Below are 57,671 nucleotides of genomic sequence, written 5' to 3' on the forward strand. Positions count from 1 at the left end.
TGCTCTGCTTCATGCAGCTGAGCCTGAAGCAGGGTGAGCTCCGCATCACCCTGCATGACGTAATTAATAGCAGGCAGTGGCAGAGCAGGGGTCTCCTGTTCGACATGGGCAATGGCAATGTTTTTGTCCATGCGGAAGCAGCCGCTATCCTCCTCCAGCTTTCCGTGCACCATCGCAAAGAGCGACGATTTTCCGCAGCCATTGGCACCGGTAATGCCGATCCGGTCGCCTGTATGAACGGTGAAGCTCATATCGCCGAACAGCAGTTTATTACCGCGCCTTAAGGATACCTTGTCAAAATAGAGCATGCGGCATTTTAGGGGCATGTGGATGAATTGCATCCATGCATTTTTTTGCACAGGAGGCAGAGTTATGGGTGGGTTAAAGAGAGGTGACTATGTGGGTACAGAAAACAGTTCGACTGCAGGCTAAGTCCAGAGGCTTTCATCTGGTGACTCGTGATCTGGTTGAGCAGTTGTCCGAGCTTCGGGAGTTCAAGGTGGGACTGGCTCACTTTTTCATTCAACACACCAGTGCAAGCCTGACCATCAATGAGAACGCAGACCCGACTGTCCGCGCGGATATGGAGGCGCACTTCAATCACTTTGTGCCTGAGAACCAGAACTACTATCGCCACACCCTGGAGGGGGATGATGATATGCCCGCCCACATCAAGGCGAGCACGATCGGTTCTTCGATCTCCATTCCGATCAGCAACGGGTCGCTTACGCTGGGAACGTGGCAGGGCATCTATCTGGGCGAGCATCGTGACCATGGTGGAAGCCGCCAGGTTGTCGTTACCCTGCATGGTGAGGCAATTTAACTCCCCTGATCTAGCCTGCTGTTTGGGTATAAAGCAGGGTGAAGTGGCCTGTTCTGCTCTCTCATGAACAGGCGAAAATCGCTGAAGTCGTTGCAGGAAAAGGGCTTGTAGCATCTCTCCACAGAAGCTGTGGATAACTCAGTGGATAGAATTTTGCATATCGTTGTGTGTCATGCCGTTGTCACAGGCGTGATGCCTATGCCTAAAATATAGGCTTATTATATTGTCACTATATAACAAGTATTTATGCGCACAATGGTAATGTAAATTATTGCTTGTGACTGTAACGTGTGTGAGTGGTTTGTAAGCTGTTTTTGTCGGTGGATAAGCAGGGTGAACAGGGCTTTTTCTCCTACAGTTACAGGCTCTTAAGGGTCTTTGGCCTGTCGTGCAGTCTGACCAAGAGGGTGTTGGTCGTCACAGCATTTCAAGCCTCGACAGCTAACTTCGGGTGATCGAAGATGCCTGTTGTTAAAACATAGATTTAGAACACATGGAAGTACCGCATATGCGAAACATGGACGTTATCCTTTCGAAGAAGATATTCATTCTGATTACCCTGATCGGTTTGCTGCCTGCTGGCGTGCAAGCTGCCGGTAACGAATCGGGTAATAGCTTCAGTAGTGCTAAAAAAGAGCTGGCGAAGATGTATGACGATCATCGTACGACCTTCTATGCAGGGTGTGAGTATGGCAAAAATGGGCATGTCGAAGGGAAGACGTGCGGTTACAAACCGCGTAAGAACGAGAAACGTGGTAAGAAGATCGAATGGGAGCATGTGGTTCCTGCCTGGGCATTTGGTCATGCGCTGCAGTGCTGGCAGGACAAGGTCTGCTCCAACTCAAAGGGCAAGCTATACAAGGGTCGTAAATGTTGCGGAAAGAGAGACGCAACGTTTCGTGCCATGGAGGCGGACATGCACAACCTGGTGCCTGCGATCGGAGAACTGAACGGGGACCGTTCCAATTTTCGCTACGGTATGATTTCGGGTGAAAGCCGTAATTATGGTGGCGTCGACTTTGAGGTTAATTTCAAACAGAAGGTGGCAGAGCCGGCAGAATCGGTTCGGGGCGATATTGCCCGCACCTACTTCTACATGGAGAAGAGCTACGGCCTGAAGATCGGCAAGAAGCATCGCAGGCTGTTTGCGATTTGGGACCGCAGCGATCCGGTGGATGCTTGGGAGCGTGAACGCAATCAGCGTATTGCATTAATTCAGGGTAACAGTAATTCGTTTGTAGAGTGATTGACCGCATAAGCAGGGTACTCATAGGATGAGTGGGTGAATATTGCAGTATACATTTCAGGGCATGGGTTCGGACACCTGGCGCAGACGGCGCCGGTGCTTAACCGGCTTTATCAGAGCAGGCCGTCATGCCGGTTCCTGATTCGCTGCTCGCTGCCGGAACCTGAGTTGCTAGCACGCCTTGATTTCAATTTTGAGCTTGAATCCGAGCCGGTAGATCTTGGCGTCATCCAGAAAAGTGCGATAGAGGAGGATCGGGAGGGCTCTATAGCGCAAATGCGTGCGTGGACAGTGGGGCTTGATACGAGAATAGATCGTGAGGTCTCGCTGCTAAATGCTTTTAAACCTGATCTGGTTCTCTCCGATATCTCTCCCTTGGCTTTTCCGGCTGCCAGAGCTTTGGCTGTTCCCGGCATTGGGCTGGCGACACTGGACTGGCACACGATCTATTCACACTGGCTGGATGCCAATGATCCAATCATTCAGGCTCTGAAGAGAGCATACGAGGTGTGCGACCTGCTGCTTTCGCCGCCGATGGCTATGGATATGCAGGTGTTTCCAAATCGGCAATCCATTCCTCTGATTGCGGCATATCCAGGCAGGGTCAATTTTGTCGCCAGACAAGGTAGAAAGAAGTGTGCGCTGGTCATTTTTGGAGGTTCGAACCAGCCACCGTATGATCTCAATGCGCTTGGGGAGATGAGCGACTGGCTCTTCCTGATTCCCGGTGCTCCCGAGCATGCACCTGACAATGTTCACTCTATCTCTTTCAGCAACAGCCTGAAAGCGGTTGACCTAATGCCGCATGTTGATGCTGTCGTATGTAAACCCGGTTATGGCATTCTTGCAGAGTGCTGGCGAACAAGCAGGCCGATGGTTTGGGTGGAGCGACCTGATTTTCCCGAGTATCCCATGCTGAAAAAATGGCTGGATGAAGTTTTTCCCAGCCAGGGCATGAATCGCAGTGATTTTCAAAGTGGCAACTGGCTGGCCATGCTGGAGGGTGCTGTTGCCTCAACCCGCGAGTTTCCCGATCTTGGCAGGGACGGTGCAGAGGTGGCTTCAGAAATTATTATATCAATGCTTGAGGGGTAAAAAGCGCCCCCAGTGCAATGTTTGCATCTGCCAATCGCTTTCGAATCGGCTACAATAAGCTTATGAGAGATATTCAGGCACCGGTCTGTCCAAATATAGTGGACCTTTTTGTGGTGATCATCACGTGTATGGGTGTGCTGTTTTTGGCCTTCCCCCTGTATGCCGATGAGCAGCCTAGCGCCAAAGTGGAAGTCTCCAGGGTAGAGTTACCCAAGACAGAAAAGGCTGTGAAACAGATCGACGCAGTAGAACCTGAAAAATCTGCTGCAGACAAACAGGTGTCGAAGGCTGTTGCAGCAGAAGAGGGCGATGCCGAAGTCTTCAAACAAGAGCAGATCACAGTCGATATAGAAGCCTTGAAAACACGATTGAAAGAGACGGATGCTATTGGTGTCTTTACCAAGCTGGCCATTCGCAGCGATATCCTCGATCTGGTGGATGAGATTAATCGCTATCGCAAACAGGCCAAGCTTGAATCAAAAATAGCCGAAGTGCGCGCCAGTTTTGATGGCTTGTTGTTGAAAATGGTCGCCCTGCTTGAGGGGGATCCGACCCTTTCCCGCGACCTCTATGTGAGCCGGGAATCTATATGGAAAAGTTTGTTGGAGGTAAAAGCATGAAAAGAATTTTAATGGCCCTGCTGGCAGTGATGTTCATGATCCCGGCGGCTCACGCCGTAACCAAAGCTGAGGATATTGCCACAACGATTATGCTGCGTGGTCATGCATGCCCTGGAAGAACAGTGAGTAATATCAGTGAACGTGAGGATGGCAGCGGCAATAAAACCATTCGCGCAACCTGCCCCAACGGGGCACGATACCAGATCAATGTTTCTGCTAATGGCAGGGTGACTGTTCGACGTTTGAACTGATTGCAAATTAAGAACAGTTCCCGCCGGCTTGAAAATCCTGTCATAACCTTATGGCGCAAGGCGTGGCGCATCGCTACACTGCCGCCCTAATGAGTGCAATTAAGAAAACCCACATCCGCAACTTTTCCATTATCGCCCATATTGATCATGGTAAGTCGACCCTTGCCGATCGCCTGATTGAGGTGACCGGTACCCTCACCGAACGTGAGATGAAAACCAAACAGGTCCTGGACTCGATGGATCTGGAGCAGGAGCGCGGTATTACCATCAAAGCGCAGACTGCAACCTTGAACTACAAGGCGAAGAACGGTGAAATTTATCAGCTGAATCTGATTGATACCCCTGGCCATGTTGATTTCACCTACGAGGTTTCCCGTTCGCTGCAGGCCTGTGAAGGCGCGCTGCTGATTGTTGATGCGGCCCAGGGTGTGGAAGCCCAGACGCTGGCCAATGTATATCTGGCCATGGAGAATAATCTCGAAATCATCCCGGTGATTAACAAGATTGATCTGCCGAGTGCAGATATCGAGGAAGCTAAACGTCAGATTGAGGACATCATCGGTCTTGATGCCTCCTACGCTATTCCTATCTCCGCCAAAACTGGCGTAGGTATTACCGATGTGCTGGAGGCGGTAGTCGAGCATGTGCCACCGCCTGAAGACCATGATGATAAACCACTGCGTGCACTGGTGGTGGACTCGTGGTTCGACTCCTATGTGGGTGCAGTAGCACTGATCCGCGTTTTTGAAGGTACGGTGAAAAAGGGCGACAGGTTCCGCCTGATGTCGATGCCTACTGCATCCTCCTACGAAGTGCAGGATGTTGGTTATTTTGTACCGAAACCGTTTTCCACACCGCAACTCTCTTCAGGGGCCGTGGGCTTTCTGATTGGCGGTATCAAGACGCTGGCTGATCTGAAAGTGGGTGATACGGTCACAACGCTGAAAAATGGTGCGACCAAGCCGCTGCCAGGTTACCGTGAACCCAAGCCAATGGTTTTCTCCGGTCTCTATCCTGTCGATTCCGCCGATTATAATGACCTGCGTGACTCGCTGGAAAAGCTGAATATGAATGATCCGGCCTTCACCTTTGAGCCTGAGAGCTCTTCAGCGCTGGGGCTTGGATTTCGTTGTGGTTTCCTTGGTATGCTGCACATGGAAATCGTGCAGGAGCGACTGGAGCGGGAGTATGACCTCGATCTGATCACCACGGCACCGAGCGTGATTTACCGTATCCATCTGACCGATGGCACTACGATTGAGATCTCCAATCCGAGTGAGTTTCCAGAGCCGCAGGACATTGATCGTATTGAAGAGCCAACGGTGCTGGCTAACATCTTTATGCCGGAAGAGTTTGTCGGCACGATGATCAAACTTTGCCAGGACCGGCGCGGCATGCAGAAGGATATGAAGTTCATCGGGCAGGGGCGCGTGATGCTCACCTATAGTCTGCCACTGGCCGAGATGGTGATCGATTTTTACGATAAGCTTAAATCGGTATCGCGTGGTTATGCATCAATGGACTATGAGCTCTCCGAGTTCACTGTCAGTGATGTGGTAAAGCTTGATGTGCTGGTTCACAACGAGCCTGTAGATGCGCTCTCGCTGATCGTGCACCGCTCCATTGCCGAGTCGCGCGGCCGTGATCTGGTGAAAAAGCTGCGTGAGTTGATTCCGCGCCATCAGTTTGATGTCCCCTTGCAGGCGGCAATCGGTAGCCGTATCTTGGCCCGAGAGACAGTCAAGGGCGTACGCAAGAACGTGACAGCCAAATGTTATGGCGGCGATATATCCCGTAAACGCAAGCTGCTTGAAAAGCAGAAGGCGGGTAAAAAGCGGATGAAATCGATCGGTAGTGTGAACGTGCCGCAGGAAGCATTCCTGGCTGTTCTCAAGCTGGGGGATGGGTAGTGAATAAATCAAACAAGCCGATATGGCGCGAATGGATAGAGAGCCTGCTGGTGATTGCAGTGCTTGCGATAGTGATCCGCAGTTTTGTAGTCGCGCCATTTAAGATTCCTTCCACCAGCATGGTGCCAACACTTGAGATCGGCGATTACCTGTTTGTATTGCGTTACCCCTACGGGTTCCGCATTCCACTGACTGATACCCAGATTCTCTCCAAAGAGGCTGATCGCGGCGATGTTGCTGTGTTCGTTTATCCTGAGGATACGAGCAAGGATTACATCAAGCGCATTGTAGGTATTCCGGGAGACCTGGTGACCTATCGCGACAACCGTCTTTTTGTTAATGGCGAGGAGATGCCGCTGGAGCTGAAGGGTAAACGCGCCTACTACATGGCCGATGGCACCGCCGATGTTTCCGATCTCTATGAGGAGAATCTCTCAGGTATCAAACATCAGGTGCTGCGCAAACATTTTTCAATTCGTGATGGTGAATGGACAGTGCCGGAAGGGCACTACTTTGCGATGGGTGATAACCGCAATAACTCGCGCGATTCCCGTTTCTGGGGTTTTGTGCCGCAGGCTTACATGGTTGGACGCGCGGCAATTATCTGGTGGTCGTGGGACAACGTCACGGGGACCGTGCGCTGGGATCGACTCGGACTTGTACTTGAATAAATCATACTCCGCTGCTGTGTCTCCACTTGTCGTAAGTGAGTCAGAGCGCGGCTTCTCAATGATCTCGATTCTCTTCTGGTTGGGGCTTATCGGGTTTGCTGTCTGGAATGGGGCGCAGGTTTTTCATGCCCATTACATCAACTGGAAAATCCAGGATGTGTTTGAGGGCGTAACCACGAACATGGGCAATGCAAGCGAGATGGATATTCGTGAACGCCTGCCCAAGCTTTACAAGATTAACTACCTTGCCCCCTCCGACCTTTCACAGGAGTTTCACAACAATCTGTTGATCAGGCATGAAGGGACCATGCTGGAGATTTCTTCCATCTATTCGGTGGTAATCTGGCCGCTGGGTCCTGTTGAGCAGCTTGATGAAAAGGGTGGATACGATACCGAAGAGCTGGAGGGGATGGATATTCTGCGCGACAAACTGCGTATCGATATCGAATTCGAGCCTTATGCGATCTCCGAGTAACATGAAAAAGTTGGAGGAGCGGGTTGATTATCGCTTTTCCGATCATGCGCTACTGACCCGTGCCCTGACACACCGTTCGGCCTCGCTTGCCATGAAGGGTAAGCATATGGAGCGGCTTGAGTTTCTTGGTGATGCCGTGTTGGGCCTAGTGATCTCCGAATTTCTGCATGCCCATTTTCCGGACAGGCCGGAAGGGGAGCTCTCACGCATGCGTTCAGCACTTGTCAGGCGTGAGAGCCTGCTTGAGGTGGCCAAAGCGTGGCAGCTGATCCCGCACCTGATTGTCGGTGAGAGTGAGCGATCGGCGAAGGGGATTAAATCTCCCTCGATTGCCGCCAATGCCGTTGAAGCGGTGATTGGCGCAATATTTGAGGATGGTGGCTGGGAGCCTGTGCGTAAGGTTGTGAAAGCCGCCTGGAAATCGATGCTGGCTGATATCGAGCGGGTGGACACATGCGATGCCAAGTCCCGCCTGCAGGAACTTACACAGGCCAATGGCTGGGGACTTCCCGAGTACGAATTGACCGACCACGGTGTCGGGTATTCACCCCGTTTTGAAGCGTTGTGCAGGGTGCAGGGTGATGTGGCCGGAAAAGGTCGCGGTGAACGCAAAAAGCTGGCTGAGATTGCAGCGGCAGAGCAGGCATGGAGAGAGTTGAAGAAATGAGTGATAGCGAAAATAACAGCGATTTCCACTGCGGCACAGTTGCGCTTTTAGGGCGTCCCAATGTGGGCAAGTCCACACTGATGAATAAAATTATCGGTGCCAAGGTGGCGATTGTTACACCCAAACCACAGACCACGCGCCACCGTATTCTCGGTATTTTGTCCGATGATGAGCGCCAAATTATCTTTGTCGATACACCGGGTATTCATCAGGGCAGCAAACAGCTCAATAAGAACATGGTGCGTATCGCTTATGCAGCGGCAGAAGAGGCCGATGTGCTGGCGATCATGCAGGATGCCAGTGTTCCTCTGGACCCCCAGACGCGCATGCTTATCGAACGTTTTGCAGATGGCCGCTTAACCCAACCGCGTATTCACATATTGAACAAGGTGGATAAAGCCAACAAGGACAGATTGTTGCCGCGCCTGATGGAGATGCAGCGCCTTGATCCCGGTGCGATGGCCTATGTGCCGGTTTCTGCCAAAAAAGGCACCCAGATCGACGGCTTGATCAAAGAGATCAGCAAATACCTGCCTCAGCAGCCACCTATCCATGATCCGGAGTGGTTTACTGATCAGAGTCAGCGCCAGCTGGCCGCCGAATATGTGCGTGAACAGGTCTTCCTCTCTATGCATCAGGAGATTCCGTTCCAGACAGCTGTGGATATCGAACGCTTTGAAGAGCATGGCGATATGATTGAAATTGATGCCGTGATCCTGGTCGGTGCCGAACGCCACAAGCCGATGTTGATTGGCAAGGGTGGCGATCGCATGAAGACGGTTGGCACCCGCGCGCGTCAGGGGCTGGAAGAGATTCTCGGTTGCAAGGTTCGCCTCAACCTCTGGGCCAAGGTGGATGAAGACTGGTTCAATCATCCGGGCAAGTTGATAGATCTCGGTTTGGGTTCTGATTCATAGGTCGTGGCCGAAAATCAGGATCAAGCGCTTCTCTTAAGAAGAATACCCTATGGCGATACCTCGCTAATCTGTCATTTTTTGACAGCACATCATGGACGCATTGCCGTTATGGCAAGAGGGGCAAGGCGCCCCAGAAGCCCTTTCAGGGCGTCGCTTGAGCCGCTTTGTTCGCTGCAGATCAGCTGGCGACCCGGCCGCACCGGCATGGGAATGCTCACTGATATTCAGCGCGGCCAAAGTCTACTGGAGGCCTCGCAGTCGCTGGATGGACTGGAACTAATTGCCATTGCATCGCGGCTGTTTCAGGAGGGTGATCCGCACGGGTTTGAGGAGACGGTCTCAGCCCTGAGTTTTCTGGCAGCGCGTAAACAGCAGCAGGGATTGCTGGCGGCAGTATGGCATATGCTTGATCTGGCTGGTTGGCTTGGTAATTTATTCCACTGCTGGCAGTGCGGAGATGAGGTGGCTGGCAGCATGAGCTGGCAGCATGGACATCTGCTTTGTGAGAACTGTCTGCAGGATGGTGGAAATCGCATGCCGGTATCAGCAGGCTTGCGTAAGTCGATTGCAGGGGTGCTGGAGGGGTGCAATATTCAGCTCTCTGTAGAGAATGTTAGTACATGGCGGGAAATTATCCGGCTGGTACTGAAAGAGCACGGCTTGAAAGCCACGGATAGTTTTAAAGCCCAATATTAAACATGATTAGGGAAGGTCTATGATCAATCTTGGTGTAAATATCGATCACATTGCCACAATCAGGCAGGCACGCGGCACAAGTTATCCCGATCCGCTGGATGCGGTCCCGGTCTGTATGGCAGGTGGTGCCGGCAGCATTACCGCACACTTGCGCGAGGATCGTCGTCATATTCAGGATCATGATATTGAGCGGCTTGCCGCTATTGATGGCCTGCACCTGAACATGGAGATGGGGGCGACCGACGAGATGGTGGCAATCTGTGAGCGCTTGAAGCCCGCAGCCTGCTGTCTGGTACCTGAAAAGCGTGAAGAGTTGACCACTGAAGGTGGTCTCGATGTTGTTGGTCATCAGGAAAGGCTGACAGGCATTGTCGGGCGCTTGTCGGCGGCAGGCGTGCGCGTATCGATGTTTATTGATCCGATTCCTGCCCAGATTAGGGCAAGCAGGGAGATCGGTGCGGCGGTGGTTGAGCTGCACACGGGCCATTATGCGAACCTGACAGGCGAGGCGCAGGCCAAAGAGTTAATGGCACTCACCGAGGGTGCGAAACTGGCCAGAGAGCTTGGTCTGATTGTGCATGCAGGTCACGGGCTGACGGTTGAGAATACACCGGCGATCTGTGCCATTCCCGAGGTTGAGGAGCTTAATATCGGCCATGCCATTATTGCCGATGCAGTTTTCAAAGGGTTGCATCAGGCGGTAGCCGATTTCAGGGCGGTCATGGTTCGCTAATGGCGATTGTAGGCATCGGCACCGACCGGGTAGTCATTGCCCGCATTGCATCCTCGATTGAGCGGTTCGGGGATCGTTTTATCCAGCGCGTCTATACCGCGGCGGAGATAGATCAGGCTAGAGCCAAGGGTAATGTTGCGCGCAGGCTGGCTATGCTCTTTGCTGCCAAGGAGGCTGCATCCAAGGCGCTGGGTACAGGCTTCCGCCACGGTATCAGGCTGCAGGATATCGAAACGATTCATCAGTCATCCGGTAAGCCCGAGATTACCCTGCACGGCGTAGCTGCCAGTATGGCGGCTGATCTTGGTATTGAAACAGTTCACCTGTCACTGACAGATGATGATGGCATCGCCATGGCCTTTGCTATTGCAGAGGGTGGTCATCACGCTTAAACCGATCAGGCCGATTGGTCACGCCTGGTTCTGGGGGCTGTTGCTGACCTGTTATTGTGGCCTGATCTTCTACCTCTCCAGTCGATCCATGTTGCCGGTTCCTGATCTTTTCAGTATGCAGGACAAGCTGATTCATGCGGCTGCATATGCTCTGATGGCCTTGCTGTTCTGGAATGCTGGCAGAAATTATGTCACTGCTCATTCACATTTCACCCTTGAAAAACTTCTTCTGGTGACTGTTGTTTTTTGTGCCTTGTACGGTGCCAGCGATGAGTGGCATCAGTCGTTTGTGGCTGGTCGTGACGCCAGCCTGTTTGACTGGCTGGCCGACACACTCGGGGCTCTGCTATTGACACTTACCCTTTGGAGAAGAGAGGCTGGGGTATTAGAACGCGAGTAAAAGCTTAAGAGGGTGCGGTTGATCGGCAACCCTCAGGGCAGGGGGGATAAATGGGCATAACCCGTATTTTAACCGCCGCTCAGATGCGCAAGGCGGATGAGATTACAATTGCATCAGGCCTGTCAGCCTTTGATCTGATGGACAGGGCGGGTCGAATTGTTGCCAACTCGGCGCTTAAGTGTGTTCCCGACTATAGCCGTATCGTAGTCATTGCCGGCCCCGGCAATAATGGTGGCGATGGCTTTGCCGCCGCATGCCACCTGCGTAAATACCGTATTCCCGTGACAGTCGTCAGTCTTGTTCCTGTGGATTCACTCAGTGGTGAACTTAAGAAGCATGCCAACCTTGCTGTCAAAGCCGGTGTGAAGGTCAGAGAGGCTACATCGCTTGGTGCCATTGGTGAGGTGGAGCGCTGGCTCAGTCGCTCTTCGATCGTGATTGATGCCATTTTCGGCACCGGCCTCTGCCGAGGGCTGGGTGGATTGATGGCCGAAGTGGTCGCCAAGATAAACGCCTGTGACAGGCCCGTGTTCAGTATCGATATTGCCAGCGGCATCTGCTCCGATAGCGGGGTGATCCTTGGGGTCGCAGTCAAGGCGGATATGACGCTGCCCATTGCTGCCACCAAATGGGGGCACTGGCTTGCCGAAGGTCGGGACTATACTGGTAGGCTGCTCGATGTGGCGGACATCGGTATTAGTGATGATGCTATTGAGGCATCATGGCGTGAAACCTGTGACTGTGATGATGAACAAGAGCGCTGTTTCTGTGTTAACAGTGCAAGCCTTATCAATGACGAATACTTGAAAGCTGCCTGGCCGCCACGCCCGCGACTCTCACATAAAGGCTACTTTGGACATGTCTGGGTGTTCGGTGGCTCGGTAGGATTTACCGGGGCGCCACAGCTTGCAGGATTGGGCGCGTATGCTGCCGGTGCTGGGCTGGCCAGCATTATCTGCCCCGATGAGGTTTGGCCGATTATCGCTTCGGCCAACCTTGAGGTGATGACGCATCCCGAATCCTCCAGCGCATGGCAAAAGGCCGATGCAATCGTAGCAGGTCCCGGATGGGGTCTGGAGCGCGGCGAGCTTCTCAGCAGGCTGCTCGATACGGAAAAGCCATTGGTTGTAGATGCGGATGCTCTCAATATGGTTGCCGCCAACCCTGCCTTGCAGAGTAAGCTGGCCAATCGAACTGCCCTCACCGTCATTACCCCGCACCCTGGCGAGGCGGCACGACTGCTTGAAAGTGATATTGGAACTGTTCAGGACGATCGTAAACAGGCCGTTCTTGACCTGGTACGCAGGTACAGATGCTGGGTGGTGCTCAAGGGTTCGGAAACACTTGTTGCTTCGCCTGATCGTGATATCTATCTCAATCCGTTCGGCTCACCGCAGCTGGCCATTGCTGGCTCCGGCGACGTGCTCGCCGGCATGATCGGCGCTCAGCTTTCACGCCAAAAAGGGGATGGTGCAACACTTGGTGAACTGATCTCATCGACCGTGGCTCTACACGCCAAGGCTGGTGCGAGGGAGGGGTGGTATCTTCCAGGTGAACTGGCTAAGCTTGTCTCTGAAGTACGCCAGAACCTTGAAAGGGGTGATGGAAAGGAGAAGTGATGGCGGCCATTTCTGTTGTCTCGTGTGTTTATAGATGCAGCATCAGTTAAAAACGTCAGAGCGTCCGCTCTCTCCACGTCTTACTATCTATCGCTGGCAACCCGGCATGATTGCCAGCCTTGCCCATCGTGCCAGTGGTTTGGCGCTGGTTCTATTTGTGCCCCTCTATCTCTGGCTGCTACGTGGCATGACCGGTAGCACGGAGCAGTTTGATGCCACCTCCATCTGGCTGCATTCGGGGTGGGGTAAGTTATTTCTATGGATGGTTGGTGTATCGCTGGCCTACCACTTCTGTAACGGCATCCGTTTCCTCTGTATCGACACCGGCTGGTTTGAGAGTCGTTCAGCGATGCGTACCAGTGCTTTCATTGTGCTGGGGCTGGCGGCCATCATTGGCCTGCTTCTGCTGGTGCTGTTATGAGGTCGGTTAAGGAGCCGGGAGCAGCCCATGACGGCTTCTCCGACTGGTACTGGCAGCGACTCTCGGCCGTAGTTCTGCTGCTGCTTTTGCCGCTGCCGTTTTTCCTGCTTGTGTCAGTTTATAGTGGCAGCCTCGATCAGCAGGGGTTGCTCGATATTATCGACCATATCTACTCCAGGGTCCTGCATACCATTCTTATTCTGGCGCTGATTGTGCACGCTTATGTGGGGCTCAAGGTCATACTTGAGGATTATGTGCATCGCATCTTCTGGCGCGTACCGTTGATCGGGACAATGCTGGTGATGATGGCCGGTTTTGGCATCTGGTGGTTAGCACTGATATGGGCATGGGCGTGAAAACAGCTACTCATCGCATCCATCTATCGACCGCCAGCCGCGTTACTGCTGTGCTCGTATGCTCACGTATTGCTCAATACGCTCCGTTTCTCCGCTCATTGCGTCTTGCTGGCGACCAAAATACAGACACGCTGAATAGCTCTTTAATCGAGGTGAATGCATGACCTATCTGTCCAGTGATCAGGTCACCAACCATTTTCACGATGTTGTGATCATCGGTTCCGGTGGGGCAGGCATGCGCTGTGCACTGCAGCTAGCTGATGCGGGACACCGTGTTGCCATCGTTACCAAGGTGCTGCCGACGCGCTCTCATACAGTAGCAGCTCAGGGCGGCATTAACGCATCACTGGGTAATGTACTCTCCGATAACTGGCAGTGGCACATGTATGATACGGTCAAGGGTTCTGACTACCTCGGTGATCAGGATGCGATTGAATATATGTGTCGCGCAGCTCCCCGTATTGTGCGCGAGCTGGAACATCAGGGCGTACCCTTTTCCAGGTTGGATAATGGCACGATTTATCAACGTGCTTTTGGAGGTCAGTCCCGCGAGTTCGGTGAGGGTGGGCAGGCGCTACGCACCTGTGCGGCAGCTGACCGTACAGGTCACGCCATCCTGCATACGCTCTACCAGCAGAACCTGCGTGCTGGCACCCATTTTTATGAGGAGTTTTTTGCCCTCGATCTGATCACCGATAACGATGGCTGTCACGGTGTTATGGCCTGGGATATCGCGGCCGGTACTTACCATCTCTTTCAGGCCAAGGCGGTGATTCTTGCCACCGGCGGGGCAGGGCGTGTGTTCAAGGTGACCACCAATGCCCATATCTGCACGGGCGATGGTGGTGCACTGACACTGGATGCCGGACTGCCGATGGAGGATATGGAGTTTTTCCAGTTTCATCCCACCGGTATTGCCGATGTCGGCCCGCTGATTACCGAAGGTGTACGCGGTGAGGGTGGTTACCTGCTTAACGGTGAGGGTGAACGATTTATGGAGCGCTATGCGCCGACTGCCAAGGATCTTGCCAGTCGCGATGTGGTGTCGCGGGCCATTGCGCTGGAAATTCGTGAGGGCAGGGGGTGTGGCCCCAAAAAAGATCATGTACTGCTCAAGCTCGACCATCTGGGTGAGGCGCTGATTCACGAGCGCCTGCCCAATATCTATGAACTGGCGCTTCGTTTTGCCGGCGTCGATTGCACCAAGGAGCCAATCCCGGTTCAGCCTACCATGCACTACACCATGGGAGGCATTCCAACCAATCGCCATACTGAAGTCCTATTTACCGATGGGGAAAACCGGGAAGCTGTGTTTCCGGGGCTCTATTCGATTGGCGAGTCCGCGTGCGCATCAGTTCACGGAGCCAATCGATTGGGTGGTAACTCGCTGCTGGAGATCGTGGTGTTTGGCCATGCTTGTGGGGAGCGGGTGAACGAGTTCCTGCAGGAGCGCCGTTATCATCCGCCTCTGGATCCGGAATGCTGGAGGCCAGCAGTGGAGAGGGTTGAGCGCTGGTTTAATTCGGTTGCTAAAGATGAAAGTGGTCCACGGATTGGCGATGTGCGTGCCCGCATGCAATCAATCATGTCCGACCATTTCAGTGTCTACCGGACAGAGGATGTGATGCGTGAAGGGGTGGAGATGATCGAGGCGGTGGCTAAAGAGATGTCGACCGCCCGCATCGTCGATGGTTGCCGTCTGTTCAATACCGAGCTGATCGAGGCGATGGAGTTGGAAAATCTGATGGCACTGGCCCGCGTTACGGCAGCCGGTGCACTGGCACGCACGGAATCACGTGGGGCCCATGCGCGCGATGATTGCCCGGAACGTGATGATGAGAAGTGGCTGAAGCATACGCTGGCCAGCATCAAGGGTGGCAGCGTTGAGCTGGATTATAAGCCGGTACGTTTGAAACCGATGACAATAGAGTCGTTTCCACCCAAAAAGAGGGTGTATTGATGAGTGAGATGATCCGGCTTTCGGTATTCCGTTATGACCCTGAAAAGGGTGGTAAGCCATCCATGCAGGCCTTTGAAGTGCCTCTGCTGAACAGTGGCATGAAATTGCTCGATGCCCTCAACTATATCAAGTGGGAGCTGGACGGTTCGCTTACTTATCGGCGCTCCTGCGGCGAGGGTATCTGCGGCTCCGATGGGCTTAACATAAATGGTGTGAACGGACTTGCCTGTATTACACCGATTGTGGGGCTGAAACAGCCGATTCATGTGCGGCCGCTACCAAGCATGCATGTGATCCGCGATCTGGTGGTCGATATGGACCACTTCTTTGATCAGTACCGCCAGATTCAGCCGTGGCTGCAGACAAAAACACCGGTTCCCGAGCATGAGCGGCTGCAGTCACCTGAGGATCGCGCCAGGCTGGATGGTTCATACGAGTGTGTCCTCTGTGGTTGCTGTTCCACCTCGTGCCCGTCATGGTGGTGGAATGGTGACCGCTTTCTGGGGCCTGCAGCGCTGTTGCACGCCAACCGCTGGATTGTCGACTCCCGTGATGGAGCGACCGGTGAGCGTCTTGATCAGGTGGAGGATGCATTTCGTCTCTACCGCTGCCATCAGATCATGAACTGTATGGAGGCGTGTCCGAAAGAACTCAATCCGACGGCGGCAATTAACCATATCAAGCGCAAGCTGTTAGCGCGCAAATCTTAGTCGTCACATTGTGGTGAAAGATACGGAAGTGAACCTTCGCCGTATGCGCTATCGGCTGAACCGACAGGGCATGCTGGAACTGGATGCATGGCTCTCCCCACTGCTTGATGCCAATACGGAAGATGAGAAGGTGGCGTCAGCTATCGAGACGTTGCTACAATGCGAAGCGCCCCAGTTGCAGTCCATGATGATGGGGCAATGTGAAATTCCTGAAGCTTTGGAGAAGTGGTTATGCCGGTAGTTGTTCGATATCTGATGCCTGTTTTGCTGGCGCTGATGCTCTCCTCCTGCGCAGAGCAGTCCAGGGGGGCAGTGAAGCAGGAAATAGTCGAGCCTGTAGCTCAGGCTTCCACTCTGGTGTTTGAACCTGCTGATGTTGATCTGGGCACCTTGAAGGAGGGCGACGATGTAGTTGCTTACCTGCGCGTACGCAACTCCGGCGAGACCATACAGCAGATTGTCGATGTGCAGACCTCTTGTGGTTGCTCCGTGGCTGAGCCTGAGGAGTCGCTGCTGATGCCCGGTGGTTTTACCCGCATACGAGTGACGATCGATACCTTTGCCAAGCAGGATGATATCAGGAAATGGGTGTTGCTGACCGATGCCGATGGTAAAACAAGCAAAGCTTGGCTTACCTTTGCCGTGCGCCCCAACCCGCACATGGGTGCTACACAGCGTTCAATTTTTGATGGCAAATGCGCCGCTTGCCACTTTGAACCGGCCAAAGGCAAGGTGGCCGGTATCGATATTTTCAGGGCGGTCTGCGCGATGTGTCACGGCGACAATGGGGCTGGCGGCGTGGCACCGTCCCTCAGGCATATTCGCGACCGGGATATTCTCACAACGCTGATTGCCAATGGCACAGGTTCGCAACATATGCCCGGATTTGCTGCATTTGCCGGCGGCCCGCTCACTGAAAAACAGGTGTCTGCACTGAGTGAATGGTTATCCAAGCTGGACGAATAGGCCGTAAATCGCTATTTTTCCGGGCCTCGATTAAGGAGACGCTAATTCATTGGCATCCTGCCAATAATCAGTACGCAAAAGCAAAAGCGTCGTTTTTTCTTTTGCTCACAAACTAACCACTTACGTGGCCAGTTTGGCAACCCGTCCATGGGCTGCACGGAGTCACTGAATTAATCAGCGTTTCCTTAATAATGAGACATACATAAGAAGAGGGGCCTTTCCATGAAGAAAGATACTGTAATTGCACCGTCCATTCTGTCGGCTGATTTCGCACGTCTGGGCGATGAGATCGCTGCTGTTGATAAAGCTGGCGCGGACTGGATTCATTTTGATGTAATGGATGGAACTTTTGTGCCTCCGATTACTATTGGTGACAATATCTGCAAAGCGATTCGCAGTTACACCGACAAGCCGATTGATGTGCACCTGATGGTAGAGCATCCGGATACGCAGGTAGAGGCATTCGCCAATGCCGGTGCAGACATTATTACTGTGCATCAGGAAGCATGTGTCCATCTTGAACGTACCTTGCAGTTGATTCGCTCTTACGGTAAAAAAGCAGGTGTGAGCCTGAATCCTGGCACACCGGTTTCCACTATTAAAAATGTACTGCACTGCGTCGATCTGGTGCTGTTGATGAGTGTGAACCCGGGTTACGGTGGTCAGTCTTATATTTATGCAGTAACCGATAAGATTCGCGAAGCACGCAAGATGCTGGATGATGCCGGTTCTGACGCCTGGCTGGAAGTAGATGGTGGCGTGAATGTGAAGACTGCTGCTGAAGTAGGTGCCGCTGGTGCGGATGCAATCGTAGCTGGCTCTGCAGTTTACAATACGGATGATTATGCCAAGGCAATCAAAGAGATCAGGGATCTTGCCGACGGCGTGTAATTGACCCGCTAAAAATTAAGGTTACTTTCCGTGAAATGATGACCCGTCAGCGTAACAACTGGCGGGTTTTTTTCTTTTGTAGTGCGCTTGTGAATGGGGTAAGGTTTCACGTCATCTAAATGTTGACCGTCAGTCTGGAGGCTGATAGTCATTCATCCTTTAGATTGAGTCTGAAAATGTAAGAGGGGAGGAGAGTCTATGACAGATCAAGCAGATCAGTCGCGCCGTAATTTTCTTTACGTTGCCGCGGGTGGTTTAGGAGCTGTTGCTGCAGGTGCTACTATTGTTCCGTTTATCGGCAGTATGTTACCAGCAGCAGATACACTGGCTGCATCGAAAACTGAATTTGATGTATCTACTGTAGAGGCTGGTCAGCTTGTCACTATTCAGTGGCAGGGAAAACCGGTATTTGTAGTGCATCGTACACCAGAGCTGTTGAAGCAGGTGGATGGCCACGACGATAAACTTAAGGATGCCAATTCCGAAGCTATTGCCGAAGTTCAGCAAGCATGGATGGATACGCCTGAAGCACGTAAGTATCGTGCGATTAAACCTGAATACCTGATTGTAGTGGCAAGCTGTACACACCTGGGTTGTATTCCGCTGTTTAAACCAAGCGCAGGCCGCAAGGACTGGGGCGATTCCGTTCCTGAGGATTGGGCTGGTGGCTGGCATTGCCCATGTCACGGCTCCTACTACGATTTATCAGCGCGCGTTATCAATGGATCACCTGCACCGCATAACCTGCACGTGATGCCATACGAATATAAAACCGACACTACAGTAGTGATCGGATAATTCAGGGGGAGGGAAAAAGTGTTAGATAAAATCATGAAAACACAGCTGTTCGCCTGGATTGACAAGCGAACTGGTGCTGAGGCGATTATCAAGTCTCAGTTGACGGAATATCCGGCACCTAAGAATCTGAACTACATGTGGAACTTCGGTTCCTTGGCACTGCTGGTGCTGGTTCTGCAGATTCTTACCGGTATTTTCCTGGTGATGTATTACAAGCCTTCGGCTGAAGCGACATTCGGCGGATTCACCGTCGCATTCGATTCTGTTGAACGCATCATGCGAGATGTAAACTTCGGTTGGCTGATCCGCTATATGCATGCGGTTGGCGCTTCGATGTTCTTTGTTGTGGTCTATATGCATATCGGTCGTGGCCTCTACTACGGTTCATTCAAGGCTCCACGCGAACTGTTGTGGATCATCGGTGTTGTCATTCTGCTGATTATGCAGGGTGCTGCCTTCTTTGGTTATCTGCTGCCTTGGGGTCAGATGTCCTTCTGGGGTGCAACCGTAATTACCAATCTGTTCGGCGCGATTCCTGTGCTGGGTGAGTATATTGGCCAGGTTCTGGTCGGTGGCTTTGCAGTTGGAGATCCAACGCTGAACCGTTTCTTCTCGCTGCATTATCTCTTCCCGCTGCTGCTGGCGGCTATTGTTGGCGGACATGTCCATGCACTGCATGTGGTTCACTCCAACAACCCTGACGGCATCGATCTGCACAAGCCTGAAGAGATGATTCCGTTCCATCCTTACTACACCATCAAGGATGCATTCGGCGTAGCCTTCTTCCTGCTGTTCTACTGCTACATCGTATTCTTCAACCCGCAGATGGGTGGTTACTTCATTGAAGTGGATAACTATGTGCCTGCGAACAACCTGCAGACACCTGCGCATATTGCGCCGGTATGGTATCTCACGCCTTGGTACACCATCCTGCGTTCGTTCGAAAGCAAGCTGTTGGGTGTGGCTGCCATGGGTGCCTCTCTCGGTATCCTGTTTGTGCTGCCATTCCTCTGCCGCTCTGCGGTTCGATCGGCCCGTTTCCGTCCCGTCTACAAGATCATGGTTATCATGTTCTTCATTGATGTGATCGTACTGGGTTACTGTGGTCACTCGGCTCCTACAGCTACACTGAAGGTGGTTGGGCAGATTGCGACGGCATATTACTTCCTGTTCTTCCTGGCGCTGCCAATATTGCCGAAGTTCGAGAAGACAAAGCCAGTACCGGAGGGGATTTAAGATGAAAACGACTAAATTCTTGATGGCAATGGTTGCTGCAGCCTTGATGGGCTTCTCAACACAGGCTATGGCCAGTGGTGGTGGTGCTGCGCTTGAGCACGCCGAAGTGGATATGACAGATCAGGAGCAGTTGCGCCGTGGTCTCACAGTATTCACCGACGTCTGCATGGGCTGTCATTCAGCTAAGTATCTTACCTACCGTGGTCTGATGGCTTATCCTGAGCTCGGCCTGACACGCGAAGAGGTGGATGAGCTTCGTGGTGAGAAATCACTGATGGATGGCATGAAGTCTGACCTTTCGGTTGAAGATGCTGTGGTCTCCTATGGTAAGGCTCCACCTGATCTTTCACTGATCGTTCCTGGCCGCCGTGGTGGTGCAGACTATGTCTACTCACTGCTAATCGGTTACGAGCACGATCATGAGGGCAAGGTGCCGGATGGTAACTGGAACAGGGTCTTCCCTGGTAATCGTATTGCCATGCCGGATCCACTCTCATGGTTGGATCATGAAGCTGATGAAGAAGCTGAATTGAGGCAGCAGGCGCAGGATGTATCTGCGTTTCTGGCCTTCATTGGTGATCCGCATCAGAACACCCGCCGTGCTATTGGCTGCTGGGTAATGGGCTTCCTGCTTCTTCTGACTCTCGTACTGTGGCGTCTGAAAGTAGAAGTCTGGAAAGATGTAAAGAAACACTGATCTGAATAGTTCAGTATCATGAGAAGGCCCGCCATTATGGCGGGCCTTCTTTTGTTTCGACTGAGGATCATTGTCCGATAAATAAGGGTTTCATAGGAAGAGGGGGCAAATTCCGGATTGAGGTGTTGTTATTGTTATTTGATACTGCTGGCTTACCCGTCCAGCAGGAGCTGCAGTCCTCTGTGTTGGATGGCGCTAATTATGTTATTAACTCAGATGTAACCAGCAGTAGCAGTATGAATAAGATGCAGATGATGATCTGAAAGCGTTTGAGCCAGAAGTTGTTCATTTGTTTTCTCCCGCAACATGAACGATTTTATTCCTATTATAGTACAAGTGTTAAAAAACGGAAAAAAGCAGCTCTCTGTTGAACTGCCCATGATTAAAGTTGATACTATCAACACACTTTTTTGATCTATCATGGAATCTGAATACAGGGGTAAAAGCATGCTGAGCATTATTCTGGACATTGGCTGCGGCTATTTAATTGCGCGCTATGTCAATCATATCTGGCTTGCCCTTCTGGCCTCGCTGGCCGGCGGTGCTGCCATCGCAATCGGGGCAAATATACTCATATATGCTACAGCATCTGACCCATCTACTGCTGAAGAGATCATGAGAAGAATTGCATCAGGCGTCATTTTACATCCGCTTGTGATTCTTGTTGCACTGCTTCTGTTTCGCAGAAAGAGAAATGAAGCCTCCTCGAACCAGTAGACATCATCAAAGAGCAGTGAAGTTGTGTGGCTGTACTTCTAACCTGTAAATTTACCCTTCCTTGACCGTAATCAGCCTGCTTCGTAGTCTCAGCACCCTTTTGAGGATTACCTTTCAGCGGAGAAAAAACCTTATTCATGCGCGAATTTGAAAAGATCAAACGCCTTCCTCCTTACGTGTTTGCAGTTGTTAACCAACTGAAAATGGAGCTTCGCCATGCTGGTGAAGATATTATCGATCTTGGTATGGGTAATCCGGACCAGCCAACACCGCAGCATATCGTCGATAAACTGTGTGAGGCAGCCCAGGATGGGCGCAATCACCGCTACTCGATGTCCAAGGGCATTCCGGGGCTGCGCAAAGCAATCTGCGGTTGGTACAAACGTAAGTTTGATGTCGACCTTGACCCTGAAACCGAAGCGATTGCATGCATTGGTTCAAAAGAGGGGCTGGCGCATCTGGCTGTGGCGATCACATCACCCGGCGACCTGATCCTGACCCCGAACCCGGCATACCCGATTCACCCCTACGGATTTATTATCGCAGGAGCCGATATCCGCCATGTGCCGATGGGTCCGGATCGTGACTATTTCGGTGATATTGAAAAGGCGGTGAAAGATTCGTGGCCGCGCCCGAAGATTCTGGTGGTTAATTTCCCGTCCAATCCGACTGCACAAGTCGTTGATCTCGACTTTTATGTGAAGCTGGTTGATTTTGCCCGTGAGAATGATCTGATCGTCATCTCCGATATCGCTTATGCCGAGATCACCTTTGACGGTTATAAATGCCCATCCATTATGCAGGTGCCGGGGGCCAAGGATGTGGCGGTTGAGTTCTACTCACTCTCCAAGACCTACAATATGCCGGGCTGGCGCATGGGATTCATGGTAGGTAACAGGGATATTGTCGCGGCCCTTGGCAAGATTAAATCCTATCTCGATTACGGTACCTTTCAGCCCCTGCAGATTGCTGCATGTGCAGCACTCAATGGGCCTCAGGATTGTGTGGATGAGATTCGAGCCATGTACCAGTCGCGAAGGGACGTACTGATCAGCGGCATGCACCAGATGGGCTGGATGGCTGAGAAGCCAAAGGCATCGATGTTTGTCTGGGCTGAGATTCCCGATGAGTTTAAATCCATGGGTTCGCTGGAGTTCTCCAAACGGTTGATGAAAGAGGGTGGCGTATCCGTCTCCCCTGGCATCGGCTTTGGCGATTACGGTGATAACCATGTGCGTATTGCGCTGATTGAGAACGAACACCGGACACGTCAGGCGCTGCGCGGCATGCGACAGTTCCTTAATTCCGGTTCGTAAGGAATAGATTTTTTACCCTAAGGCACGAAGAAAAGATGGCGTGCATGTTGAGTTAATTGAAAGTTTTTACTCTGTGTCAAGGTGAATTGCACTTGAGCAAGAGAAGGTGCCCTGGGGTGCTTTGTGGATCATGGTTTGGAGAGTATAAATGACTGAATTGAGAGTAGGACTACTGGGGCTTGGCACGATCGGTGTTGGTGTGGCCCGTATCCTGATCGAGCAGAAAGAGCTGATAAGCCGCCGCCTTGGCAAAGAGGTGAGGCTTGTTGCTGCTGCTGATCGTGATCTGGCAACAGATCGTGGCCTCGACTTTTCCGATATTCGCCTGAGTGATGATGCCAATGATATTGTTACTGCTGACGATGTTGACCTGGTCGTTGAGTTGATCGGTGGTTATGAGCCAGCGCGCAGCTTTGTGATGACGGCACTTGAGCATGGGAAACATGTGGTTACCGCCAACAAGGCGCTGATTGCCAAACATGGCGAGGAGCTGTTTCCTGTTGCTGCAGAGAAAGGGCTTCAGATCGGCTTCGAAGCGGCTGTCGGTGGCGGTATTCCGTGCATGAAGGCGCTGCGCGAGGGACTTGCTGCCAACGCGATTGAATCGGTTTACGGTATCCTTAACGGTACCTGTAACTTCATCCTCACCAAGATGGAGAATGAGGGTGCCGATTACGCCGATGTTCTCAAAGAGGCGCAGGCGCTCGGGTATGCCGAGGCTGATCCGACATTTGATGTCGAAGGAATCGATACCGCCCAGAAGCTCTCTATTCTGGCGGCCATGGCTTTCGGTTCGAAGATCAAGTTTGAAGAGGTGTTTACCGAAGGTATCAGCAAAATCACAGCTGCGGATATCGAATCGGCCCACGAGATGGGTTATCGTATCAAGTTACTGGGCATCGCCAAGCCGCACGGCGCCGAAGGTGAAGTGGAGACTGTTGAGATGCGTGTGCACCCGACGCTGGTGCCCCTTGCTTCCCAGATGGCACAGGTTTCCGATTCCTATAATGCGGTACAGATCTCGGGCGACTTTGTTGAACACACCATGTATTTCGGTCGCGGTGCAGGCGAGCGTCCAACGGCTTCGGCTGTGGTCGCTGATATCATGGATATCGCCAGTGGTTTCCCCGATGGTATTGCCCATCTGGCGCCGCCTATGGGTTTTGTGCAGAGCTCGCGTCGGGACAAACCGACCATGCCGATGGCTGACACGGAATGTGAGTACTTCATCCGCCTGATGGTGAAGGATAAGCCGGGTGTTATTGCATCGGTGACCTCGATCCTGGCCGACCATCGCATCAGTCTTGAAGCGCTGATCCAGAAGGAGCGTCACGCAAGCCATAATGTGCCGATTGTCATGCTGACGCATGAAACAACCGAAGGAAACCTGCAGGCGGCGATCAGCCGTATTACCGGCCTTGAAGCCGTAGAAGAAGATGACGTGTTGATTCTGCGTAAAGAATCAGCCGTTGCATAAGGAATAGACTATGCCTCGATACGAAGGAATCATTAACCGTTACCGTGCATTTCTGCCCATCGCTAAAGATGATGCGGTTATCACACTTTATGAAGGCAATACGCCGCTGCATGAATCGCACAACCTGCGGAATGCGATCAATCCTGAGCTGAGCATATTCCTCAAGTTCGAGGGCTTGAATCCGACTGGCTCGTTCAAGGACCGTGGTATGACCATGGCCGTAACGCAGGCCTATAATGAAGGCTCACGTAAAATCATATGTGCCTCTACCGGTAATACCTCTGCCTCTGCCGCTGCCTATGCAGCTAACTCAGGCATGGAAGCCTATGTGCTGATTCCCGATGGCAAGATCGCGCTTGGTAAAATGAGTCAGGGTATGCGCTATGGTGCCAAGGTGATCCAGATTCGCGGTAACTTCGATGATGCTCTGGAGCTGGTACGGGAGATTTCAGCTGATGGTTCGATCTCACTGGTGAACTCGGTGAATCCGTACCGTATTCAGGGTCAGAAGACTGCATCATTCGAGATTGTTGATGAGCTCGGTTTTGCACCGGACTTCCACGCATTGCCGGTCGGCAATGCTGGTAATATCACCGCCTACTGGCTGGGGTATAAAGAGTATCATGAGAAGCGCATCAGCAAGAGCCTGCCGAAGATGCTCGGTTTCCAGGCTGCTGGTTCTGCTCCGATCGTTCTGGGGCATCCGGTTGAGAACCCGGAGACTATCGCTACGGCGATCCGTATCGGTAAACCTGCATCATGGAAGCAGGCGGAAGCTGCGCGTGATGAATCCGGTGGTGTGATCGATGCGGTGACCGATGAAGAGATTCTCGAAGCGTATAACATGCTGGCCTGTCTTGAAGGTGTATTCTGCGAGCCTGCATCAGCTGCATCTGTGGCCGGTATTATCAAGCTGAACAAAGCCGGTTACTTCCAGCCAGGCCAGACCATCGTCTGCACCCTGACCGGCAATGGCCTGAAAGATCCCGATACGGCCATGAAGGGTGTTGCCACACCGGTCACCATTGATGCCAATGAAGATTCGGTACGCCGGGCCCTGGAGTCGTAATCACAGACTCAATGCTGATTGTCAGTCAGGCATTAATAAGGAATCAGGATGGGGTTATGCTCCATCCTGATCTTTTTTTATGGGACAAGCAGTTCACCTCCCGCAAACAGTCATGGTTTCATTGCGCTGATCGTACTCCCCTTGAATGGTATGCAGCTTTGCTGGGAGCAGATCCGACACTATTACTGGCAAACAAGGTTTTAAACCTGCCAGCAGAAACAACACAGTGTTGGACGGTTACCCCATATCACGCCCAGTTGACACGCGACTCCATAAGGGTCTATCCCGAAGGGCTGTTTCCATGGTCGCAAGAGGATGCAGCATGGTTATGCGGGAAGCTTAATCCGCTGCTTTGCGAGGAGGGGATGAGCCTTCACCAGCTTGGTGCGGCACTGCTGCTTGCCTGTCGTGAAACACTCAATGCCAACCCTCTCTCCTTTGCCGCCATCTCTGGTAAAATGCTGCCTAATCGTCACCACGAAGGGGCAGACGGCGGCAGGCTTAACCGTCTGATGTCCGAGATTCAGATGGTACTGCACCAGTTTCAGCCAGAAGCACGACAAGTGGATGTGAGTGGGCTCTGGTTCTCCGACCCTGCCCGATGGCCTCAACCGGGAAATGAGAGTGCGGTTGCTGTGGCGACGCGCAATCCGTTGCTGGCTTCGCTTGTCGATGGTCGTGATGCGAAGGTGGTAATAAGCGAGGTTGAGCGTTTTGCTGAGCTTGTGAATCCTGATACCAATTTGCCGAAACGGGTGCTGCTGGCTGGAGAGGGGCATGCGGTACTGCTAACCAAGTCGCTGATGCCGAAGTTTGGCAAAGTCTCATGGAATCCGAAGTCACCGAAACCTGAATCCGATCTGTTCGCATATGTGCGGGCGTGGGTATAAAGCTACCTGAAGCCTGTTAAACCATTGTCTGTATATTAACAGGCAATAATCTGAAAGAGCCTGATGCAGCAATGAAAAATATTCCGATGCCAATAATTATTAGCCCGATGCAATCGCCGTAATGCCACTGATCAGGACTCTTCCTGTTTCTGATATTCTCTATGGGTTGAATAGAGCCTTGCCTGCCAAAATCAACATGCCAGATGGAAATTAAGCACCCGTTTCTGGACCTTATGTAATAGCCGTAGTTTCTGAAGTGGGTAATCTCCAGAAAGCATGCAAACAATGGCATAGAAGATGCTTGTCATGTTGTGCCAGTAGCTAGCAAACCGGATCCAAGTCGTTTATCCATTAAGGAATGTGAAATTTCTTCCGATAGATGGACAGATGCAGTTAGGTAGAAGCTTAGTGAATCCAATTCGATGCCATGAGGATGTTTATGAAAAAGAATTTACCAGTGACACAGCAAGAAAAAGAGTTTGATGCCAAGGCAAACATTCTTTCCACTACAAACCCAAAGGGTGTTATCACCTATGTGAATAAAGACTTTATTGATATCAGTGGCTTCACCAATGATGAGCTTATCAATAAGAATCATAATGTTGTAAGGCATCCGGACATGCCGGAGCTGGCATTTGCTGACCTCTGGGCCACTATAAAATCAGGAAAATCATGGATGGGGGTCGTGAAGAATCGTTGCAAAGACGGCAGTCATTACTGGGTTAATGCATTTGTCACACCAATCATGAAAAATGGTGCTATTGCTGAGTTTCAATCTATTCGAAGCAAGCCGGATCGTAGCCTAGTTAAGCATGCTGAGCGGTTTTATAAGAAGATAAATTCAGGCTCCCTGCCATGGTATTTCAATATTCCTGTGCCGGGATTAAAGAGCAGGCTTGTCGGTGCTGTTGCCTTGATGCTTTATGCGGTGCTCTTCCATCTAGTTGAAGGTATCGAACCAGATGCAGCATGGCAGGGGCTTGGCATGGGCGTGTTGATGTCAGCGGTGATGATTTATGCCATTTCATGGCCATTTACAAAACTTTTAGCCGCATCCCGCAAGGTGGTTGATAATAAGGTGATGCAGTACGTTTATACCGGTCGCCGGGATGATATGGGTCAGATTATGCTGGCTATGAAGCTGCTGGAAGCAGAAGGCGGCGGTATTGTAGGTCGTTTGGCGGATTCATCCGAGCAGATTGCCGGTGATTCCGAGCAACTTCGGCATGCGGTCGATCAGAGCCATCAGGGACTTGAAGCAATGTTCTCTGAAACCAATCTTGTGGCAACTGCCATGACAGAAATGACATCCAGCATTCAGGAAGTGGCGCGTAATGCTCAGGATGCATCGGAAGCAGCAAATAACGCACATGAGCAAACATCTATTGGCAGCCAAATTGTTAATGAGGCAACAGGGAAAATTAATGATCTGGCAGCTCTGGTGGAAGAGTCTGCCGGTGTAATAAGAGACTTGGAAAAAGAGAGTGATGAAATTAGTAATATTCTCACGCTCATTCGTGAGATCGCCACGCAAACCAGTCTGTTGGCATTGAATGCAACCATAGAGTCGGCTCGTGCTGGTGAGGCAGGTAAAGGCTTTGCCGTGGTTGCCTATGAGGTCAAGACTCTGGCTACCAATACGCATGAAGCAATCGTAGAAATTGAGAATATGATCAGCAACCTCCAAGGCCACTCCAAATCAGCTGCGGAAAAAATGGTGGATGGCCAGAAACAGGCTCTGGATACAGTAGAGCAGTCAAAGAAAGTGGCAGAATCTCTGGAGGCAGTTGCTTCTGCAGTCGGCATGATTAACAACCTGAATTCACAGATTGCCACGGCTGTTGAAGAGCAGGGGGCGGCAGCTGAAGAGATTAACCGAAGTGTACTGTCGATTCGCAATGCTTCCGAGTCCAATATGGAAGCTTCTACTGAGACTGAAGCATCCAGTAGCTCCCTGAATAACCTTGCTCAGGAACTGAAAGGGCTAGCTGACCAGTTCTGGGACAAGCGGATCGAGGCTAATTCTAAGTAGAATACAGCCTGATAAAGGATTGGAGATGACCTGTCCCTCAATTTAGGGGCAGGTCTCATTATTGGGTATAAGTGGTTGTCATGGTGGTGAATCGGAGGGAGTCTTCCGAACAGATCATGACAATCACCTGTTTTCATAAATTACACACTCTAAGCGCCGTTATATCTCTCAACACTCTCCTGAATTCGTTGCTGAAGGGGGAGGGGTAGATGCTGCCAGAGGGGAATACGGTTAAAGGGCGCAAACTTGCATGGCGCAATGGTTCACTGGTTGCTGATGATCCGGTGACGGCATGGGATGGTCTGCTGGCAGCGCGTGGATTGAGCGAGGCGGACCCCTTCTTTTCACCCAAGCTTGCTGATCTACCTGATCCCTTTGTCATGGCTGACATGAGCAAGGCCGCAGCGCGCGTGAGTGATGCAGTGGTGAATGGTGAATCGATTCATATCTTTGGTGATTTTGACGCTGATGGCGTCAACGGCACTGCGATACTCGTTGAATCGCTGCAAGCGGCAGGGGCCAATGTGACCTTCTCGATTCCGCATCGCGCTGATGATGGACACGGTATCGGTGTCGAGCCGGTTCAGCAGGCGTTTGCTGCAGGGACCCAGCTCGGTATCAGCGTTGATACCGGAACCACCTGTTTCGATGCCTGTGATGAGGCAACCCGCCTTGGTCTTGATCTGATTGTCAGCGACCATCATCTACCGGAAGCCTCGCTTCCCGGCTGTTTTGCACTGCTTAACCCGGCCCGTAGCGACTGCGGCTTTGGTGATCGAAGGTTGTGCGGTACCGGTGTCGCCTTCTTCCTGTTGATGGCGGTCTGGAAATTGCTCGGTGAGAAAGGGCAACGCCCCGCGTTCGATCTGCGTCTTCTATTGGATCGCGTGGCTGTGGCAACCATTGCCGATGTGATGGACCTGATAGGCGTGAATCGCATTCTCGTTTATCACGGTTTGAAAAAGCTTAATACCGATCCATCGACCGGTATGCGGGCACTGCTCAATGTCGCCAAGGTGAAAAAAGAGGTGACGGCTGAAACGGTCGGTTTCTATATTGCGCCGCGCATTAACGCGGCAGGTCGCCTGCAGCATGGTGAGGCGGCGATGCGGCTGCTCTCCACATCTGATGCTGCCGAAGCGGCTAAGCTGGCTGCTGAGCTGGATGAAACGAATAAACAGCGACGTCAGGTTGAGGCTGAGGTTTTCAAGCAGGCCGAGGCCAAGCTGGGTGGGGCGAAGGTGCTGGCTGTCTATGATGAGGCCTGGCATGCCGGTGTGGTGGGTTTGGCAGCGGGCAGACTTGCCCGTAAGCACGGCAAACCTGCAGCGGTTGCTTTCGTAACGCCGGATGGTGCTGTGAGGGCCTCTTTGCGCGGTAGCCCGGGTTACCACGTAGGTGACCTGTTAAATGCGTGTGGCGAGCATCTGGATGGTTTTGGCGGCCATGCGGGAGCCGGTGGTGGCACCATCAAGTCAGGTCAGTGGGATGGCTTTGTCGCTGCGTTCGAAAAAGCGGTTGATGAGCAGGAAGAGCATGGTGCTGATCACATGCTGCTGCCTGTAGATGGTCTGCTTGGACTAACTGCGATGCACATTGCGCTGGCTGAGCGTTTGTCACGGTTCAACCCTTTAGGGCGCGGCAACCCTGCATGCACATGGCTGGTGAATGATCTGCATATCGCCGACCGGCGTGATCTTAAGGGGGGTGTTTGCCGTTTGAAACTGACCGATGGATCCAGCTGGATCGATGGCATTGTGTTTGGTGCCAATGGTTTTGGTGATGCCATTCAGCCCGGCCTGACAGTTTCTGTACTGGGCCAACTGCAGAAGGATGAATGGCGAGGCAATGGCGCAGTGCAGTTTGTCATCGAGGATCTGATACCAGCCTAATCGCCGCTTTTTATAGCTTCTCCATGCTGTCAGAGAGTGGATGGCAGCTTATTGCAGTCTGGAATTTATCAGCCATTCATCCTATACTAGTCAGTAGTTCGCTATAGGAGGGCATTATGGTGTTACCTGACCCTGCTGCTTCTGTTGATCGCCCGCCTGAAAAGCCTAAGCTTAAATGGGCAGTTCTGGTTCCCTTCTCCGCAGTGGTCGTGCTTGTTGTTGCACTTTTCGCTTATACGACCTATCGGCAGCAGCAGCAGGACCTTGAGCATGAAGCAAGGCGGGTCAGCTCCTCAATCCAGTATCTTTACCAGAAGGGGCTCTTTGACCATGCCGAGATTCTGGCGGCGGCCACTGAGAGCATTGTTAATAACGAGCTTATGGCTGCGGCCCTGATTCGCAATGATCGCCAGCGGCTACTGGTGCTTAGCCGCAAACATTTTTCCGATATAAAAGCGAAGTACGGCATCACCCACTGGTATTTCACCGACAAGAGTCGCGTCAACCTGTTGCGTGTACACCAGCCCAAACGTCACGGTGATAAGATTAATCGCTTCACGATGATGGAAGCTGAGCGTACCGGATCGGCGTCCTACGGCATGGAGATCGGTCCTCTCGGTACCTTTACACTGCGCTATGTCTATCCCTGGTATGTTACTAATGGGGAGACATCCACGCTGATCGGCTACGTTGAAGTGGGCATGGAGGTCGAACACCTGTTCGACGAGATTGAGAATATGATGGACGTCGGTATCTCTGTGTTTATCGAGAAGTCGCTGCTGACCCGTGAGCGCTGGGAGGAGGGGGTGAAGATGCTCGGTCGCGTGCCGAACTGGGATCGCTTCGAGAATCTGGTATCCACCGCATTCCGCCAGGAGAAGGTCTCCGCACCACTGCTTGATCAGTTTGCCAGCGGAGGAAGGAGCGTTGATATCAAGCCTCTTGATATGGCAAGTGGAGAGATCAATTTCAGGGTGGTTCCGGTATCGCTCAAGGATGTGCGCAAGGAGCATATCGGGTTTGCGGTGGCCTTTATGGATATTACATCCAAGTCGATGGCAGCCCGTGGCAAGGTGATCACGGCGCTTGCAATTGCCATTTTTGTAGGACTTTCACTCTTCGCCTTCTTCTACCGGCTGCTTGGTGAGACCGAAAATAGGCTGCTCAAGGCGGATGAGAAACTCAGGGAAATGGCTACGCATGACGGCCTTACCGGGCTGCTTAACCATCGCATGTTCCAGAACCAGCTGGAGATAGAGAGCCAGCGTGCTGCCCGTTACGGCAAGCAGGTGACAATGCTGATGATTGATGTCGATTTCTTTAAAAAGGTGAACGACAACTACGGCCACAGCACCGGTGATTTCGTGCTGAAACGGATCAGTAAACTGATCACGGATCAGTGCCGAAATATTGATACGATTTGCCGCTATGGCGGTGAAGAGATCGCGGTGCTTCTGCCTGAGACGCCATTGGAGGAGGGGGTGCATGCCGCCGAGCGCATCCGCATGCATATAGAAAGTGACACCTTCGAAGGCTCCGGTATCGAGAACCTGAAGGTATCAGCTAGTATCGGCGTTTCCGCATTTCCTTCACATGCAGGCACACCTTCTGAGCTGGCCCAGAGTGCCGACAATGCGCTTTATGTGGCCAAGGAGAGTGGTCGCAACAAGGTGGTGGCAGCAGAGCAGGCTTAATAAGTCCGCGAATTAGTCCTCTCTTCTTACAAACCTGATAATCTGGCGTCGGGCTTTTTTGTCCGGGCGCTTCCTTGGTGCAGGCGCGCTGGCTGCATCAAAACGTCGCAGCTCTTTCTGCCTCTCCCTCGCCTTCAGGCTCTCTTCGCTCTCTTCATAGAGTGTTTTCGCAATGGTGGCCGAACCTCTTTTCTCCGCAAGCCCGGTTACGGTTACGGTGAATGCTTCATCACCGCGCACGATGCTCAGGAGGTCGCCAACTGACACCTGCTTGGATGCCTTGACGCGTTCGCCATTCATCTGCACATGGCCACCGCCAACCATCTCGGTGGCCAGACCCCGCGTTTTGAAAAACCTGGCCGCCCAGAGCCATTTGTCGATACGTACAGCCATCGGCGGGTTATTTGGTAGTGCTGGGCGTCACTTCAAGGGAGCGCTCGCCATCGGAGATCAGGGTAGTGCCATCCTGAATGGTGAACTGCAACTGCATGGTGCGCTGGCTGAATCCAGCCAGCGTTGCCATCGTTGCATCATCCACATTAAAGATGCGCAGGTTGCTGAATCGCTGCAGTTTATTCTGCATCTTCTCCCACCACATCTGCGCGCTGTTACGGTTATAGGTGTAGATGATCACCTGCTGTGAACGGCCACAGGCGCGGCGGATGCGCTTTTCATCGGGCTGGCCAAGGTCGATCCATAACTCAATCTCATCACTGAGGCTTTTAACCCACAGGTCGGGTTCATCTTCGCTGCTCAGCCCCTTGGTAAAGGAGAGTCTCTCGTCCGCATTCAGTGCAAAGGCGAGGATGCGCAACATCATGCGCTCATCGTTCTCTGATGGATGGCGGGCGATGGTCAGGGCATGGTCGTTATAGTAGTTGCGATCCATGTCGGTGATCTGGAGCTCAGCTTTGAAAATAGTGGATTTAATGGCCATGGCGGCTTCTAGGCCAGATCGCTGGCTTGAGCAAGAGTGAAGATGGAGACTTGAAAGATAAAGGGGGTAATTACCTTCTGGTTTGTGGGGAAATGAAGTGCTTTTACCATACATATGGTTGATTTGATTGAGCGAATATGTACCTTCCACATCCTCCCGAAAGGGGCTGTTTTTGCTGGAGTTGACGATGAATATTGAAGATAGAATTGCAGGTTTCAGGACGCGGGCGGAAGATTTCAACCGTCGTCTGGATGCCATGCGGAGGTCACTTTGACGTCGATGCCAAAGAAGAGGAACTGCGCGAGCTAAACGCACGCATCGAAGATCCGACTTTGTGGGATAATGCTGAGGAGGCACAGCGCCTGATGCAGGAGCGTGCCCGGGTCGAAAGGGTGATCAACGAATACAAGCGGGCCTCCAGCGAGCTGGAGGATGCCTCCATGCTGTTTGAGATGGGGCTGGAAGAGAGTGATCGCGACTCCCAGATCGAGGCCGTGGAAGGACTGGATGCTGTCCAGCCTCAGGTTGAAGCGCTGGAGCTTGCCCAGATGCTGGGTGGTGAAACCGATGCCGAGTCAGCCTTTCTTGATATCAATGCCGGTTCCGGTGGCACCGAAGCACAGGACTGGGCTGAGATGCTGTTGCGCATGTACCTTCGCTGGGCTGAGCGCAAGGGATTCAAGACCGAGTTGATGGAGTGTACCGCCGGTGAAGAGGCGGGTATCAAATCGGCTACTGTATCGATCAAGGGCGAATATGCTTATGGGTTCCTGAAGGCAGAGATTGGCGTGCACCGGCTGGTGCGTAAATCACCGTTTGATTCGGGTAACCGCCGCCACACCTCATTTTCATCGGTGTTTGCGTTTCCTGATATTGAGCGTGAGATCGACATTGATATTGATCCATCCGATGTGCGGGTAGATACCTATCGCGCCAGTGGTGCCGGCGGTCAGCATATCAATAAGACTGACTCGGCAGTTCGTCTGACCCATGTCCCGACCGGTGTCGTGGTGCAGTGTCAGAATGATCGCTCGCAGCATAAGAACAAGGCCGCGGCTTGGAGCATGCTGAAGGCACGTCTTTACGAGCGCGAAGTTGAAATGAGGAATTCCGAGAAGCAGGCGCTGGAGGATACCAAGACCGATATCGGTTGGGGTCACCAGATTCGCTCCTACGTGCTGGATCAATCGCGCATTAAGGATCTGCGCACAGGTATGGAAACCGGCAACACGCAGGCTTTTCTGGATGGCGACATTGATGCCTTCATTCAGGCAGAGCTGATGGGTATTCGAAGGGGTGAAAACAGCGAGTAAGAATCTGGAAGAAGAGCTGCGGAATTGCTTTATTCACAAATAAAAAAAGGCGCCTCTACGAGGCGCCTTTTTTACTGCTTGTCTCTTTTACTTAAGAAGCGCGTGGTGTTGCACGTTTGCGCTCATTCTCTTTGAGGAAACGCTTGCGCAGGCGGATCGATTTAGGAGTGATCTCTACCAGTTCATCATCTGCAATGAACTCGATAGCACGCTCCAGACTCAGTTTCATAGGCGGAACCAGATCAATGGACTCATCCTTACCTGATGCACGTACGTTGGTCAGTTTCTTCTCCTTGATCGGATTCACTGTCATATCTGAATCACGGCTGTTGATGCCGATGATCATGCCTTCATACAGCTTCTCACCAGAGCCGATAAACATCTTGCCGCGCTCCTGTAGTTTCCACAGGGCAAAGGCAACGGACTCACCATTCTCCATGGAGATCAATACGCCGTTGGTACGGCCCGGCAGAGCGCCGACATACGGTCCGTAGGCGTGGAATACATGATTCATGATACCAGTGCCACGGGTGTCGGTGAGGAATTCAGAGGTGTAGCCGATCAGGCTGCGGGTAGGGGCCATGAACTCAATGCGGGTATAACCGTCTGCATTGGTCTCCATCGAGGTCATTTCAGCACCGCGTTTGCCCAGCTTTTCAATAACCGAGCCCTGATACTCTGACTCCACATCAACGGTCACGTGCTCGTATGGCTCCTGTTTAACGCCATCGATCGTGCGGATAATTACGGTAGGGCGTGATACAGCCATCTCGAAACCTTCGCGACGCATGGTTTCCAGCAGGATGCCGATATGCAGCTCGCCTCGGCCTGATACCTTATAGATGTCGGCTGAGTCAGTCTCTTCTACACGCATGGCCACATTGGTGCGGATTTCACGCATCAGTCGGTCACGAATCTGGCGGGTGGTGATCAGCTTGCCTTCAGTGCCAGCCAGCGGTGAATTGTTGACATGCAGTTCCATGGAGAGCGTTGGCTCATCCACGTGGATTACCGGCAGTGCAATAGGATTCTCTTTGGAGGCAATGGTTTCACCAATGTTAATATGCTCGATGCCGGCAATGGCGATGATGTCACCAGCCTGGGCCTCCTTGATTTCGATGCGGTTGAGGCCAAGGAAACCAAGCAGCTTGGAGACCTTAAAGGTCTCTTTAGAGGAGTCGGCGTGTACAACGGTGATATCTTCACCTGTTTTGATACGGCCGTTGGCGATACGACCGATAACGATACGGCCAATATATTCATCCCAGTCCAGCGTAGTAGCTAGCATCTGCAGCGGCGCATCAGGGTCACCCTCAGGCTCCTGAACATGCTCGATGATGGTGTCGAACAGGCAGGTCAGGTTGTCGGACTTTTCATTCAGATCAAGCATGCCGTAACCGTTCTTGGCCGAAGCATAAACAACCGGGAACTCAAGCTGCTCATCTGTAGCACCAAGGGAGGCAAACAGGTCAAAGGTGAGGTCAACGACAGCATCAGGATCAGAGCCTTCACGGTCGATCTTGTTAATTACAACAATCGGCTTCAGGCCTAGAGCCAGCGCTTTGGAGGTTACAAATTTTGTCTGCGGCATTGGGCCTTCGCGGGCATCAACCAGCAGTACTACACCGTCAACCATGTTCAGAACACGCTCAACCTCGCCGCCGAAGTCGGCATGGCCAGGGGTGTCGATAATGTTGATGTGGGTATCACCGTAGCGGATTGCGGTGTTCTTGGCGGTAATGGTAATGCCACGCTCTTTTTCGAGGTCGTTGGAGTCCATGACACAGGTCTCCATGTCAGCACGGAGTGAATCCATTGTGCCGGACTGCTTCAGCAGTTCATCAACCAGGGTAGTTTTGCCATGGTCAACGTGGGCGATGATGGCGATATTGCGCAGCTTGCGGGACATATGGTGTACCTCTAATCTAAAGTGGCGCGCATAGTAGCGTTTCATCAATTATATGGAAGTAATATCGCGCAGGGTGTGCCCCTTTTACACTAAGGGGTCATCTGCGGTTGGTATGCATCGCTCCATGCTAATATAAGTGAACACCTCTATTTTACGGCACTTATTTTACTTTAGGGGCCCAAAAATGGTGTTTATCTGGATGGAACAGTAAGGATTTCGCAGCCGGTTTCAGTCACGGCCAGCGTATGCTCGAACTGGGCGGAGAGTGATTTGTCGCGTGTCACCACGGTCCAGTTGTCGCCGAGCAGTTTCACCGCCGCCCGCCCGATATTCACCATCGGTTCAATCGTAAACACCATGCCGGGTTCCAGTTTCAGACCATCGCCGGGCTTGCCGTAGTGCAGGACCTGCGGATCCTCGTGGAAGGCGCGGCCGATACCGTGGCCGCAGTATTCACGCACCACTGAGCATCTCTCGCCTTCAACATAGCTCTGGATCGCATGGCCGATGTCACCCAGCGTCGCACCCGGCTTGACCACTTCAATGCCGATTTCCAGTGCCTGACGGGCAACTTCAACCACCTTTGTTGCCTTGATTTTTGGTGTGCCGACAAAGAAGGTTTTACTGTTGTCACCGAACCAGCCGTTGATGATGCTGGTAACATCCACATTGATAATGTCACCATCCACCAGTGTTTTATTGCCCGGAATGCCGTGGCATACGACATGGTTGACCGAGGTGCAGACCGATTTCGGAAAGCCGTGGTAGTTCAGCGGGGCAGGGATGGCGCCGGCCTTGACTGTAAAATCGTGAACCAGTTCGTTGATCTCGTCGGTGGTGATGCCGGGCTTAATATATGGCTCAATCATCACCAGTGTATCCGCTGCGTGATGACATGCAGGTTTCATTGCCTCGATATCTGCTGCTGTTTTGATCTGAACCATGCTTTCTCCAAAATCGAGTTTCTCGGTTTGCTCTGGACGGACAGTTCAGAGAACTCCTTGATTAGGGTCGCTACTATGGCTTAATCTGTAGCCAAGGTCACCTGCGACCTTTGGGGGTAATGATGAGGCTCTACCTGGTTCAGCACGGTTTGGCGAAGGATGAAAGCGAGGATGCGGCGCGCCCCTTATCCAATCAGGGCAGGGAAGATGTCACCCGTACTGCAGGTTTTCTAAGCCTGTTTGAGAAACCGAGGCCTTCAAGGATATTGCACAGCGGCAAGCTGCGGGCAGAGCAGACGGCGCAGATGTTTGCCCAAGCGTGGGGTGATCTGCCCGTTGAAAAGACACTTGATCTTGCCCCGAACGATGATCCCTCTACATGGATAGCCCATCTCTCCTCAATGGACAGTGATCTGATGCTGGTCGGCCATCTGCCACACATGCAACGATTGGCTGGCTTATTGATCAGTGGTGACCCAGAGCGTGAAGCAGTCCATTTCCGCAACGGTGGTGTTCTCTGCCTGGAGAAACGGGAGGCTGGCTGGGCCGTGCTCTGGCAGATCAATCCAACACTTTTTTATGGTGAAGATTGAACCCGTGTAACAGATGAAAGCAGCACAAAATGGATGTTTTTATCCTATACTAAGGGTAGTGGCTCGTATTGTTCTGCTTAAAGGGGGCAAGTACACAATGGAATCTGCTCTTGGTTGTCGTGAATAAGAGACTTCTCTCCGTTCTCCTCATCTGTCTGTTTCCTTTTATGGGTCAGGCGGCAACTGAATCGGTGAGACTGCAGTTGAAGTGGAAACACCAGTTCCAGTTTGCCGGATTTTATATGGCTCTGGAGAAGGGTTATTACCGCGATGCCGGCTTCGATGTTGAGATCAGGGAAGTCGAGATGGGTACGCGTGCGGTGGATCAACTGGCCAGCGGTCAGGCGGACTATGCTGTGGTTGATCCCGGCGTTCTTCTGGCCCGAGCAGAAGGGGCTCCGGTCAAGGTTCTGGCCTCAATATTTCAACACTCCCCACTTGCTCTGATTGTCAGAAAAGATTCCGGCATCAAGGATTTCTCAGACCTGCGTGGCAAACGTATTATGCTGGTACCCGGCCTGAATGCTGATATCGATGCTGCTCTGGGGGTATCAGGCATCGCAGCCGGTGAATTTATCAGGCAGGAGATTAGCTTTGATATTCGTGATCTGGTCAGTGGAAAAACCGATGCCTTTGCCGGTTATGTGACAGATCAGCCGCATCAGCTGGAGTTGATGGGCATTGCCTATAACATTCTTCACCCCAAAGAGCAGGGGATCGATTTTTATGGAGATGTTCTGGTCACCAGTGAAAAAGAGGTGGTTGAACACCCTGATAAGGTTGAGGCATTTACCAGGGCATCCATACATGGGTGGCAATATGCACTGAAGCATATTGATGAGACCATTGATGTGATTCAGAAAAAATATAACTCACAAAACTTCTCTTCCAGCCAGCTCTATTTTGAGGCACGCAAGACCAAAGAGATGATCGAGAGCGATATTGTTCCGATCGGCTATATGCGGGAGCAGCGCTGGCAGGATATAGCAGATATCTATATTGCTCAGGGTCTGTTGCCGAAAAATTTCGCTGCATCAGAGGCGATTTATCAACCAGAAGAGGGTTTGATCGCAATCGTTAAGGAGAAGCGCTGGCAACTAGTCCTAACAGCTCTTCTTGTTCTTTTGTTCGGGCTTGGATTGCATAGCATGAGTTTGCGCAGGGCTGTCAGACTCAGGACAGTGAACCTCCAACAGAGCGAAGAGCAGTTACGGCTCGCCCTCGCTGCTGCAAATCAGGCCTGGTTTGATGTCAATGTTCAGACTGGTGAGGTTAAGGTTAGTCCCGAATACTCATCCTTGATTGGTTATAAACCTGAGGAGTTTGAAACATCTTTGCAGAATTGGATGGATCACCTGCATCCAGACGACCATGACGCTGTGCTTGAGGTTTTTCAGAGATGCCTTGCCTCTGGTGAGTCAGCAAGCATGGAATACCGCCGGCAGACGAAATCCGGTGGCTGGGTATGGATGCACTCCATTGGCAAGGTTGTGGAGTGGGATAAAGCACAGAAACCGTTGCGGATGATTGGGATCCACAGGGATATTACCGAGCGCAAGAAAGCTGAAGAAGCGTTGCAGGAAAGCGAGCTGCGTATTCGAACTATTGCCGATTTCACCTATGACTGGGAAAGTTTTATATCGCCTGATGGAAAACTGATTTGGGTAAATCCAGCTGTTGAGAAACATACAGGATACAGCGTAACTGAATGTATGGAAATGCCTGACTACCCACGTTCCATCATAGTAGAAGAAGATCGTGACGCATTCAATAAGTCCTTATACCAATCATTAACTAAGCACTCTTCATTGAGTGATTATACATTCCGGGCTTTACACAAAAATGAGTCGATTCGCTGGATGGAGGCTTCCTGGCAGTCTGTCTACGATAATCAGGGTAAATTTGTGGGTTTGCGAATCAGTGTGCGCGATATTAGTGATCGCAAGAAGGCCGAAGAGGTGCTGCGACAAAGTCGCGAGGCACATGAGGAGGCGCAACGCATTGCCCATTTAGGGCACTGGAGCCTAGACTTGGTTACGAATAAGCTATTCTGGTCAGATGAAATTTTCAGGATTTTCGAGATCGATAAGAATCAGTTTGGGGCTTCCTATGATGCATTTCTCAATGTGATACACCCCGATGATCGGGAATATGTCGACAAGACTTATAGCCAGTCGCTGGAAACGAGAAAGCCCTATAATATCGAACATCGACTTCTGATGCAGAATGGCTCTGTTAAATGGGTGAACGAACGTTGTCGCACTGAATATGCTGAAGACGGTAAGCCGTTGATGTCTTTAGGTACCGTGCTGGATGTTACCGATCGCAAGCAAGCCGAAGAGGCGTTGAGAGAAAGTGAACTCAGCCTAAGACAGGCTCAGGCCACGGCTCACCTTGGCAGCTGGACGCAAGACATGGAAGGGCGGATCACCTGGTCGGATGAGCTGTATCATATATACGGCGTTTCTCCTGATACATTTACCCCTAATGCTGAGAGCCTTGGCTCACTTGTTCATCCCGATGATTGGCCGCGTCGCCAGTCATGGGTTGATACTTGTCTGAAGGGAGGGGGAGTAGAGCCCCTCGAATTCAGGATTATCTGGCGCGATGGCGATTTGCGCTACGTGCGAGGTCTGTGTGAGTTGATTCGTGATGCCAATGGTAAACCGAATCATCTGGCTGGAACCACGCAGGATATTACAGAATATAAACGGCTTGAAGATCAGTTTTATCAGGCCCAGAAGATGGAGGCGTTGGGAACGCTGGTGGGTGGCATCGCTCACGACTTCAATAACATTTTGTCGGGTATTACGGGCAACCTATATCTGGCCAGAAGGTACGCGAAAGGGCTGCCAAAGGCTGTAGATAAGCTGGATACGGTAGAGAAACTCTCTTTACGGGCATCTGTGCTGATCAAACAGCTGCTTGCCTATGCCCGCAGGGATATGGTTATGATGAAACCTTTGCAACTAGCGCCCTATGTCGAAGAGGTCATCAAGCTCCTCCGTTCATCGCTGCCCGAGAATATCGAGTTGCATGTGCAGGCGTGCAGTGATTCGCTCACCATCAATGGTGATGATACGCAGCTTCATCAGGTGCTGATGAACTTGGTGAATAATGCACGCGATGCTGTGACCGGAACGAAAAACCCGGCCATCACCGTTGAGCTTGAGATGTTTGCAACAGACGAGCTGTTTATCAGCGAGCACCCATACTTCAAGCGTGGTACTTATGCCCACCTGAGTGTCAAAGATAATGGCTGTGGTATTCCTGACGAGCATATCGAACACCTGTTCGAGCCTTTCTATACCAGCAAAGATATTGGTAAGGGTACTGGTCTTGGTCTGGCCATGGTTTTTGGCGCTATTAAAACCCACCGTGGTTACGTGGAGGTCGAGAGTGTTGAAGGTAAAGGTTCAACATTCCATGTCTATCTGCCACTCATAGAGGCAGAGGCACCAGAGTCAGCTTTACCTCAACAGCCTGACTCGGTTGAAGGAGCTGGGGAGACCATTCTGCTGGCTGATGATGATGCGAATGTCCGGGAGACGACCATAGAGGTGCTAAAGGCGCTCGGCTACCGGGTGCTGGCCGCAGAGAATGGGGAGCAGGCTGTAGAGTTGTTCAGGGAGAATTCTGAAACGATCAATCTGGTGCTCAGCGACCTGGTTATGCCGGTGATGGGTGGCTATGAGTCTGTGCAGGCAATGCGCCAGATCCAGCCGGATGTGAGAGTCATTTTTGCAACCGGTTACGATAGCAATGGTGATGCCCATCTGGACGATGAACTGGTGATCAGAAAGCCATTTGTGGTCGAAGAGTTGAGCCGCTTGATCAGTCAGCAGCTTGAAAAATAAGTGATGCCTGTATTGAGCGTTCAGCTTGTTGTACTGCTTAATAAATTTTATTAAGCGCCACCTCAACTTCTCTTTCTCTCTCTCCCCTGGCCAGTGGGTTACGATCCGCATTGATCCGTTTCAGTACCTTCACGGGAATCCGAATCCGGGTTCCGGCTTCAGGACGCATGCCAATGTCCGGATTATCAGCACGCAGGGCGTAGGTCGATGTTTTATAGCGCTGGCTGATGGATTGAAGTGACTCTCCTTTGGCCACGACTGTCAGGTACTCAGAGGGCTCAGGTGGTATGTTCTGCCTCACCTTTTTCAGGCGGCTTTGCGAGATGCGCAGGTAGAGTGTCTGCGGTTTGCCATCATAGTACTGCTTCAGTTTCAGTTTTGGATTGAAGTGGAATATCTGGTTTTCGGGAAGTTCGGATGTCTGGTGCAGTAGGGCTAGATCAACAGGTGTCTGCAGCTTGATCGTTTTGGTTCGGTAGGGCTCGGGGAAACTGATGGTTCCCTCTTCATGCAGTGCTATCAGGCCGATGATATGGCGGATATAGGTTTTGGTGATGGGTGGCAGAGGCATCTTTTTCAAACCGTCTTCAGGCTGCCATGGCCTGTGGTTAAGGCGACGTTGAACTGCATTCGGGCCGAGATGATAGGCGGCAAGAGCCATCGGCCAGTTGCCAAAGCGGCGATACTGTTTGGTCAGGTACCTGGCCGCACCCTTCGTGCTACTGCGGATGTCGCGGCGACCATCAAAATACTTGTCGCTTTTAACACGCATATCATTGGCAGTATCAGGCATCAATTGCCAGAGGCCGGTAGCGCCGACTGAGGATATGACATAGGGGTTGTAGCTCGATTCCACGACAGGAACCATCTGCAGCTCCCTTGGGGCACCAACCTTGTCCAGTGTCTCCAGCATAGGCTGGCGCACATAACGTGAACGGGTAGAGACGCCGCGCCAGTGGCGGCCATATTCGCGCCACGCCTCTTGTTTGATCTTACCGATGTCAGACTCGCTTAAGCCGGCAAGAAAGGGGGTGGATTGAACAGTGTGAGCATGCTTGTCCGGTGATTCCTGTTGAACCGGTTCACTCTGTTTACCACTCTCCCAGAAGCTGGACCACTCCGAATTTTGACTCTGAGCACAGGAGATCAGTGTCAGGGAGAGAAGAAACAGTAGTGTGCGTGAAAGAGTTCGATTAAGCGGTTGAGTATGCATGTAGCAAGGTTATGGGCAGGTAAAGGCGAAAGATTTGATGTGCATCACCAAACAGCAGCCTGTGGGTGTTGCTACTTTTTTGCTCTCTCTTCCTGTTTGTCAGGTCGTGCAAACCAGTAGATCAGCAGCGAGAAGATTGCCCCTAAGGTGTCAGCCAGCATGTCCTTTTGGGCATCCCAGATATCACCCTGCGATCCGAGGAACTCAATGCCGGCATCGCCACCTTCGGCCACGGCATACCACCACTCGATAATCTCGTAACCGGCAGCGATGCTCATGATAAAAAAGATACTGAACACCGTAGCCAGTTTCAGCTCGCATAAATCTCTGCGCAGCAGCCACTCGGCCATTGCAAAGGCGTAGAAGCCGATGCTGAAGTGACCAATGCGATCGAAATGGTTTCTTCCCTCTCCCGGTAACAGCTGTAACCACTCAAATGGCACGTGGGCAAAGGTGTAGTGGCCGCCAATGGTGTGCCAGAAGAGCCAGATGGCCATCAGTCCGTAGGCAAGGTTGCTGAAGCGGAACAGCCTGAATGATCCGATCAGAAGCAGGAAAATCACAACAACTGGAACAGCCTCTGCAATCCAGACTTGGCGTGAGACAGGGTTGATGCCCAGAACAATAAAGAAGATGGTAAAGGCAACAGCCAGAAGATGAGGGAAGTAGTGTCTCGCCTTCGTCATGAAAGAACCTATATGCGTTTGTAGAGCCTGTTCAACTGGCGGCTCATCCTCCAGCAGCAACATCCCGCTTTGGGTATCTCCTGCAGGCGCCATGACCAGTTGCCACCAAGTGTACCCGGTGTGTTGAACTTCGCTTCAGCGCCGAGCTCGAGCAGATCCTGCATCGGAATAACAGCAAGCCTTGCAATTGAAGCAAGTGCACACTCAATCAGTGCCCAGGGCATGTCTTCAGCTTTGGCGTTGTGAAGCACTGCCAGTGCCTGGTTGCGGGTCTGCTCGTCACACGACTCAAACCAGCCCACCGTGGTGTCGTTATCATGGGTGCCGGTATAAACCACGCTGTTCTTTCTATGGTTTTTAGGCAGGTAGGGGTTGTTGTCATCGCCGCCGAATGCAAACTGCAGGATCTTCATGCCCGGCAGGCCGTATTTCCGGCGTAGGGCGGTGACTTCATCGGTGATGATTCCAAGGTCCTCTGCAATCAGTGGCAGTCTCCCAAGCTTCTCCTGCAGCGTCTGCAACATTGCATCGCCCGGTGCCGGACGCCACTCTCCGATAATGCCATCTTCACTCTCGCCGGGAATGACCCAGAAGGCCTCCAGCGCTCGAAAATGGTCGATACGCAGCATGTGCATGCGCTCCAGCTGCTGACGCACGCGTTCAGTCCACCAGCTGAAACCCTCTTCCTGCATGCAATCCCAGTGGTAGAGCGGGTTACCCCAACGCTGTCCAGTTTCGGAGAAGTAGTCCGGCGGCACGCCGGCAACCTCAACACAGAGTCCCTTTTCGTTGATTGTGAAATATTCACGGTGAGACCAGACATCGGCAGAGTCGTGGGCAACATAGATCGGCAGGTCGCCGAAAAGCTGGACGCCCTGTGATTCAGCATAATCCTTTAGACCGTGCCACTGGCAGTCGAACAGGTACTGCTCAAATATGGCCTGCTCAACCAGTTCCCGATATTCATTTCTGGCAGACTTTATGCCTTCGGGGTGACGGTCGCGCAAATCTTCTGGCCACTGCCACCATGCACGATCCTGAAGTGCTTCTTTCAGTGCAGAGAATAGGGCGAAGTCATTCAACCAGTACTCATGTGCACTGCAAAAGGCGTCGATGCTACCGGCCAGCTCTGCGTCGGTTTTAACCTGCTTCCAGAAACGCCGCGCTGCTTTTTTCCGCATGGCTGCATGCAGTTCTGCACTGTCACACTGCTTCAGGGATTCTTTATCAAGCCAGCCGCGGCTTATGCACTCGCGCAGGTCGATAAAGTCCGGGTTGCCTGCAAACGAAGAGAGCGACTCATAGGGGGAGCCGTGACCATGGGTGGGGCCCAGTGGCAGAAACTGCCAGACTGAAAAACCTGCTTTACCAATTCTGTCGATAAAAACTTTAGCTTCAGAGCCTAGTACCCCCTTGTGAAAGGGGCCGGGCAGGGAGGAGATGTGTAGCAGGACCGCTGATCTTCGGCGATCAATCCATGAATTCATGAATCAGCCCCACCTCTGCGCATCGTGCCGCCGCCTTCAGCATCGCCGCCACCAGTGGAGATGGTCTCCTGCAGAGATGGTGGAACAGGCGAGCCAAGAAGCTGATGCAGTTTTCTCAGGTGACGACGGTAGAGTTGGTCGAAATCGCGAACGACAGCCCCAGGGTTGTAGTCACCGAACCACCAGCACCAGTCCGATCCTTCACAGATGCGTAGCTGTTCATTCGCCTCTTCCTGCTGTGCGGGGGTGAGCTCACCGATATGGATATCGTAGGCCTTCTTAGCCTCGATCAGAAGCTCCCAGCCGCGTGTTTTGGCATGGTCACCAATCCATGTGGAGAGATTGCCGTAGACCCATGAGCCGGGAACCAGATGATCCAGCTTCTCTGTGGCTTTAGATTGGCCCAGGTACTCGCTGAAGGTGGTCAGTTCGTACTCATCGTGTTCTATGATGGACTGGTAGAGGTTGGTGAGGAATGGGAGGGCATTTTCATGGTAGTGTTCCCATGCATTTTCGCCATCCATGATGATAGAGACAACCGGGGCATCCATGCCTTTGGTGCGGTGACGGATAAGCGCTAGTTCATGCATGAAATTGTTGATCGCATCTTGCATATTCCAGCGTGAATATTCGAAGCCCAGTAGGTCGGAAAGGTGGTCATCACGGAAGAAGCAGGTGATCTCCTCTTCTCCTTCACCAACAAGCCAAGGGTGGTAGAGGTCACGGTTGCCCTGCTGTTCGCGCAGGTTGTACTTCAATGAGTGGTGCAGTACTGCTTCACCGGTTGCACACCACTGAAAACCAGATCCGCCAAGCAGCTTCAGGGTCTCTTCCGAAACAGCGCCCTCTGCAGGCCAGCAGCCTGACGGTGTATGCCCAAACAGCTTTTCATGGCTTTGGCGGGCAAGGTCTATGTGATCAAGAGCCCGTTCACGGCCTCCCGGATAGGGCTCATTGGGAATCAGTGCATCCTGAACAGTCTCCCGTGCTGTATTGAAATCAAGCATCAGGGGGATGATAGGGTGGGCATATGGTGTAGTTGTCAGTTCAATTTTCCCTGCCTCTACCAGCCTGCGGTGGGTGGCAGGGATATCTGAGAGGAGTGTGGTGATCAGGGTCAGCAGGTCGCGACGATCCTGATAGGAGAAGTCGCGGGCCTTTTCAATCAGGCGACGGGCCACAAAATTGCGGCTTCGAACCGTTTCGCCCAGCCATGCCAGATGATACCAGGTGACTAGGTCGGAGAAGAAACTATCGCCAAGGTAATTCAGGCCTTCGTGGCCCTTTGCATGCTCCGCCAGATTCCAGAGCCTTGAGTAGGCCGGATAGCGATGCATATTGCGTTCATGGTTGAGACGAAAACAGGCCTCAAGCAGGTATTCTCGCTCACTCTTGCTGTATTCACCCGATTTATGGGCAAGGGCAGCAAGCAGAGGGTCATTAAGGGTTTTGGTGTCGCCGTTGAGAAATTCGCGCAGGTGGGCTGCATAATCCTCAATCTGGGCAGTCAGTGACGGCACATAATTGATGACGGCCTTGGCTCTTGGTAACTGGGAGAGAATCTCAGCCATGTCGGTGTAGTCTTTCATGGCGTGCAGGTAAACCCATGGCAGATGATAGTTGCCTGTATCAGCCTCGCAATAAAACGGCTGGTGCATATGCCAGTAAAAAATGACCGATAACGGTTTACTCATGGAGTGCCTCCTGGATGTGGTGGCAGCCTCTGGTGCATTTCAGGCTGCCAATGCAGATCGGTCGCCCTGTTGTACATTGGGATCGATCCATTGCCATACGTCCATGTATAGCAAATTCAGGGCCGACTTATGTCAGCCCTGAATTGTTCTGATACTTGAAGGTGGGGAATGCTACAGCTGATGGAGCCCTTGGCCTAGCATATCCGGTGTAACAAGGACCACGCCACCGGCGGATACTTCGAAGCGCTCGGCATCTTTTGCGCTGTCGAAACCGATCTCCATGCCTTCGGGGATAACGGTTCCCTTATCAATAATGCATTTTCTGATTTTGCAGTTACGGCGGATTTCAACATCCGGCAAAATCACTGAATCTTCAACCTCAGAGTATGAGTGGACACGCACATTGGAGAAAAGCACCGATCGACGTACTGCTGAACCGGTAATCAGGCACCCTCCGGAGACCAGTGAGTCAACGGCATAACCACGGCGAGAGTCCTCATCGAAGAAGAATTTTGCCGGAGGTAGCTGTTCCTGCTGTGTCCAGATGGGCCACTCTTTATCATACATGTCCAGCTCAGGTTGTACGGTTACCAGGTCCATGTTGGCTTCCCAGTACGCATCCAACGTACCTACATCACGCCAGTACTGAGGTGCACCGGTGTTGGCATTCATGAAGCGAAAGGCGAACACATTGGCATTCTCAATGGCAGTCGGGATGATGTCTTTGCCGAAATCGTGGCTGGAGTTGGAAAGCTGCGCATCATCAAGCAGTCGCTGGCGCAGGAAGTCGGCTGAGAACACATAGATGCCCATTGATGCCAGTGCCTTGTCTGGCGCACCTGCCATGGGTTTTGGATTCGCCGGCTTTTCGGCAAATTCAGTAACGCGGTGCTCGCCATCGACATCCATGACACCGAACTCGCTAGCCTCTTTCAACGGAACTGGAATACAGCCAACGGTAATATCGGCACCGGTCGCGGCATGGGCAGCAATCATTTTACCGTAATCCATCTTGTAGATGTGGTCGCCTGCGAGAATCAGGACATATTCCGGGTCATAGTGGCGGATAATGTCCAGGTTCTGGTAGATCGCATCGGCAGTGCCCTCATACCAGCCTTCTCCGGTACGCTGCTGGGCAGAGAGAACTTCCATGAATTCACCGAACTGACCTGAGAGGAATGACCAGCCACGCTGCAGGTGACGCTGCAGGGAATGGGATTTGTACTGTGTCAGTACCGAGATGCGGCGGATGCCGGAGTTGATGCAGTTCGACATTGGAAAGTCGATAATGCGGAATTTCCCCCCGAATGGCACAGCAGGTTTCGTTCGCCACTGTGTCAGGTCTTTCAATCTTGACCCCTTGCCGCCAGCCAGCACCAGTGCAACTGTATTGGCTGTGAGCTTACTGATGTTGCGTTCTACCTGAGTCGAACCCATGAGTTCCTCCCCCCGATCGGTTAATGGCCTAAAGTATAACATGAGTTTGTGCTTCTTGCATGCATAGAGTGATGTTATTTTGTCACCACATCCGCTAGTCTTAGCAGAATATGGCAGGGGGGTGTTTATGAAGATCCATACGATTGCGACTGAACCTTTTGAAGGGCAGCGTCCCGGCACATCCGGTCTTCGCAAAAAGGTCAGGGTTTTCCAGCAGCCGCACTACCTGGAGAACTTTGTGCAGTCGGTGTTCGACAGTATCGGCGACTTTCAGGGCGAGACGCTGGTGGTTGGAGGCGATGGCCGCTATTACAATCTGCAGGCGATCCAGACCATTCTGAAGATGGCTGCTGCCAATGGCTTTAGCCGGGTGCTGGTCGGGCAGAATGGGATTCTCTCTACTCCAGCTGCATCAAATATTATCCGCAAGTACAACGCCTATGGAGGCCTGATCCTCTCCGCCAGCCATAACCCTGCCGGTCCTGATGAGGATTTCGGTATCAAGTATAATATGGGCAACGGCGGACCTGCGCCCGAGGGCGTGACTGAAGCGGTTTTCGAGCAGACGGAAAAGATAGAGTGGTACCAGATCGTCGAACACAATGACTTTGATCTTTCTCAGATCGGCAGCTATGAGCTGGCAGGCATGCAGATTGAGGTGATTGATTCGGTCGCTGATTATGCCGAGCTGATGCAGTCGCTGTTTGATTTCGATGCCATTAGAGCCCTTCTTGCTGATGATTTCGCTATCTCTTTCGATGCCATGCATGCGGTAACCGGCCCTTATGCCATGGCCATTATCGAGGGTATGCTGGGCGCACAGGCTGGCACAGTGATCAACGGTATTCCTAAAGAGGATTTCGGCGGTGGTCATCCCGATCCCAATCTTACCTATGCCCATGAACTGGTCGACATCCTGTATGGTGAGGATGCCCCGGATTTCGGCGCCGCCTCTGATGGCGATGGCGACCGTAACATGGTTCTCGGCAACCATTTCTTTGTCACACCGAGTGATTCACTGGCGATTATTGCAGCCAACGCACATCTGGTGCCGGGATATAAGGGCGGCATAAACGGTGTGGCCAGGTCTATGCCAACCTCCGGTGCAGCTGACCGTGTTGCTGAAGCACTGGGTTTGAACTGCTATGAGACACCGACCGGTTGGAAATTTTTCGGTAACCTGATGGATGCAGGCAAGGTTACCCTCTGCGGTGAGGAGTCGTTCGGTACAGGTTCTGACCATGTGCGCGAAAAAGATGGCCTCTGGGCTGTGCTCTTCTGGCTGAATGTACTGGCCGCCCGTCAGGAGTCGGTTGAAGCGATCGTGGTTGACCACTGGCAGCGGTTTGGCCGAAACTACTATTCGCGACACGATTATGAGGGCGTGGATTCAGCTGCTGCTGAGAAGGTGCTGCAGAATGTACGCGACCAGTTTGCTTCGCTGCCTGGGCAAACACTGGCTGGACGCATAGTGGGCAGCTGTGACGATTTTGCCTATACAGATCCTGTTGATGGTAGTGTCAGTGAGAATCAGGGTGTTCGGGTGCTCTTTGAGGATGGCTCGCGGCTCATCTTCCGCCTCTCAGGCACTGGCACCAGCGGGGCGACGGTTCGCCTTTATCTGGAATCATATGAGGCTGATGCCGAGAAGCAGGGGCTGGATGCACAGGACGCACTGGCAGATATGATTGCTGCCGCAGATGAGATATCCGGTCTGAAACAGTTGACCGGACGGGATAAACCCACTGTTATTACCTGATCCGATCATTAAACCGAGCGATCTAAACCGGAGTAGAGGACACTTATGAAGAAGCCGATTCTGTCACCTGAAGCATGGGCCATTGTAGAGGCGCGCAGTCACGATCCGTTTGCCTGGCTGGGCCGCCATTACCATTCCGAAGGGGGAATTGTCGTGCGCGCCAATAAACCTCAGGCTGAGAAGATGTGGCTATTGCCCAAGGGTGATGGTGCGGTTGCCATGCTACGCATTGAGGGGACTGACATCTTCGAGTACCACTGGGAGGAAGGGGATTTCGATTCCGCCTACAAACTGCGCATAGAGAACAAAGAGGGGCACACCTGGGAGGAAGAGGATGTTTACCGCTTCTCGCCAATTCTGGGTGAGATGGATCTGCACCTGATCGGTGAAGGCAACCACTTCGAGAAATACAAGATTATGGGTGCGCATGTGCGTGAACATGAAGGGGTATGGGGTGTCGGATTTTCGGTCTGGGCGCCATCGGCTGGTCGCGTCAGTGTGGTGGGTAACTTTAATCACTGGGATGGTCGCGAGCACCAGATGCGGGTGCTCGGCTCTTCAGGCGTCTGGGAGATATTTATTCCAGGACTTCGCGAAGGCGAGGTCTATAAGTTCGAAATTCGTGCCCAGAATGGCGATGTTTTCGAGAAGGCCGATCCTTATGCGCAGCAGATGGAGCTGCGCCCTAATACGGCCAGCGTAGTTCACTATCCCAAGGCCTATCACTGGGGTGATGATGAGTGGGTGAAGAAGAGGGCGGTGACACAGGCTGCCGATAAGCCGATGAATATTTATGAGGTGCATCCGGGTTCATGGCGCAGGGCTGATGGCGAATACCTCAACTATCGCGATATGGCGCACCAGCTGGTGGAGTACTGCCAGTGGATGGGTTACACCCATATCGAACTGATGCCTATTACCGAACACCCGTTTGATGGCTCCTGGGGCTATCAGACTGTCGGTTATTTCGCACCGACCAGCCGTTTCGGCACACCTGATGATTTCCGTTATATGGTCGACTACTGCCATAAAAATGGTCTGGGCGTATTCCTTGACTGGGTTCCTGCCCACTTCCCTAAAGATGCATTCGGACTGGCCCGTTTCGATGGTACGCCACTCTACGAACACGCGGATCCACGATTGGGTGAGCACAAGGACTGGGGCACCTATATCTTCAATTTCGGCCGCAATGAGGTGCGAAATTTTCTCATCGCCTCAGCACTGTTCTGGTTGGATGAATTTCATATTGATGGCCTGCGCGTTGATGCCGTGGCCTCAATGCTCTATCTCGACTACTCACGCGAAGAGGGTGAGTGGATGCCCAATAAATACGGTGGCCGTGAGAACCTTGAGGCGGTTGAGTTCCTCAAGCAGTTCAACCATCTAGTGCATGAGCGCTTCCCCGGTGCGGTTACCATGGCTGAGGAGTCAACCTCCTGGCCGATGGTAAGCCGCCCTACTTATCTGGGTGGTCTCGGCTTTACGATGAAGTGGAATATGGGCTGGATGAACGACACGCTCTCCTATTACGAGGCCGATCCGGTGTATCGATCCTACGATCATCATGCGCTGACCTTCTCAATGGTCTACGCGTTTACCGAGAACTTTATCCTGCCGTTCTCGCACGATGAGGTCGTGCACGGCAAGGGCTCAATGCCACAGAAAATGCCGGGTGATGACTGGCAGAAGTTTGCCAACCTGCGTCTGCTCTCTGGTTACATGTACACCCACCCGGGCAAGAAGCTGCAGTTTATGGGGCTGGAGTTCGGCCAGTGGCCGGAGTGGAATTTCGACAGCTCACTGTCGTGGGATCAGGCCAATTTCATGCCACACCGTGGCCTGCAGTTGATGCAGCGCGACATGAACCATCTCTACAAGGATGTGCCTGCACTGCATGAGGTCGATTTTGATGGCGGAGGCTTCCAGTGGGTTGACTGCAACGATGCCGAGAACTCCACACTCAGCTATATCCGGCGCGACAAGAATGGAGGTATTGTAGTGGTTATCCTCAACCTTACTCCGGTTCCGCGTTACGGTTATCGCCTAGGCGTACCTAAACCGGGTCACTACAGTGAAATCCTGAATACCGACTCTGAACTTTATGGTGGCGGTAATATCGGCAATGCCGGAGGCGTGATGGCTGACGATCAAAGCTGGATGCACCAGCCGCACTCCATCACGGTGACGCTGCCGCCGCTCTCGTGTGTGATCCTCAGGCCAGACGACGAAGCCTAAACCACGCCTTACGGATGTTGGAGGGAACCAGCGATAAAGTTGCGGAACAGCTTCTCCGTTTCTGCAGGGGTTTTGACCATGTCGCTTACCAGGGAGAAGAGGGCATATAAGCGGTAATTAAACAGGCAATGTTTTGCCACCATTGCCAGGGTGTGGATGCCTTCACCGCTGATATCATCTGTCTGACCTCTGGCAAGTTTGATGCCCAGTTCATGGTGGTGGGAGCCCACACTTGTCGCGGTTGTAATGAGATCACCGAGTCCTGCCAGCCGCAGTGGCGTGGCCGCTCTGCCGCCCATGTGCGCCATGATTGAACTCAACTCCTCCATGGCGGTAACAGCCAGAAATCCGCGCACATTATCACCGAGGCCCAATGCATCCGAAGCGCCGAATGCGATGGCATAGACGTTTTTCAGGATCACCGACCAGGAGATGCCGATGATGTCGTCACTCTTGCGAATACCAAGAGCAGAACCCCGGTAGAGTGCTTGTACCTCATCAAAAACCGCAATGTCAGAACATCCAAGTTCGGCAAAGCCGTAGCGGCCGGCACGGATCTCCTCAGAGATCATAGGGCCATAAAGCAGGCAGTAGCGCTGGCCTGCATGGAATACCTGTTCGTATATCAGGGCAGGGGGGCGCCCAAGATCATCCAGACCTTTGGAGATACTGAGACATATCGTATGCTGTTGAAGGTGTGGGGAGAGTCTCTCCAGCATCTCACCAAGCGGCTGGGAAGGGATGCAGAAGAGAATAAAATCGGCGGATGCAGCCAGCAGTTCGAGATCAACAGGAGGTAGCCCCTCTATCTGTCGAGAGTCATAAATGGAGAGGTGGTGTCTATCACGCAGTAGAAACTTCATGGCATGACCCATCTCGCCATAACCTACGATTAAAACATGTGACGCTTTTTGCTTCTTTTCCATCTCTGGCCCTCTATGCCGCTTCTATCCACGCTAGGCGTATCGTGTATATTTTGCCGATGATGTGCTTGATCCCATATAAATACTCAGCCGTTACTACTATAGATAGCAGAGTCCGAATTGGCAAAACGGCTGCTTGTGAAACGGGGAGCTTCCAGTGACTGCAGAAGCACGCGGGCCAAATGCATTTCTGCGCGGCTTGAATCGACTTTTCTGCCGTGGTTGGCACAGGCTTCCCAAGATTGAGTGCGAGCTTCCTGACGGGCCGGTGATACTGGTTGGTAACCACATCTGCGGCCTTGATCCGCTGCTGATTCAGGCATCGGTGAATCGTCCTCTCTCGTTCCTGATGGCACGCGAATACTACCTGAAGATGTCATGGCTGCGCTGGGGCTTTGATATGGTGGGTGCAATTGCCGTTTCGCCGGGTGGAGCCAATCGCTACGCGCTCAGGGAAGCGGTTGAGGTGGTCAAGCAGGGCCATGCGCTCTGTATCTTCCCTGAGGGGGCGGCCAATCCACCGATCCCGCTGCACAGGATTCTACCGGGGGCAGCACTGATTGCTCGGGCAAGCGGTGCTGCCATCATTCCATTCAGGGTCTCGGGCGTCTGGCCCTTTGACCACGTGAGTCTGTGGCCCTCGTTTTACCGCCGCAGTCGGGCCAGAGTAGTGATCGGCACCCCTTTTTATCTTCCCAAAGAGCTGCCGGGAAAAGAGGGATCACGCAGTGATACGGCCCTGATCAGGCACGCCATTAAAAGTCTGAATCGAGTATAGAAAGGCCTGATGTTTAGGTGGGGGCCCCTAAAGAGATCAGTTGCGTCCCATGCGGATAACGAAGTCTTCCGGATATACTGCATTTAACACCGCTTCGTCATAATCGACAAGGTCATCCTCTACCAGCTGTTGAAGATGCTGGTCAAAGGCCTGGCTTCCATAAAGCGAATGACCCTCTTCCATGGCGCGTGGAATTTCGCTCCAGCGATCCGGATCCAGAATGAAATGCTTGATGACTGAATATTTAATCATGATTTCCAGCACCACGATGCGCCCTTTGCCATTTTTCATTGGCAATAGCTTTTGCACAATGATGGCGCGCAGGTTTTCAGCAAGGCGTTCGCGGATGCCTATCTGCTCATCACTGCCGAAGGAGGCCATGATGCGTTGCATGGTGCCGATAGCGGTCGTGGCGTGCACGGTAGCCATGACCAGATGGCCGGTTTCGCTTGCTTCCAGTGCCAGCTGCACCTCATCTCGGCCACGGGCCTCTCCGGCAACGATAATATTCGGCGTTTCACGCATCGCATCGATTAAACCCTGTGGGTAGCTCTCCACATCCATGCCGATTTCGCGCTGGGTGACCGTGCCCATGTGGCTGGTGCTGTAGCGGAACTCGATCGGATCCTCGAGTGTGACCGCATGCACAGGCCTGTTATGGATGATGTGGTTGAGCATGGCGGCAAGTGTTGTGCTTTTACCCGAGCCTGCAGCACCGGCCATCAGGATCAGGCCACTTCGATAGTTGGTAATCTCCTGTATGATAGGAGGGATGCGCAACGCATCGAAGCTGGGAATCTCTTGCGGGATCAGCCTTGCGACAATACCAAAATTGTTGTTGGTACGCAGCACATGCACCCGGAAATTAGAGGTGCTTTTCAGGCTGTAGTGGAAGTCCAGGTGTTGAAGTTGATCAATATCTGGCCGTTTGGGATGATCACGGATCAGGTGCTTGATCATGGCGGTAGCCTCATCAAGGCTGATTCTAGGGAACTTTTCGACAGGTATGGTGACAATCTCGCCGGCAATGCGCAGGCGTACACGGTCACCGGTGCGTACAATCAGGTCTGAGGCACCGTTTTTGTTGGCAATGTGCAAAAGTTCGTCGATCAGTTGTTTGCTCTCCATCAGATGCGGAACTCCTCTGAATTCATGTTGCCGGAGAGTTGTTCCAGGTCACCAGCACTGTCACCCTGATCCTCCAGAGTTACCATTTTAATCTGCAGGCGCAGGTTGTTGACCGAGTCGGCCTGGCGCAGCGCTTCATCCTCGCTGATAAGACCCGCTGCCCAGAGCTGCAGCAGATGCTGATCGAAGGTCTGCATGCCGTAATTTTTACCGTTTGCCATCACCTCCTTGATCTCTGCAACACCCCATTTGCCAATCAGATCGGCAATACGGGGGGTGTTGATCAGAATCTCAATGGCTGCAACGCGCCTCTCATCAGGTGTTTTTGCCAGCCGCTGGGAGAGGATCGACTTCAGATTCAGAGCCAGGTTGAGGCAGACCTGAGGGTGCATCTCTTCCGGGAAGAAGTTGATAATGCGCTCCAGTGCCTGATTGGAGTTGTTGGCATGCAGTGTTGCCATGCATAGGTGGCCGGTTTCGGCAAATTCGAGTGCCAGCTCCATTGTCTCGCGATCACGAATCTCACCAATCATAATAACATCGGGTGCCTGCCTGAGCGTGTTTTTCAGGGCTGTCTGATACTCAAGCGTATCGGTGCCCACCTCACGCTGGGTGATGACACACTTCTTGTGCTCATGCACAAACTCGATCGGATCCTCGATGGAGATGATGTGTCCCGCCTGATTACTGTTGCGCCAGTCGATCATGGCAGCCAGTGAGGTGGACTTTCCACAACCGGTTGCTCCCACCATCAGCACCAGCCCACGTGGAGAGATGCTGATATCCTTGAAGATTTCCGGAAGGCCCAGCTGATCGATGGTTGGAACCTCTGTTTTCACCTTGCGGATCACCATGCCAACTTGGCTGCGCTGTCGGAAGACATTGACGCGGAAACGACCGATATCGGGAAAGGCGAGTGCTAGGTTCATCTCAAATTCAGCGGCGAAGGCCGCACGCTGGCGTTCGCTCATGGCCGAGTTGGCCAGTTTTGCGCACTGCAGTGCTGTCAGCGGTTCCCGGTTCATCGGGTGAACGGCACCGTTGATACGCAAGGAGGGGGGCATACCTGCAGTGATGTAGAGGTCAGACGCTTCACGTTTTTCCATCACCATCAGTAGCTGCTTGATCGATAGCTGTTCTTCAGGTCTGTTCATGAGTCGTCTCCATTATGAAAATGCATGGGCAGTTCTGGGAATCCAGGGCGTTAATAATATGCTGTGAATATCAGCCTCTATACGGCACCGCCGCCGAATAGCTTTTTGTTGGCCGCTTTTTCAAGTGCGGCCTGCTGTGTGATCTTTCTTGAGTTCACCAACGCTTGCAAGTTGCTGTCCAGTGTCTGCATACCTTCGCGCAGTGATGTCTGCATCACCGATACCATCTGGGGGATCTTGTTTTCGCGTATCAGGTTACGGATGGCGGGCGTACCGATCATGATTTCATGGGCTGCGACGCGACTGTTGCCGTCGGCCGTTTTAATCAGTGTCTGTGAGATAACGGCGCGAATGGACTCGGAAAGCATGGCACGCACCATCTCCTTTTCCGCGGCAGGAAACACATCGATGACACGGTCGATCGTTTTAGGGGCGGATGAGGTGTGCAGGGTACCGAATACCATGTGACCGGTTTCAGCAGCGGTCAGGGCAAGTCGAATGGTCTCCAGATCACGCAACTCACCAACTAGGACCACATCAGGATCCTCACGCAGTGCGCTGCGCAGGGCGTTTTCAAACGAGTGGGTGTGTGGCCCCAGTTCGCGCTGTGAAATCAGGCAGTTTTTGGATTTGTGCACAAACTCGATCGGGTCTTCAATAGTCAGGATATGGCCACGTTCCATCTCATTGCGATGGTTGATCATGGCAGCAAGGGTTGTTGATTTGCCCGAGCCTGTTGGCCCGGTGACCAGGCAGATGCCACGCGGGGTCATGGAGATATCCTTGAAAATATCTGGGCACTTCAGGTTTTCCAGAGTCAGCACTTCGCTCGGAATCACGCGGAACACTGCAGCCATACCACGCCGCTGTTCAAACACGTTAACACGGAAACGGGCTATTTCTCCCAGTGCAAAAGAGAAGTCGAGTTCCAGGTGCTCTTCGAACGCCTTACGCTGGTGATCGCTCATGATGTCATAAACCATGGACTGAACTTCACGTCGATCGACGGCGGGCATCTTGATGCGTGTCATGTCTCCGTTGATGCGGATCATCGGCGGCTCACCCGATGAGAGATGCAAATCCGAAGCCTTGTTTTTTACAGTAAAAGCAAGCAGTTCCGATACTTCCATGGTCCCTCCATTTTATTTTTTCGACCAGCTTGAAACACATAGCAGAGCATAAGAGTGTTGCTGTGGAGTCGCAAGTTTCGGCGGTTTGGTGGTGACGGTTTTCAGTTGCAGCAGGATAAGATGGTTTTGTTGCTGTCATTGCCTCTTCGAAAGAACAACCTATTCCTCTTCAGTATCAGAAAACTGCAGTGCGATTTCGCGGAACTGCTCTTGCTGTTTAAGGAAGACATCAACAATGGCAGGGTCAAAATGGTTGCCGCTGCCTTCGTTTATGATGCTGACGGCCTGTTGATGAGGGAAGCCCTCTTTATAAACACGTTTACTGATCAGTGCATCGTATACGTCTGCCAGTGCCATCAGCCTGCCTGGAAGCGGGATGCTCCTCCCTTTTGTGCCGTTCGGATAGCCACTGCCATCCCACCTCTCGTGGTGCGCCTCAATGATATCATGGGCGATATTTAGCATGGGAGCATGCCCAAGCTTAGTCTCGATGCTTTTAATGGCGGCGGTGCCGAAGAGGACATGCTTCTTCATCTCCTCAAACTCTCCAGTAGTGAGCTTTGCCGGCTTGAACAGGATTTCATCGCGCACACCGACCTTGCCGATATCGTGAAGGGGGGCAGTTTTGAAAAGCAGGTCTATGGTCAGGTCATCAAGTTCCTGTTCAAAATCGGGATGCTCTTTCAATGCCTCGGCGAGGGCACGTATATAGTGCTGGGTGCGGTTGATATGGCCACCGGTTTCAGGGTCACGTTGCTCGGCCAGTGCCCCCATGCTTTCGATCAGGGCATTCTGCGTCAGGATAACCTCGCGGGTACGTTCGATAACCACCTCTTCAAGGTGATCGCGGTAGCGTT

At 52.4% G+C, this 57,671-nt stretch carries 54 protein-coding genes (2 of these 54 running past the window's edge); 39 read left to right on the forward strand and 15 right to left on the reverse strand.

The genetic code is table 11. From position 1 onward, the window contains the following. A protein-coding gene (locus Ga0123461_RS04670) for an ATP-binding cassette domain-containing protein (RefSeq protein ID WP_100277266.1) crosses the window boundary here: on the reverse strand, positions 1-308 show its start. 1,570 nt of this gene lie to the left of the window's left edge; only the first 308 of its 1,878 coding nucleotides appear in the window; its start codon is at positions 306-308; the stop codon falls past the left edge of the window. An 89-nt stretch (positions 309-397) separates the two neighbouring features. Between Ga0123461_RS04670 and Ga0123461_RS04675 the strand changes: the two genes are divergently transcribed. From Ga0123461_RS04675 to Ga0123461_RS04835, 33 genes are all read left to right on the forward strand, one after another. Then, on the forward strand, positions 398-823 hold the full coding sequence (locus tag Ga0123461_RS04675; RefSeq protein ID WP_100277267.1) for a secondary thiamine-phosphate synthase enzyme YjbQ: 426 nt from the start codon (positions 398-400) through the stop codon (positions 821-823). A 493-nt stretch (positions 824-1,316) separates the two neighbouring features. Next, on the forward strand, positions 1,317-2,069 hold the full coding sequence (locus Ga0123461_RS04680) for an endonuclease (protein WP_198507126.1): 753 nt from the start codon (positions 1,317-1,319) through the stop codon (positions 2,067-2,069). A gap of 36 nt (positions 2,070-2,105) precedes the next feature. Next, positions 2,106-3,164: a hypothetical protein gene (locus Ga0123461_RS04685; protein WP_100277268.1), complete on the forward strand. Its 1,059-nt coding sequence runs from the start codon at positions 2,106-2,108 to the stop codon at positions 3,162-3,164. A 62-nt stretch (positions 3,165-3,226) separates the two neighbouring features. Then, positions 3,227-3,784, forward strand: coding sequence for a hypothetical protein (locus Ga0123461_RS04690; protein ID WP_157819227.1), 558 nt, complete (start codon positions 3,227-3,229; stop codon positions 3,782-3,784). Then, positions 3,781-4,035: a hypothetical protein gene (locus Ga0123461_RS04695; RefSeq protein ID WP_100277270.1), complete on the forward strand. Its 255-nt coding sequence runs from the start codon at positions 3,781-3,783 to the stop codon at positions 4,033-4,035. Before Ga0123461_RS04690 ends, Ga0123461_RS04695 begins: the two co-directional genes overlap by 4 nt. A gap of 89 nt (positions 4,036-4,124) precedes the next feature. Next, on the forward strand, positions 4,125-5,945 hold the full coding sequence (lepA, locus tag Ga0123461_RS04700; protein ID WP_100278683.1) for a translation elongation factor 4: 1,821 nt from the start codon (positions 4,125-4,127) through the stop codon (positions 5,943-5,945). Further along, positions 5,945-6,616 (forward strand): signal peptidase I, encoded by a 672-nt coding sequence (lepB, locus tag Ga0123461_RS04705; protein WP_100277271.1) that lies wholly within the window; start codon positions 5,945-5,947, stop codon positions 6,614-6,616. The genes lepA and lepB overlap by 1 nt, the downstream gene beginning before the upstream one ends. 16 nt (positions 6,617-6,632) lie before the next feature. After that, positions 6,633-7,091 (forward strand): hypothetical protein, encoded by a 459-nt coding sequence (locus Ga0123461_RS04710; protein WP_157819228.1) that lies wholly within the window; start codon positions 6,633-6,635, stop codon positions 7,089-7,091. 1 nt (position 7,092) lies between these two features. Then, positions 7,093-7,758: a ribonuclease III gene (rnc, locus tag Ga0123461_RS04715; protein WP_232710372.1), complete on the forward strand. Its 666-nt coding sequence runs from the start codon at positions 7,093-7,095 to the stop codon at positions 7,756-7,758. After that, entirely contained in the window at positions 7,755-8,675 is a 921-nt protein-coding gene (gene era, locus Ga0123461_RS04720) for a GTPase Era (protein ID WP_100277274.1), read from the forward strand. The genes rnc and era overlap by 4 nt, the downstream gene beginning before the upstream one ends. Before the next feature lie 3 nt (positions 8,676-8,678). Then, on the forward strand, positions 8,679-9,371 hold the full coding sequence (gene recO, locus Ga0123461_RS04725) for a DNA repair protein RecO (RefSeq protein ID WP_100277275.1): 693 nt from the start codon (positions 8,679-8,681) through the stop codon (positions 9,369-9,371). A 22-nt stretch (positions 9,372-9,393) separates the two neighbouring features. Continuing rightward, positions 9,394-10,104, forward strand: a complete 711-nt coding sequence (locus Ga0123461_RS04730; RefSeq protein WP_100278684.1) for a pyridoxine 5'-phosphate synthase — start codon at positions 9,394-9,396, stop codon at positions 10,102-10,104. Continuing rightward, positions 10,104-10,496 carry a holo-ACP synthase gene (acpS, locus tag Ga0123461_RS04735; protein WP_100277276.1) on the forward strand — a complete coding sequence of 131 codons (393 nt, stop codon included), beginning with the start codon at positions 10,104-10,106 and terminating at the stop codon, positions 10,494-10,496. Before Ga0123461_RS04730 ends, acpS begins: the two co-directional genes overlap by 1 nt. Further along, on the forward strand, positions 10,480-10,896 hold the full coding sequence (locus Ga0123461_RS04740) for a VanZ family protein (RefSeq protein ID WP_232710422.1): 417 nt from the start codon (positions 10,480-10,482) through the stop codon (positions 10,894-10,896). The genes acpS and Ga0123461_RS04740 overlap by 17 nt, the downstream gene beginning before the upstream one ends. A gap of 50 nt (positions 10,897-10,946) precedes the next feature. Continuing rightward, complete coding sequence (locus Ga0123461_RS04745; RefSeq protein WP_100277278.1) at positions 10,947-12,515, forward strand: NAD(P)H-hydrate dehydratase; 1,569 nt, start codon at positions 10,947-10,949, stop codon at positions 12,513-12,515. A gap of 34 nt (positions 12,516-12,549) precedes the next feature. Further along, entirely contained in the window at positions 12,550-12,936 is a 387-nt protein-coding gene (gene sdhC / locus Ga0123461_RS04750; RefSeq protein WP_100277279.1) for a succinate dehydrogenase, cytochrome b556 subunit, read from the forward strand. Further along, positions 12,933-13,292: a succinate dehydrogenase, hydrophobic membrane anchor protein gene (gene sdhD / locus Ga0123461_RS04755; RefSeq protein WP_100277280.1), complete on the forward strand. Its 360-nt coding sequence runs from the start codon at positions 12,933-12,935 to the stop codon at positions 13,290-13,292. The genes sdhC and sdhD overlap by 4 nt, the downstream gene beginning before the upstream one ends. A gap of 160 nt (positions 13,293-13,452) precedes the next feature. Continuing rightward, positions 13,453-15,252: a succinate dehydrogenase flavoprotein subunit gene (sdhA, locus tag Ga0123461_RS04760; RefSeq protein ID WP_100277281.1), complete on the forward strand. Its 1,800-nt coding sequence runs from the start codon at positions 13,453-13,455 to the stop codon at positions 15,250-15,252. Beyond that, positions 15,252-15,962, forward strand: coding sequence for a succinate dehydrogenase iron-sulfur subunit (locus Ga0123461_RS04765; protein ID WP_100277282.1), 711 nt, complete (start codon positions 15,252-15,254; stop codon positions 15,960-15,962). The genes sdhA and Ga0123461_RS04765 overlap by 1 nt, the downstream gene beginning before the upstream one ends. A gap of 10 nt (positions 15,963-15,972) precedes the next feature. Then, positions 15,973-16,203, forward strand: a complete 231-nt coding sequence (locus tag Ga0123461_RS04770) for a succinate dehydrogenase assembly factor 2 (RefSeq protein WP_232710373.1) — start codon at positions 15,973-15,975, stop codon at positions 16,201-16,203. Next, positions 16,194-16,928: a DUF1573 domain-containing protein gene (locus Ga0123461_RS04775; RefSeq protein ID WP_100277283.1), complete on the forward strand. Its 735-nt coding sequence runs from the start codon at positions 16,194-16,196 to the stop codon at positions 16,926-16,928. The genes Ga0123461_RS04770 and Ga0123461_RS04775 overlap by 10 nt, the downstream gene beginning before the upstream one ends. A gap of 222 nt (positions 16,929-17,150) precedes the next feature. Further along, entirely contained in the window at positions 17,151-17,819 is a 669-nt protein-coding gene (rpe, locus tag Ga0123461_RS04780) for a ribulose-phosphate 3-epimerase (RefSeq protein WP_100277284.1), read from the forward strand. 198 nt (positions 17,820-18,017) lie between these two features. Next, positions 18,018-18,617, forward strand: coding sequence for a ubiquinol-cytochrome c reductase iron-sulfur subunit (petA, locus tag Ga0123461_RS04785; RefSeq protein ID WP_100277285.1), 600 nt, complete (start codon positions 18,018-18,020; stop codon positions 18,615-18,617). A gap of 33 nt (positions 18,618-18,650) precedes the next feature. Beyond that, positions 18,651-19,853: a cytochrome b gene (locus Ga0123461_RS04790; RefSeq protein WP_100278686.1), complete on the forward strand. Its 1,203-nt coding sequence runs from the start codon at positions 18,651-18,653 to the stop codon at positions 19,851-19,853. Position 19,854: 1 nt separating this feature from the next. Continuing rightward, positions 19,855-20,550, forward strand: a complete 696-nt coding sequence (locus tag Ga0123461_RS04795; protein ID WP_100277286.1) for a cytochrome c1 — start codon at positions 19,855-19,857, stop codon at positions 20,548-20,550. Positions 20,551-20,997: 447 nt separating this feature from the next. After that, positions 20,998-21,267: a hypothetical protein gene (locus Ga0123461_RS04800; RefSeq protein WP_100277287.1), complete on the forward strand. Its 270-nt coding sequence runs from the start codon at positions 20,998-21,000 to the stop codon at positions 21,265-21,267. Positions 21,268-21,404: 137 nt separating this feature from the next. Then, positions 21,405-22,583: an alanine transaminase gene (gene alaC / locus Ga0123461_RS04805; protein ID WP_100277288.1), complete on the forward strand. Its 1,179-nt coding sequence runs from the start codon at positions 21,405-21,407 to the stop codon at positions 22,581-22,583. Between the two features lie 148 nt (positions 22,584-22,731). Continuing rightward, positions 22,732-24,060 (forward strand): homoserine dehydrogenase, encoded by a 1,329-nt coding sequence (locus tag Ga0123461_RS04810; protein ID WP_100277289.1) that lies wholly within the window; start codon positions 22,732-22,734, stop codon positions 24,058-24,060. Between the two features lie 10 nt (positions 24,061-24,070). Further along, positions 24,071-25,129, forward strand: coding sequence for a threonine synthase (gene thrC / locus Ga0123461_RS04815; RefSeq protein ID WP_100277290.1), 1,059 nt, complete (start codon positions 24,071-24,073; stop codon positions 25,127-25,129). Positions 25,130-25,185: 56 nt separating this feature from the next. Further along, entirely contained in the window at positions 25,186-26,019 is an 834-nt protein-coding gene (locus Ga0123461_RS04820) for a threonine synthase (RefSeq protein WP_157819229.1), read from the forward strand. A 439-nt stretch (positions 26,020-26,458) separates the two neighbouring features. Then, positions 26,459-28,051 (forward strand): methyl-accepting chemotaxis protein, encoded by a 1,593-nt coding sequence (locus Ga0123461_RS04825; RefSeq protein ID WP_198507129.1) that lies wholly within the window; start codon positions 26,459-26,461, stop codon positions 28,049-28,051. Between the two features lie 209 nt (positions 28,052-28,260). Further along, positions 28,261-29,943, forward strand: coding sequence for a single-stranded-DNA-specific exonuclease RecJ (gene recJ / locus Ga0123461_RS04830; RefSeq protein ID WP_100277293.1), 1,683 nt, complete (start codon positions 28,261-28,263; stop codon positions 29,941-29,943). A 116-nt stretch (positions 29,944-30,059) separates the two neighbouring features. Further along, positions 30,060-31,637, forward strand: a complete 1,578-nt coding sequence (locus Ga0123461_RS04835; protein ID WP_100277294.1) for a sensor domain-containing diguanylate cyclase — start codon at positions 30,060-30,062, stop codon at positions 31,635-31,637. 12 nt (positions 31,638-31,649) lie between these two features. Here the strand turns inward: Ga0123461_RS04835 and Ga0123461_RS04840 are convergent, their stop codons facing one another. Further along, positions 31,650-32,030: an RNA-binding S4 domain-containing protein gene (locus Ga0123461_RS04840; RefSeq protein WP_100277295.1), complete on the reverse strand. Its 381-nt coding sequence runs from the start codon at positions 32,028-32,030 to the stop codon at positions 31,650-31,652. A gap of 7 nt (positions 32,031-32,037) precedes the next feature. Continuing rightward, positions 32,038-32,574 (reverse strand): YaeQ family protein, encoded by a 537-nt coding sequence (locus Ga0123461_RS04845; protein ID WP_100277296.1) that lies wholly within the window; start codon positions 32,572-32,574, stop codon positions 32,038-32,040. A 187-nt stretch (positions 32,575-32,761) separates the two neighbouring features. On the opposite strand from Ga0123461_RS04845, the gene prfB reads away from it, so the two are divergent. After that, a protein-coding gene (prfB, locus tag Ga0123461_RS04850) for a peptide chain release factor 2 (RefSeq protein ID WP_157819230.1) occupies positions 32,762-33,887 on the forward strand; the annotation gives its coding sequence in 2 pieces (ribosomal slippage) (positions 32,762-32,836 and positions 32,838-33,887; 1,125 coding nt in all). Positions 33,888-33,978: 91 nt separating this feature from the next. Here the strand turns inward: prfB and typA are convergent. Both typA and map read right to left on the reverse strand, forming a co-directional pair. Beyond that, positions 33,979-35,796 carry a translational GTPase TypA gene (typA, locus tag Ga0123461_RS04855; protein WP_100277298.1) on the reverse strand — a complete coding sequence of 606 codons (1,818 nt, stop codon included), beginning with the start codon at positions 35,794-35,796 and terminating at the stop codon, positions 33,979-33,981. Positions 35,797-35,987: 191 nt separating this feature from the next. Next, positions 35,988-36,740: a type I methionyl aminopeptidase gene (gene map / locus Ga0123461_RS04860; RefSeq protein WP_100277299.1), complete on the reverse strand. Its 753-nt coding sequence runs from the start codon at positions 36,738-36,740 to the stop codon at positions 35,988-35,990. A 122-nt stretch (positions 36,741-36,862) separates the two neighbouring features. Between map and sixA the strand changes: the two genes are divergently transcribed. Together sixA and Ga0123461_RS04870 are read left to right on the forward strand one after the other, a co-directional pair. Then, entirely contained in the window at positions 36,863-37,333 is a 471-nt protein-coding gene (gene sixA, locus Ga0123461_RS04865; RefSeq protein WP_100277300.1) for a phosphohistidine phosphatase SixA, read from the forward strand. A gap of 119 nt (positions 37,334-37,452) precedes the next feature. Continuing rightward, a complete protein-coding gene (locus Ga0123461_RS04870) occupies positions 37,453-41,190 on the forward strand; it encodes a PAS domain-containing protein (protein WP_198507130.1) in 3,738 nt (1,245 codons plus the stop codon). Between the two features lie 37 nt (positions 41,191-41,227). Here the strand turns inward: Ga0123461_RS04870 and Ga0123461_RS04875 are convergent, their stop codons facing one another. The 5 genes from Ga0123461_RS04875 to glgC all read right to left on the reverse strand — a co-directional run bounded on the left by Ga0123461_RS04875 (position 41,228) and on the right by glgC (position 47,707). Continuing rightward, a complete protein-coding gene (locus Ga0123461_RS04875) occupies positions 41,228-42,403 on the reverse strand; it encodes a transglycosylase SLT domain-containing protein (protein ID WP_100277302.1) in 1,176 nt (391 codons plus the stop codon). A gap of 71 nt (positions 42,404-42,474) precedes the next feature. Then, complete coding sequence (locus Ga0123461_RS04880) at positions 42,475-43,089, reverse strand: DUF2238 domain-containing protein (protein ID WP_100278687.1); 615 nt, start codon at positions 43,087-43,089, stop codon at positions 42,475-42,477. 8 nt (positions 43,090-43,097) lie between these two features. Further along, a complete protein-coding gene (gene malQ, locus Ga0123461_RS04885; RefSeq protein WP_100277303.1) occupies positions 43,098-44,576 on the reverse strand; it encodes a 4-alpha-glucanotransferase in 1,479 nt (492 codons plus the stop codon). Continuing rightward, entirely contained in the window at positions 44,573-46,270 is a 1,698-nt protein-coding gene (locus tag Ga0123461_RS04890) for a glycoside hydrolase family 57 protein (protein WP_100277304.1), read from the reverse strand. Before Ga0123461_RS04890 ends, malQ begins: the two co-directional genes overlap by 4 nt. Positions 46,271-46,441: 171 nt before the next feature. Continuing rightward, positions 46,442-47,707: a glucose-1-phosphate adenylyltransferase gene (gene glgC / locus Ga0123461_RS04895; protein WP_100277305.1), complete on the reverse strand. Its 1,266-nt coding sequence runs from the start codon at positions 47,705-47,707 to the stop codon at positions 46,442-46,444. Positions 47,708-47,834: 127 nt separating this feature from the next. Between glgC and Ga0123461_RS04900 the strand changes: the two genes are divergently transcribed. Together Ga0123461_RS04900 and glgB are read left to right on the forward strand one after the other, a co-directional pair. After that, positions 47,835-49,466, forward strand: a complete 1,632-nt coding sequence (locus Ga0123461_RS04900; RefSeq protein WP_100277306.1) for an alpha-D-glucose phosphate-specific phosphoglucomutase — start codon at positions 47,835-47,837, stop codon at positions 49,464-49,466. Positions 49,467-49,511: 45 nt separating this feature from the next. Further along, complete coding sequence (glgB, locus tag Ga0123461_RS04905; protein WP_100277307.1) at positions 49,512-51,701, forward strand: 1,4-alpha-glucan branching protein GlgB; 2,190 nt, start codon at positions 49,512-49,514, stop codon at positions 51,699-51,701. 8 nt (positions 51,702-51,709) lie between these two features. Here glgB and Ga0123461_RS04910 read toward each other — a convergent pair whose 3' ends face one another. Continuing rightward, positions 51,710-52,627, reverse strand: a complete 918-nt coding sequence (locus Ga0123461_RS04910) for a hypothetical protein (protein WP_100277308.1) — start codon at positions 52,625-52,627, stop codon at positions 51,710-51,712. 154 nt (positions 52,628-52,781) lie between these two features. On the opposite strand from Ga0123461_RS04910, the gene Ga0123461_RS04915 reads away from it, so the two are divergent. After that, on the forward strand, positions 52,782-53,402 hold the full coding sequence (locus tag Ga0123461_RS04915) for a lysophospholipid acyltransferase family protein (RefSeq protein ID WP_100277309.1): 621 nt from the start codon (positions 52,782-52,784) through the stop codon (positions 53,400-53,402). 36 nt (positions 53,403-53,438) lie between these two features. Here Ga0123461_RS04915 and Ga0123461_RS04920 read toward each other — a convergent pair whose 3' ends face one another. The 4 genes from Ga0123461_RS04920 to Ga0123461_RS04935 form a co-directional block, all read right to left on the reverse strand. Then, on the reverse strand, positions 53,439-54,530 hold the full coding sequence (locus tag Ga0123461_RS04920) for a type IV pilus twitching motility protein PilT (RefSeq protein ID WP_100277310.1): 1,092 nt from the start codon (positions 54,528-54,530) through the stop codon (positions 53,439-53,441). Next, a complete protein-coding gene (locus Ga0123461_RS04925; RefSeq protein ID WP_100277311.1) occupies positions 54,530-55,684 on the reverse strand; it encodes a PilT/PilU family type 4a pilus ATPase in 1,155 nt (384 codons plus the stop codon). The genes Ga0123461_RS04920 and Ga0123461_RS04925 overlap by 1 nt, the downstream gene beginning before the upstream one ends. 77 nt (positions 55,685-55,761) lie before the next feature. Next, positions 55,762-56,814, reverse strand: coding sequence for a type IV pilus twitching motility protein PilT (locus Ga0123461_RS04930; RefSeq protein ID WP_100277312.1), 1,053 nt, complete (start codon positions 56,812-56,814; stop codon positions 55,762-55,764). 159 nt (positions 56,815-56,973) lie between these two features. Further along, on the reverse strand, positions 56,974-57,671 hold the 3' portion of the coding sequence (locus Ga0123461_RS04935; RefSeq protein WP_418289087.1) for a response regulator. It continues 376 nt past the right edge of the window; 698 of the gene's 1,074 nt are visible here — the last part of the coding sequence; its start codon lies off the right edge, out of view — the gene reads right to left on this strand; the stop codon is at positions 56,974-56,976.

Origin of the sequence: Mariprofundus aestuarium (assembly GCF_002795805.1) — a bacterium.
Lineage (GTDB): Bacteria > Pseudomonadota > Zetaproteobacteria > Mariprofundales > Mariprofundaceae > Mariprofundus > Mariprofundus aestuarium.

Excerpts from the sequence above, each read along its gene's own strand:
- Ga0123461_RS04675 (WP_100277267.1), top strand. The coding sequence starts at position 398 with ATGTGGGTACAGAAAACAGTTCGACTGCAGGCTAAGTCCAGAGGCTTT.
- Ga0123461_RS04680 (WP_198507126.1), top strand. The coding sequence starts at position 1,317 with ATGGAAGTACCGCATATGCGAAACATGGACGTTATCCTTTCGAAGAAG.
- Ga0123461_RS04690 (WP_157819227.1), top strand. The coding sequence starts at position 3,227 with ATGAGAGATATTCAGGCACCGGTCTGTCCAAATATAGTGGACCTTTTT.
- Ga0123461_RS04695 (WP_100277270.1), top strand. The coding sequence starts at position 3,781 with ATGAAAAGAATTTTAATGGCCCTGCTGGCAGTGATGTTCATGATCCCG.
- lepA (WP_100278683.1), top strand. The coding sequence starts at position 4,125 with ATGAGTGCAATTAAGAAAACCCACATCCGCAACTTTTCCATTATCGCC.
- rnc (WP_232710372.1), top strand. The coding sequence starts at position 7,093 with ATGAAAAAGTTGGAGGAGCGGGTTGATTATCGCTTTTCCGATCATGCG.
- era (WP_100277274.1), top strand. The coding sequence starts at position 7,755 with ATGAGTGATAGCGAAAATAACAGCGATTTCCACTGCGGCACAGTTGCG.
- acpS (WP_100277276.1), top strand. The coding sequence starts at position 10,104 with ATGGCGATTGTAGGCATCGGCACCGACCGGGTAGTCATTGCCCGCATT.
- Ga0123461_RS04745 (WP_100277278.1), top strand. The coding sequence starts at position 10,947 with ATGGGCATAACCCGTATTTTAACCGCCGCTCAGATGCGCAAGGCGGAT.
- sdhC (WP_100277279.1), top strand. The coding sequence starts at position 12,550 with ATGCAGCATCAGTTAAAAACGTCAGAGCGTCCGCTCTCTCCACGTCTT.
- sdhD (WP_100277280.1), top strand. The coding sequence starts at position 12,933 with ATGAGGTCGGTTAAGGAGCCGGGAGCAGCCCATGACGGCTTCTCCGAC.
- sdhA (WP_100277281.1), top strand. The coding sequence starts at position 13,453 with ATGACCTATCTGTCCAGTGATCAGGTCACCAACCATTTTCACGATGTT.
- Ga0123461_RS04765 (WP_100277282.1), top strand. The coding sequence starts at position 15,252 with ATGAGTGAGATGATCCGGCTTTCGGTATTCCGTTATGACCCTGAAAAG.
- Ga0123461_RS04775 (WP_100277283.1), top strand. The coding sequence starts at position 16,194 with ATGCCGGTAGTTGTTCGATATCTGATGCCTGTTTTGCTGGCGCTGATG.
- rpe (WP_100277284.1), top strand. The coding sequence starts at position 17,151 with ATGAAGAAAGATACTGTAATTGCACCGTCCATTCTGTCGGCTGATTTC.
- petA (WP_100277285.1), top strand. The coding sequence starts at position 18,018 with ATGACAGATCAAGCAGATCAGTCGCGCCGTAATTTTCTTTACGTTGCC.
- Ga0123461_RS04790 (WP_100278686.1), top strand. The coding sequence starts at position 18,651 with ATGAAAACACAGCTGTTCGCCTGGATTGACAAGCGAACTGGTGCTGAG.
- Ga0123461_RS04795 (WP_100277286.1), top strand. The coding sequence starts at position 19,855 with ATGAAAACGACTAAATTCTTGATGGCAATGGTTGCTGCAGCCTTGATG.
- Ga0123461_RS04800 (WP_100277287.1), top strand. The coding sequence starts at position 20,998 with ATGCTGAGCATTATTCTGGACATTGGCTGCGGCTATTTAATTGCGCGC.
- alaC (WP_100277288.1), top strand. The coding sequence starts at position 21,405 with ATGCGCGAATTTGAAAAGATCAAACGCCTTCCTCCTTACGTGTTTGCA.
- Ga0123461_RS04810 (WP_100277289.1), top strand. The coding sequence starts at position 22,732 with ATGACTGAATTGAGAGTAGGACTACTGGGGCTTGGCACGATCGGTGTT.
- thrC (WP_100277290.1), top strand. The coding sequence starts at position 24,071 with ATGCCTCGATACGAAGGAATCATTAACCGTTACCGTGCATTTCTGCCC.
- Ga0123461_RS04820 (WP_157819229.1), top strand. The coding sequence starts at position 25,186 with ATGCTCCATCCTGATCTTTTTTTATGGGACAAGCAGTTCACCTCCCGC.
- Ga0123461_RS04825 (WP_198507129.1), top strand. The coding sequence starts at position 26,459 with ATGAAAAAGAATTTACCAGTGACACAGCAAGAAAAAGAGTTTGATGCC.
- recJ (WP_100277293.1), top strand. The coding sequence starts at position 28,261 with ATGCTGCCAGAGGGGAATACGGTTAAAGGGCGCAAACTTGCATGGCGC.
- Ga0123461_RS04835 (WP_100277294.1), top strand. The coding sequence starts at position 30,060 with ATGGTGTTACCTGACCCTGCTGCTTCTGTTGATCGCCCGCCTGAAAAG.
- Ga0123461_RS04840 (WP_100277295.1), bottom strand. The coding sequence starts at position 32,030 with ATGGCTGTACGTATCGACAAATGGCTCTGGGCGGCCAGGTTTTTCAAA.
- Ga0123461_RS04845 (WP_100277296.1), bottom strand. The coding sequence starts at position 32,574 with ATGGCCATTAAATCCACTATTTTCAAAGCTGAGCTCCAGATCACCGAC.
- typA (WP_100277298.1), bottom strand. The coding sequence starts at position 35,796 with ATGTCCCGCAAGCTGCGCAATATCGCCATCATCGCCCACGTTGACCAT.
- map (WP_100277299.1), bottom strand. The coding sequence starts at position 36,740 with ATGGTTCAGATCAAAACAGCAGCAGATATCGAGGCAATGAAACCTGCA.
- sixA (WP_100277300.1), top strand. The coding sequence starts at position 36,863 with ATGAGGCTCTACCTGGTTCAGCACGGTTTGGCGAAGGATGAAAGCGAG.
- Ga0123461_RS04875 (WP_100277302.1), bottom strand. The coding sequence starts at position 42,403 with ATGCATACTCAACCGCTTAATCGAACTCTTTCACGCACACTACTGTTT.
- Ga0123461_RS04880 (WP_100278687.1), bottom strand. The coding sequence starts at position 43,089 with ATGACGAAGGCGAGACACTACTTCCCTCATCTTCTGGCTGTTGCCTTT.
- malQ (WP_100277303.1), bottom strand. The coding sequence starts at position 44,576 with ATGAATTCATGGATTGATCGCCGAAGATCAGCGGTCCTGCTACACATC.
- Ga0123461_RS04890 (WP_100277304.1), bottom strand. The coding sequence starts at position 46,270 with ATGAGTAAACCGTTATCGGTCATTTTTTACTGGCATATGCACCAGCCG.
- glgC (WP_100277305.1), bottom strand. The coding sequence starts at position 47,707 with ATGGGTTCGACTCAGGTAGAACGCAACATCAGTAAGCTCACAGCCAAT.
- Ga0123461_RS04900 (WP_100277306.1), top strand. The coding sequence starts at position 47,835 with ATGAAGATCCATACGATTGCGACTGAACCTTTTGAAGGGCAGCGTCCC.
- glgB (WP_100277307.1), top strand. The coding sequence starts at position 49,512 with ATGAAGAAGCCGATTCTGTCACCTGAAGCATGGGCCATTGTAGAGGCG.
- Ga0123461_RS04910 (WP_100277308.1), bottom strand. The coding sequence starts at position 52,627 with ATGGAAAAGAAGCAAAAAGCGTCACATGTTTTAATCGTAGGTTATGGC.
- Ga0123461_RS04920 (WP_100277310.1), bottom strand. The coding sequence starts at position 54,530 with ATGGAGAGCAAACAACTGATCGACGAACTTTTGCACATTGCCAACAAA.
- Ga0123461_RS04925 (WP_100277311.1), bottom strand. The coding sequence starts at position 55,684 with ATGAACAGACCTGAAGAACAGCTATCGATCAAGCAGCTACTGATGGTG.
- Ga0123461_RS04930 (WP_100277312.1), bottom strand. The coding sequence starts at position 56,814 with ATGGAAGTATCGGAACTGCTTGCTTTTACTGTAAAAAACAAGGCTTCG.